The sequence below is a fragment of the Caldimonas tepidiphila genome (assembly GCF_003569765.1).
In the GTDB taxonomy this organism is placed as follows: Bacteria; Pseudomonadota; Gammaproteobacteria; order Burkholderiales; family Burkholderiaceae_C; genus Caldimonas; species Caldimonas tepidiphila.
Genome location: NZ_KZ983957.1, coordinates 56,373 through 112,459, shown reverse-complemented (window position 1 = coordinate 112,459; position 56,087 = coordinate 56,373). Strand labels below are relative to the sequence as shown.

Annotated in this window: 48 protein-coding genes and 1 tRNA gene (2 of these 49 cut by a window edge); 23 read left to right on the top strand and 26 right to left on the bottom strand. The window is 71.8% G+C overall.

Annotation, left to right across the window (positions count from 1 at the left end):
* From D3A59_RS26065 to D3A59_RS00450, 6 genes are all read right to left on the bottom strand, one after another.
* On the bottom strand, positions 1-7,067 hold the 5' portion of the coding sequence (locus D3A59_RS26065; RefSeq protein WP_240635869.1) for a hybrid sensor histidine kinase/response regulator. 616 nt of this gene lie to the left of the window's left edge; only the first 7,067 of its 7,683 coding nucleotides appear in the window; it begins with the start codon at positions 7,065-7,067; its stop codon lies beyond the left edge, outside the window.
* A gap of 223 nt (positions 7,068-7,290) precedes the next feature.
* On the bottom strand, positions 7,291-9,603 hold the full coding sequence (locus D3A59_RS00470; RefSeq protein ID WP_119152966.1) for a methyl-accepting chemotaxis protein: 2,313 nt from the start codon (positions 9,601-9,603) through the stop codon (positions 7,291-7,293).
* Between the two features lie 86 nt (positions 9,604-9,689).
* Complete coding sequence (locus tag D3A59_RS00465) at positions 9,690-10,226, bottom strand: chemotaxis protein CheW (protein WP_119152965.1); 537 nt, start codon at positions 10,224-10,226, stop codon at positions 9,690-9,692.
* A gap of 86 nt (positions 10,227-10,312) precedes the next feature.
* Entirely contained in the window at positions 10,313-10,678 is a 366-nt protein-coding gene (locus D3A59_RS00460) for a response regulator (protein ID WP_119152964.1), read from the bottom strand.
* 117 nt (positions 10,679-10,795) lie between these two features.
* Positions 10,796-11,197, bottom strand: a complete 402-nt coding sequence (locus D3A59_RS00455; protein WP_119152963.1) for a response regulator — start codon at positions 11,195-11,197, stop codon at positions 10,796-10,798.
* A 55-nt stretch (positions 11,198-11,252) separates the two neighbouring features.
* Entirely contained in the window at positions 11,253-11,405 is a 153-nt protein-coding gene (locus D3A59_RS00450) for a rubredoxin (protein ID WP_047193774.1), read from the bottom strand.
* 166 nt (positions 11,406-11,571) lie between these two features.
* Between D3A59_RS00450 and thiD the strand changes: the two genes are divergently transcribed.
* Both thiD and hemL read left to right on the top strand, forming a co-directional pair.
* The gene (thiD, locus tag D3A59_RS00445) at positions 11,572-12,495 is read left to right on the top strand and encodes a bifunctional hydroxymethylpyrimidine kinase/phosphomethylpyrimidine kinase (RefSeq protein WP_240635868.1); all 924 of its coding nucleotides are present in this window, start codon (positions 11,572-11,574) and stop codon (positions 12,493-12,495) included.
* Complete coding sequence (hemL, locus tag D3A59_RS00440; protein ID WP_119152961.1) at positions 12,485-13,789, top strand: glutamate-1-semialdehyde 2,1-aminomutase; 1,305 nt, start codon at positions 12,485-12,487, stop codon at positions 13,787-13,789. The genes thiD and hemL overlap by 11 nt, the downstream gene beginning before the upstream one ends.
* Before the next feature lie 47 nt (positions 13,790-13,836).
* On the opposite strand, the gene D3A59_RS00435 is transcribed toward hemL, so the two are convergent.
* Positions 13,837-14,310 (bottom strand): DUF6152 family protein, encoded by a 474-nt coding sequence (locus D3A59_RS00435; RefSeq protein WP_119152960.1) that lies wholly within the window; start codon positions 14,308-14,310, stop codon positions 13,837-13,839.
* Positions 14,311-14,327: 17 nt separating this feature from the next.
* On the bottom strand, positions 14,328-14,780 hold the full coding sequence (locus tag D3A59_RS00430; RefSeq protein ID WP_119152959.1) for a hypothetical protein: 453 nt from the start codon (positions 14,778-14,780) through the stop codon (positions 14,328-14,330).
* Positions 14,781-14,839: 59 nt separating this feature from the next.
* On the opposite strand from D3A59_RS00430, the gene mpl reads away from it, so the two are divergent.
* Together mpl and D3A59_RS00420 are read left to right on the top strand one after the other, a co-directional pair.
* On the top strand, positions 14,840-16,219 hold the full coding sequence (mpl, locus tag D3A59_RS00425; RefSeq protein ID WP_119152958.1) for a UDP-N-acetylmuramate:L-alanyl-gamma-D-glutamyl-meso-diaminopimelate ligase: 1,380 nt from the start codon (positions 14,840-14,842) through the stop codon (positions 16,217-16,219).
* A complete protein-coding gene (locus D3A59_RS00420; RefSeq protein ID WP_119152957.1) occupies positions 16,216-16,566 on the top strand; it encodes a YbaN family protein in 351 nt (116 codons plus the stop codon). Before mpl ends, D3A59_RS00420 begins: the two co-directional genes overlap by 4 nt.
* 22 nt (positions 16,567-16,588) lie before the next feature.
* Here D3A59_RS00420 and D3A59_RS00415 read toward each other — a convergent pair whose 3' ends face one another.
* Complete coding sequence (locus tag D3A59_RS00415) at positions 16,589-19,297, bottom strand: zinc-dependent metalloprotease (protein ID WP_119152956.1); 2,709 nt, start codon at positions 19,295-19,297, stop codon at positions 16,589-16,591.
* A 186-nt stretch (positions 19,298-19,483) separates the two neighbouring features.
* Between D3A59_RS00415 and D3A59_RS00410 the strand changes: the two genes are divergently transcribed.
* From D3A59_RS00410 to D3A59_RS00350, 13 genes are all read left to right on the top strand, one after another.
* Positions 19,484-20,083: a YqiA/YcfP family alpha/beta fold hydrolase gene (locus D3A59_RS00410; protein WP_119152999.1), complete on the top strand. Its 600-nt coding sequence runs from the start codon at positions 19,484-19,486 to the stop codon at positions 20,081-20,083.
* Positions 20,084-20,094: 11 nt separating this feature from the next.
* Positions 20,095-20,835: a 3-oxoacyl-ACP reductase FabG gene (gene fabG, locus D3A59_RS00405; protein WP_119152955.1), complete on the top strand. Its 741-nt coding sequence runs from the start codon at positions 20,095-20,097 to the stop codon at positions 20,833-20,835.
* A gap of 118 nt (positions 20,836-20,953) precedes the next feature.
* Positions 20,954-23,011: a ribonuclease catalytic domain-containing protein gene (locus D3A59_RS00400; RefSeq protein ID WP_119152954.1), complete on the top strand. Its 2,058-nt coding sequence runs from the start codon at positions 20,954-20,956 to the stop codon at positions 23,009-23,011.
* A 22-nt stretch (positions 23,012-23,033) separates the two neighbouring features.
* Complete coding sequence (locus D3A59_RS00395; RefSeq protein WP_119152953.1) at positions 23,034-23,900, top strand: energy transducer TonB; 867 nt, start codon at positions 23,034-23,036, stop codon at positions 23,898-23,900.
* Between the two features lie 16 nt (positions 23,901-23,916).
* Positions 23,917-24,738 (top strand): shikimate dehydrogenase, encoded by an 822-nt coding sequence (gene aroE / locus D3A59_RS00390; RefSeq protein WP_119152998.1) that lies wholly within the window; start codon positions 23,917-23,919, stop codon positions 24,736-24,738.
* Positions 24,739-24,753: 15 nt separating this feature from the next.
* Positions 24,754-25,491, top strand: coding sequence for a monofunctional biosynthetic peptidoglycan transglycosylase (mtgA, locus tag D3A59_RS00385; RefSeq protein ID WP_119152952.1), 738 nt, complete (start codon positions 24,754-24,756; stop codon positions 25,489-25,491).
* Positions 25,492-25,584: 93 nt separating this feature from the next.
* Positions 25,585-26,175 (top strand): hypothetical protein, encoded by a 591-nt coding sequence (locus tag D3A59_RS00380; RefSeq protein WP_119152951.1) that lies wholly within the window; start codon positions 25,585-25,587, stop codon positions 26,173-26,175.
* On the top strand, positions 26,172-26,690 hold the full coding sequence (locus tag D3A59_RS00375) for a TlpA disulfide reductase family protein (protein ID WP_119152950.1): 519 nt from the start codon (positions 26,172-26,174) through the stop codon (positions 26,688-26,690). Before D3A59_RS00380 ends, D3A59_RS00375 begins: the two co-directional genes overlap by 4 nt.
* Before the next feature lie 444 nt (positions 26,691-27,134).
* A complete protein-coding gene (gene accB / locus D3A59_RS00370; protein WP_119152949.1) occupies positions 27,135-27,602 on the top strand; it encodes an acetyl-CoA carboxylase biotin carboxyl carrier protein in 468 nt (155 codons plus the stop codon).
* 97 nt (positions 27,603-27,699) lie between these two features.
* A complete protein-coding gene (accC, locus tag D3A59_RS00365) occupies positions 27,700-29,049 on the top strand; it encodes an acetyl-CoA carboxylase biotin carboxylase subunit (RefSeq protein ID WP_119152948.1) in 1,350 nt (449 codons plus the stop codon).
* The gene (gene prmA, locus D3A59_RS00360) at positions 29,049-29,954 is read left to right on the top strand and encodes a 50S ribosomal protein L11 methyltransferase (RefSeq protein ID WP_119152947.1); all 906 of its coding nucleotides are present in this window, start codon (positions 29,049-29,051) and stop codon (positions 29,952-29,954) included. The genes accC and prmA overlap by 1 nt, the downstream gene beginning before the upstream one ends.
* A gap of 87 nt (positions 29,955-30,041) precedes the next feature.
* Positions 30,042-31,454 carry a zinc-ribbon and DUF3426 domain-containing protein gene (locus tag D3A59_RS00355; protein WP_119152946.1) on the top strand — a complete coding sequence of 471 codons (1,413 nt, stop codon included), beginning with the start codon at positions 30,042-30,044 and terminating at the stop codon, positions 31,452-31,454.
* 18 nt (positions 31,455-31,472) lie between these two features.
* Positions 31,473-32,381 carry a carbohydrate kinase family protein gene (locus tag D3A59_RS00350; protein ID WP_119152945.1) on the top strand — a complete coding sequence of 303 codons (909 nt, stop codon included), beginning with the start codon at positions 31,473-31,475 and terminating at the stop codon, positions 32,379-32,381.
* A gap of 81 nt (positions 32,382-32,462) precedes the next feature.
* Here the strand turns inward: D3A59_RS00350 and D3A59_RS00345 are convergent, their stop codons facing one another.
* From D3A59_RS00345 to D3A59_RS00310, 8 genes are all read right to left on the bottom strand, one after another.
* Positions 32,463-33,119, bottom strand: coding sequence for a histone H1 (locus tag D3A59_RS00345; RefSeq protein WP_119152944.1), 657 nt, complete (start codon positions 33,117-33,119; stop codon positions 32,463-32,465).
* A gap of 205 nt (positions 33,120-33,324) precedes the next feature.
* The gene (locus D3A59_RS00340) at positions 33,325-34,515 is read right to left on the bottom strand and encodes a ribonucleotide-diphosphate reductase subunit beta (RefSeq protein ID WP_119152943.1); all 1,191 of its coding nucleotides are present in this window, start codon (positions 34,513-34,515) and stop codon (positions 33,325-33,327) included.
* 203 nt (positions 34,516-34,718) lie between these two features.
* The gene (locus D3A59_RS00335) at positions 34,719-37,625 is read right to left on the bottom strand and encodes a ribonucleoside-diphosphate reductase subunit alpha (protein WP_119152942.1); all 2,907 of its coding nucleotides are present in this window, start codon (positions 37,623-37,625) and stop codon (positions 34,719-34,721) included.
* 371 nt (positions 37,626-37,996) lie between these two features.
* The gene (gene ampD, locus D3A59_RS00330; RefSeq protein ID WP_119152941.1) at positions 37,997-38,602 is read right to left on the bottom strand and encodes a 1,6-anhydro-N-acetylmuramyl-L-alanine amidase AmpD; all 606 of its coding nucleotides are present in this window, start codon (positions 38,600-38,602) and stop codon (positions 37,997-37,999) included.
* Positions 38,599-40,149: a sigma-54-dependent transcriptional regulator gene (locus D3A59_RS00325; RefSeq protein WP_119152940.1), complete on the bottom strand. Its 1,551-nt coding sequence runs from the start codon at positions 40,147-40,149 to the stop codon at positions 38,599-38,601. The genes ampD and D3A59_RS00325 overlap by 4 nt, the downstream gene beginning before the upstream one ends.
* Positions 40,146-41,966, bottom strand: coding sequence for a sensor histidine kinase (locus tag D3A59_RS00320; RefSeq protein ID WP_119152939.1), 1,821 nt, complete (start codon positions 41,964-41,966; stop codon positions 40,146-40,148). Before D3A59_RS00320 ends, D3A59_RS00325 begins: the two co-directional genes overlap by 4 nt.
* Before the next feature lie 8 nt (positions 41,967-41,974).
* On the bottom strand, positions 41,975-42,214 hold the full coding sequence (locus D3A59_RS00315) for a PP0621 family protein (protein ID WP_119152938.1): 240 nt from the start codon (positions 42,212-42,214) through the stop codon (positions 41,975-41,977).
* Positions 42,215-42,224: 10 nt separating this feature from the next.
* Positions 42,225-43,019 carry a cytochrome C assembly family protein gene (locus D3A59_RS00310; protein ID WP_240635867.1) on the bottom strand — a complete coding sequence of 265 codons (795 nt, stop codon included), beginning with the start codon at positions 43,017-43,019 and terminating at the stop codon, positions 42,225-42,227.
* 95 nt (positions 43,020-43,114) lie between these two features.
* Here D3A59_RS00310 and ffh point away from each other — a divergent pair, with 95 nt between their 5' ends.
* Positions 43,115-44,491 (top strand): signal recognition particle protein, encoded by a 1,377-nt coding sequence (ffh, locus tag D3A59_RS00305; RefSeq protein WP_119152936.1) that lies wholly within the window; start codon positions 43,115-43,117, stop codon positions 44,489-44,491.
* A 112-nt stretch (positions 44,492-44,603) separates the two neighbouring features.
* Here the strand turns inward: ffh and ftsY are convergent, their stop codons facing one another.
* Positions 44,604-45,821: a signal recognition particle-docking protein FtsY gene (gene ftsY, locus D3A59_RS00300; protein WP_119152935.1), complete on the bottom strand. Its 1,218-nt coding sequence runs from the start codon at positions 45,819-45,821 to the stop codon at positions 44,604-44,606.
* 127 nt (positions 45,822-45,948) lie between these two features.
* Between ftsY and rsmD the strand changes: the two genes are divergently transcribed.
* The 3 genes from rsmD to D3A59_RS00285 are packed head-to-tail and all read left to right on the top strand — an operon-like array spanning position 45,949 to position 47,364.
* Positions 45,949-46,578: a 16S rRNA (guanine(966)-N(2))-methyltransferase RsmD gene (rsmD, locus tag D3A59_RS00295; protein WP_119152934.1), complete on the top strand. Its 630-nt coding sequence runs from the start codon at positions 45,949-45,951 to the stop codon at positions 46,576-46,578.
* On the top strand, positions 46,575-47,075 hold the full coding sequence (coaD, locus tag D3A59_RS00290) for a pantetheine-phosphate adenylyltransferase (RefSeq protein ID WP_119152933.1): 501 nt from the start codon (positions 46,575-46,577) through the stop codon (positions 47,073-47,075). Before rsmD ends, coaD begins: the two co-directional genes overlap by 4 nt.
* A 19-nt stretch (positions 47,076-47,094) precedes the next feature.
* Positions 47,095-47,364: a YfhL family 4Fe-4S dicluster ferredoxin gene (locus tag D3A59_RS00285; protein ID WP_119152932.1), complete on the top strand. Its 270-nt coding sequence runs from the start codon at positions 47,095-47,097 to the stop codon at positions 47,362-47,364.
* A gap of 21 nt (positions 47,365-47,385) precedes the next feature.
* On the opposite strand, the gene D3A59_RS00280 is transcribed toward D3A59_RS00285, so the two are convergent.
* From D3A59_RS00280 to D3A59_RS00245, 8 genes are all read right to left on the bottom strand, one after another.
* Positions 47,386-47,844, bottom strand: a complete 459-nt coding sequence (locus D3A59_RS00280; protein WP_119152931.1) for a hypothetical protein — start codon at positions 47,842-47,844, stop codon at positions 47,386-47,388.
* A 1-nt stretch (position 47,845) separates the two neighbouring features.
* Positions 47,846-48,511 carry an aminoacyl-tRNA hydrolase gene (pth, locus tag D3A59_RS00275; protein WP_119152930.1) on the bottom strand — a complete coding sequence of 222 codons (666 nt, stop codon included), beginning with the start codon at positions 48,509-48,511 and terminating at the stop codon, positions 47,846-47,848.
* Between the two features lie 121 nt (positions 48,512-48,632).
* Positions 48,633-49,253, bottom strand: a complete 621-nt coding sequence (locus D3A59_RS00270; protein WP_119152929.1) for a 50S ribosomal protein L25/general stress protein Ctc — start codon at positions 49,251-49,253, stop codon at positions 48,633-48,635.
* 80 nt (positions 49,254-49,333) lie between these two features.
* The gene (locus D3A59_RS00265; RefSeq protein ID WP_119152928.1) at positions 49,334-50,296 is read right to left on the bottom strand and encodes a ribose-phosphate pyrophosphokinase; all 963 of its coding nucleotides are present in this window, start codon (positions 50,294-50,296) and stop codon (positions 49,334-49,336) included.
* Positions 50,297-50,438: 142 nt separating this feature from the next.
* Positions 50,439-50,515: transfer RNA gene (locus tag D3A59_RS00260), tRNA-Gln, on the bottom strand.
* Positions 50,516-50,560: 45 nt separating this feature from the next.
* A complete protein-coding gene (gene ispE, locus D3A59_RS00255; RefSeq protein ID WP_119152927.1) occupies positions 50,561-51,439 on the bottom strand; it encodes a 4-(cytidine 5'-diphospho)-2-C-methyl-D-erythritol kinase in 879 nt (292 codons plus the stop codon).
* 67 nt (positions 51,440-51,506) lie between these two features.
* Positions 51,507-52,040, bottom strand: a complete 534-nt coding sequence (locus D3A59_RS00250; RefSeq protein ID WP_119152926.1) for a lipoprotein insertase outer membrane protein LolB — start codon at positions 52,038-52,040, stop codon at positions 51,507-51,509.
* Positions 52,037-53,842, bottom strand: coding sequence for a tetratricopeptide repeat protein (locus tag D3A59_RS00245; protein ID WP_119152925.1), 1,806 nt, complete (start codon positions 53,840-53,842; stop codon positions 52,037-52,039). The genes D3A59_RS00250 and D3A59_RS00245 overlap by 4 nt, the downstream gene beginning before the upstream one ends.
* 74 nt (positions 53,843-53,916) lie before the next feature.
* Here D3A59_RS00245 and mutM point away from each other — a divergent pair, with 74 nt between their 5' ends.
* Positions 53,917-54,732, top strand: a complete 816-nt coding sequence (gene mutM / locus D3A59_RS00240; protein WP_119152997.1) for a bifunctional DNA-formamidopyrimidine glycosylase/DNA-(apurinic or apyrimidinic site) lyase — start codon at positions 53,917-53,919, stop codon at positions 54,730-54,732.
* A gap of 129 nt (positions 54,733-54,861) precedes the next feature.
* Positions 54,862-56,087, top strand: partial view of a dynamin family protein gene (locus D3A59_RS00235; protein WP_119152924.1) — the 5' portion only. 748 nt of this gene lie beyond the right edge of the window; only the first 1,226 of its 1,974 coding nucleotides appear in the window; it begins with the start codon at positions 54,862-54,864; its stop codon lies beyond the right edge, outside the window.

The following is a 56,087-nucleotide window of genomic DNA, read 5'->3' as shown; positions in this document are numbered from 1 at the left end:
TCGACATGCAGTGCGACCCGCTGGCTCGCGCTGCGCACGATCACGACCGGCACGGTGCGCGCCGGCGTCTCGTTGCTGTGGCCGCTGGACTGCAGCAGCGCGCCGAGCCAGAAGAACGGCAGCGACTGCTCGCCGACCGCGAAGACGCCGCTCGCGTGGGCGTGCGCCACCTCCTCAATGCGGCCGCGCCGCACGATCTCGATCAGGCTCGCCGGCACGCCGACCACCGTCTCGCCGCAACGCAGCATCACCACCTGGGTGACCGCGGTGGTCAGCGGCAGCACCAGGCGCAGGCGGGTGCCCTGCCCGGCGGCGGTCGCCGTCTCGATGCGGCCGCCCATCGCGTTGACCTCCGAGCGCACCACGTCCATGCCGACGCCGCGCCCGGCCAGCTCGGTCACCGTCTCGGCCGTGGTCAGGCCGGGCAGGAAGATCAGCGCCGCGGTCTCCTCGTCGCTGAGCCTGGCGTCGGGGTGGATCTTGCCGGACGCGACGGCCTTGTCGCGGATGCGCTGCAGGTTCAGGCCGGCCCCGTCGTCGCGGAACTCCACCATCACCTCGTTGCCCTCCTGCTGCAGCGAGATGAGGATGGTGCCGATCGGGTCCTTGCCCGCCGCCGCCCGCTGCTCGGGCGACTCGATGCCGTGCGTCACGGCGTTGCGCAGCAGGTGCTCGAACGGACCGGTCATGCGCTCCAGGACGCCGCGGTCGACCTCGATCGAGCCACCGACGATGTCGAGCCGGACCTGCTTGCCCGACTCCTTGGCGGCCTGGCGCACGACGCGGTAGAGGCGCTCGAACATGCCCTCGAACTCCACCATGCGGGTGCGCAGCAGGTCGTCCTGCAGGTCGCGCGTCAGCCGCGCCTGCGCGGCCAGCTCGTCCTCGGCAGTCTGCAGCGTGCGCATCAGCGTGCGCTGCACGGTGTGCACGTCGTTGACCGACTCGGCCATCATGCGCGTGATTTCCTGGAAGCGCGTGAAGCGGTCGAACTCGAGCGGATCGAACTGGTGGCCCTCGGCCTTGGCAGCCTCCATGCGGGTGGCCATCTGGGTCTCGGCCTGCAGCTCGATGTCGCGCAGCTGCTGGCGCAGGCGCTCCAGGTTGTCGGTCAGGTCAACCACCGAGCTGCGGATGCTGCCGAGCTCCGCCTCCAGGCGCGCGCGCGTGATGCTCACCTCGCCCGCCTCGCCGACGAGGCGGTCGAGCAGCTGCGCGCGCACCCGCACCAGGGTCTGGCCGCCCGACGTGCCGCGCGGGACCGCGGCACGCGCAAGCCCGGAATGCGGCGTGAAGCGCGACCAGTCGATCGGCAGCAGGGACTCGACGGCAGGCAGCAGCGCCTGAGCACCGGCCTCGGCGCCGATCTCGGTCGCAACGGACCCGGCCGGCACGACCGGCATCGCGGCCGGCTGCGGCGCAGCGGGCTGAGCCGACTCGTGCAGCAGGGCCGCCGCGTCGGCATAGGCCTGCGCATCCATCGAGCGCAGGGCCTCGAAGGTGGCCGCCAACGCGTCGACCTTGGCCTGCAGCGCCTCCACGTCGGCGGAGACGATGTTGCCGCGCGCCATCAGGCGCTCGATGCTCGTCTCGAGCCGGTGGGCCAGCTCGCCCAAGCGCATCGCGCCGGCGAGGCGGGCACCGCCCTTGAGGGTGTGCAGCGTGCGCATGCAGGCATTGGCCACCGCATGCTCGCCCGGCTGCTGCAGCCATTCGCGCATTTCGCCGGCCAGCTTGGGCAGCAGTTCCTCGGCCTCCTCCTCGAAGATCGGGAACAGGTCGGTATCGACCGCGTCGACCGCATCGATATCGTCGTCGATGTCCTGGCGCCGCACCCCGGACTCGGTGCGCGGCGTCACCGGCGCCAGCGGCTCCAGCGTCTCGAGCGAAGTCACGCCGGAGCGCATCAGTTCGACCAGCGCGCTGTCCTCGCGCAGCGACGCGGCGGCCGGCTGCGGCACGGGGGCGGCCTCGTCGGCCGGCGCCGCGACCTCGCCGGATTCCGGCAGCAAAAGCACAGGCTCCGCAGCGTCGGCCTCGTCGGCAGGCGGCGCGGCGACCGCCTCCATCGCGGCCGGCTCCTGAAGCGCCTGGGGCTCCTCGGGACGAATCGCCTCCTCTGAAGCCGGCGCCGCCGGGCTCCTCGTGTCGTCCTCGCCGGATGCCGCAAACGCCGCCGGCTCGACGCCTGCGGGCAGCAGCGCCTCGTCGCCGAGCAGCGGCTCCATCTCGAAGGCCGCCGGATCGATCTCCGGCTCGTCGGCCGCGGCGGGATTGCGGTTCGCCTCGCCCAGGCGCTGCGCCGAATCCAGTTCGTGCGCAGCCAAGCGCTCGAGCAGCAGCGGCTGCGGGCTTCCGAGGAAGCCGGCGGCGAACTGGTGCAGCAGGCTGCGGATCTCCTCGGCCACGTCCCCGAACAGCAAGGCTTCCTGCGGGAGGCCGAAGCCGATCGTCTGCGTGCGCATCAGGGCATGCTCGAGCTGGCGCGCCAGCTGCGACAGTTCCGAGAAGCCCACGGTGGCGGAACAGCCGGCAAGCGAGTGGGCCGCGGCGATCGCGAGCTCGCTGGGCTGCTGGGTCGGCTCCACCGCCCACTCGCCCAGTTCGGCGCACAGTCGCAGCGACAGCTCGTCGGCCTCGGCGAGATAGATGTTGAACAGCGGCGTCGCCACCCGCAGCGGGCCGATGGCCTTGACGAGGTCGTCGCTGCTCGTGAGCTCCTCCTCGACCGCGAAGGCACCGGCCTCGGCGTCCGGCATGTCGCCGGCCGGCTCCGCGAGGTCAGCCGCCGGCTGCGCAGCGGGCTGATCGTCCGCCGCAGCGGACACCGCTTGCGGCTCGGCCGGGAGCAGCGCGTCCTGTGCCGGCTCCGTCGCCAACCCGGCCAGGAGCGTCTCCGCAGCTGCGGCGAGATCGGAGACGCCGAATTCCGGCGGCAACACCGACTCGGCCGGCACGGGCTCCCCCTGCGCGGGCGTGGAGAATTCCGCGGCATCGGCTGCCGCACCCGCAAGCCCGAAATCGAGATCGAAATCGATACGACCCGCGTCATGGGACGGCGGCTCGGCGCCCGGCGCCGGGATCTCGAACTCGAAATCGAGCGCCCCGAGGTCCGCGACCGCAGTCGCTTCGGCCGGCTCGCCGGGCTCCGGCAGGGCCGGCTGCACGGCATCCGGCGTCGCACCGATGACAGACTCGTCCGCGTCGCCCGTCCGCTGCGCGAACGCGGCCGGTGCCTCGTCCATCGCGGTCGCTGCCGGGAGGGTCGCAGCTTCGTCCTGTTGCGCAGAGGGCTGCGGAGCCGCCGGGGCGGCCACTGGCTCCGTTCCGAACAGCAGGTCGAAATCCGGCGCCGAGAACTCGACCGTCAAGGCAGACGTGTCGGCGGACTCGGCGACCCGGGCCGCGTCGACCGCGTCCTCGGCCGTAGCGATCGCGGGAGCAGGCGTGCCGGAGGAAAGATCGGCAACGAACTCGACCGCAGCCTCGCCCGGCAGTGTGGCGCCCTCGCCTTGCTCGGCCTCGAGCGGCGGCAGCTCGAACGCCGCATCGAACGGCGCCTGCAGGGCAGGAAGCTCGACCGCCTCGGCCTCCCCGGTCACCGGGGACGCGAGGTCGGCGGGGTCGAAGGCGTCGGCCTGCTCCGCCGGCACCGGGCCCTCTTCGGCAGCGGCGGGCAGGACGCAAGAAGCTGCCTCTACCGCAGGCGGCTCCTCCACGGTGGCCACGACTGAGGCCACCTCGAGCTCGAAGCCTTCGAACGGCAAATCGGCCGGCAGTCCGGACACCGCGGAGTCCGCAACGGCCGCTTCGGGCTCGACGGCCGGCGGCTCAGTCGGCTCGACGGTCGGCGTCATGCCCTCGCCGGCCAGCCCGACCGCCTCCGGCGCCGGCTCGGGCGCGAGGAGGGTGGCCGCTTCCGGCAGGGGCGCCTCGACGGCCTCCGTGGCGGCGACGATCTCGAGGTCGAAGTCGTCGAACGGGAAATCGGCCGCCGCGTCGGAGGCCGGCGGGATCTCCGGGGACTCGACGGCTTGCGGCGCGAACACTGGGGCGTCGAACGAGGGCGCGAGGTCCTCCACTGTGGCGGAGGCCTGCGGCGCGGGCTCGGTCGCGGGCTGCGCTGCCGCTTCCGGCAGATCGAGGGGCGCGGGTGCCGCCTCGGCAGCCGAAGAGGCCTCGAGTTCGAAGCCGTCGAACGAGAGCTCGACGACCGGCTCGGTCGCGGGAATCGCCGGGGCCGCGACGTCCTGCATCCCTTCACCGGCTTCGCTCGGCAGGGGCAGCGCCACGTCCGGCACCGCGAGCACCGGCTCGGCCGGCCCGGCGTCGATCACAGCCGGCAGGACCGGCTGCTCGAGGGCCGACTCTTCGACGGCCGGAGCCTCGGGAACGGTGGCGACCGGTTCGGCCGCTGCCGGCTGGACCTCGGCATGCGGAATCGCGATGCTGGCAAGCGGCACCACCCGGCCTTCGAGGCGCAGCGCATCGGCCGCCACGCGCACCGGGGGCGACTGGTGGGTCGGGGGGGTGCCGGCGGCGATTTCCTGCACCCAGGCGGACATGTAGGCCAGCACTTCGCGGCTCAGGGACAGCAGATCCTTGCTCGCGGGGCGCTGCTCGGCCAGCCAGAGGTTGTAGAGCTGCTCGCAGGCCCAGCCGGCTTCACCGAAGTCCTTCAGGCCGACCATGCGGGCGCTGCCCTTGAGCGTGTGGAAGGCGCGGCGGACCACGGTGAGCTGGTCGGCATCGCCGCGGTGGGCAGCCAGCTGGTCGAGCCCCTCCCCGGCCTGGACCAGCACCTCCGCCGCCTCCTCGAGGAAGATCTCCCGCATCTCCGCGTCCACCTCCTCGTCGACCAGCGCGGGCGGCAGCAGGGGCGCGGGATTCACCGCGGGCGGCAACGTGGCAGGCGCGGCAGCCACCGGGGCGGCGGGAGCCGAAGCCGGCGTCGCGGCTGGCACCGCGGGCGCCACGGCCGGATGTGGCATGGCTGGTGCGGCCGCGGGCTTCTCGGCGACTGGCGCCGGCACCTCCGCCCTCGGGCCTACCGGCAGCGAAGCGGGGCGCATGGGCTCGGGCACCGTGGGCACCGCGGCCGACGCTCCCTCGGCTGCAACCGGGGGAGCGTCGGGGACCGGCGGGAGGCCGGCCGCCTCGGCAGCCAGCGCCGCGGCGGGCTGCTGTGCGACCGCCAGCGCCGCCACCAGGGCCGGCGGCGCTTCGGGCCGCTGCGCTGCTTGCGGCACGAAAGCCGGCGCGGCGGGGGCCTGCGACTCGCCGGAGGATGCGGCAGGCAGCGGATGTTCGACGGCACGCCCCATCAGGGGGCGCAACTCGCCGGTCGCCTCGTCGAAGACGAACAGGCTCTTGGCCAGGTTCGGCTGGACGCTGACCATGTCGATCAGGAAGCCGAGGGCGCTGAGGTTGCCGGCGAGACGGTGGAACATCGCCTCGCGTGCCGGGCCTGGCTCGCCGGACCCGCCCGAGATGAGCGCATCGACGTCGTCGCGCATGCGCACCACGGCCTGCGACGCATGCTTCAGGCCGAGCACCGACAGCACGCCGCGCATCGCGCCGAGCTGCGCCGGCACCGTGACGAGCGCCGCGACGTCCTCGGGCTTGCGGAAGAACTGGTCGATGTGCTCCTCGGCATCGCTCAGCGAAGCGCGCAGCTCCTGCACCACGCTGCCCATCGTCTGGCGGTCCGAGACACGGCGGTAGAGGTCCTCCATCCAGGCTTCGAGCGGCTCGGGCTTCTGCCCGTGCCGCACCGCGGTGATGCGCTCGGCCAGCCGCGTCGTGCGCGAGACCTGGGCCGGATCGTCGAAGTCCGCATCCTCCAGCGAGGCTTCGAGATAGAGCACGCTGGTCGCGACCTCCATCGCCAGCGGCGCGCTCAGCGCGCCCCGGGCATTGACGGTCTGCACCACGGCCTGCTGCAGCGCCTCGGCCAGCACCTCCCCGCCGGGATAGATGCGGCGCAGGGAATCCCCCACTAGGCTGAACTGCTCGTTGAGGCTGTGCAGCCGGTGCATCTCGCCGCCGGCCACTGCCGACCAAGAGTCCTTGGCGGCCGCCACCCGCTTGCGGGCCTGCAGCAGCAGTGCCGGGTCGAAACGCCCGAGGTGCGACTCCTCGTAGCTCACCGGGACGGCCTGCTCGAGCCCGTAGGCGCGGCGCACCGCGGCGACACGCGGCGCCGGCGTGGACTGCGACGGCACGCACTGGGCGCAGAAGAAGAGCAGGTCCTGCGCGAGGCGGTCCGAGACCTCCGACTCGCCGCGGCCGAGCTGGCCGAACTGCGCCAGCACGCGCGAGGCGACGCGCTTGGTGTAGACGTCGTTGGGCAGCAGGCCCAGCGCCTGGCCCTGGAAGAAGGCGGCCGCCAGGCGCCAGAAGCTGCGCGTCTGCAATGTCGGAGCCTGCGCGCCGAGGCCGGCGCACAGCTCGCTCATGCGCGCGGCCACCACAGCCACCGCGGCCGGCTGCCGCATCATCGTCAGCAGCAGCCGCTCCATCTCGTTGCGCGCGGCGGCGTCCGCGGCGCGCGCCGCGATGCCGGGCTCGGCCGGCAGCTCGATCCAGCGCCAGTCGAAGCTCCACAGGTCGGCGGGATGCACGCGCTCCGCCCCGGCGAGCTTCTGCACCGCGCTGTACTGCGGGAACAGCGCCACGGGCGAGACCTTGCGGCCTGCGAGCAGGCGGGCGAGGTAGTCCATCAGCGCGAAGGCGGCCCGCTCGAGCACCTCCACTGCGGCGCGGTCGAGCTTGTGAGGCTTGAGCACGAAGCGCTGCACGGCCGCCTCGACGGCCCGCAGCAGGTGCGCGGCGGCGCTCAGCCCGACCAGCTCGAGGGCACCCGCGCTCTGGTGAAGCTGCTGGCGTGCGCCGCGCAGGATGGCCGGATCGACGTCATCGACATCGGAGGCGCCGGCACTTTCGGCCTCCTTCAGGAAACGGTGCAGCGCCTTGTTCGACGCTTCGAGCGACTTGCGCAGCTCTTCCTGGACCCACGCCAGGGCGCTGAGGTCGTCATGCGGTGGGGTGTCGCGATTGCTGTCCATGCCAAGCCCCAGGGTGTGGGTATCTGTTGGTTCTCAGGCGGCCCGGCGCGGGCCGCAAGCCCGCCATCCGAGCGTCACTGTCAGCGACTCATGCGCCATATCGCTCGAAAGCTGCGGAAAAACACGGTGCGGCCCGAGCCCGCTCGCGGCTCCGGCCGCATTCCTCGTGCGGCAGGATCCGCTTCGGCGCATCGGGCCACGCAGGCGGGGAATTCCACGCGCGTCAGCTGATGGTGAACCGGGAGACCGACTGCTTCAGTTCTTCCGCGCTCTTGGAGAGCTCACGCACCAGTTGCGCGGTGGAGCGGGTGCCCTCGCCGGTCTGCTCGGTCACTGCGAAGATGTGCTGGATGTTGCCGGCCACGACGTTGGCGGATTCGGCTTCGCGCAGCGCCTGGTCGGAAATCTGCGCGATCAGGTCGGCGAGCTGGCGCGACACGCGGTCGATCTCGCCCAGCGCGGTGCCGGCCGCGTCGGAGAGCTTCGCGCCCTCGACCACGCCCTGCGTGGAGCGCTCCATGGCGGCCACCGCGTCCTGCGTGTCGGTCTGGATCGTCTTCACCAGTGCCGCGATCTGGCGCGTCGCGTCCGCCGAGCGTTCCGCGAGGCGCTGCACTTCCTCGGCCACCACCGAGAAGCCGCGGCCTGCTTCGCCGGCGGAGGCCGCCTGGATGGCGGCGTTGAGCGCCAGCACGTTGGTCTGCTCGGTGATGTCCGAGATCAGTTCGGTGATTTCGCCGATCTCCTGCGACGATTCGCCGAGGCGCTTGATCCGCTTGGACGTGTCCTGGATCTGGTCGCGGATCGAGTTCATGCCGCCGATGGCGTTCTGCACCGCGACGAGACCCGACTCGGCGGCCTGCAGCGACTGCCGTGCCACCTGGGCCGACTGCTGGGCCTGGGCAGACACCTCGTTGATTCGGCTCGCCATGCGCAGCACCGACTCGCCGGTGTCGTGGATCTCGCGCAGCTGCTGCGTGGAGGCCGCCAGCAGCTCGGTGGACGTCGCTTCCACCTGCTGCGTGGTCTCGGTCACGCGCGCCACCGTGCCCTGCACCTGCGCCACCAGCGAGCGCAGCTCCTCCACCGTGTAGTTCACCGAGTCGGCGATGGCGCCGGTGATGTCCTCGGTCACGGTCGCCTGCTGCGTCAGGTCGCCCTCGGCCACCATCTGCAGCTCGTTCATCAGCCGCAGAATCGCCGCCTGGTTGGCGTCGTTGACGCGCTTGGCCTCCTGCTCCATGCGCTCGGCCTCGAGTCGCTGGTGCTCGGCGAGCATCGCGCGCTGGCGCTGGTCCTGCACGTAGACGTAGCCCAGGCCGGCGATGCCCAGCAGCGCGAGCGTGCCGGAGCCCAGCAGGCCGAGCAGGTTCAGCAGGCCGAAGCCGGCCTTCTCCGCCAGGCTCTCCTGCACGCGCGCCAACCCGACGCGCAACGGCTCGCTGTCGGCGATGATGGCCGAATGGGCCTCGCGTGCGGAAACCAGACCCTGCAGGTTGCCGAGGATGGCGCTGGCCTGGTTGCGGGTCTCGTCGTAGAGCTTGAGCAGCGTTTCCAGGCGCTCGCGCGTCTGCTCGTCCCGGGCCGCGGGCAGGCGCAGTTCGGCATTGCCCTCCAGCAGGCCCTCGCCGATCTCGCGGAAGGAGTTCAGGTCCTTGCCGAGCAGGAACACCGCCTCGGGGCTCACGCCCTCCATCGTCAGGAACTCGTTGGCCGACTTGCCGATGCGCTGTGTCAGCATCACCAGCTGGCCGGCGGCCGAGATCTCGGCGGCGGACGCGTTGCGCTGCAGCTTCAGCGACACGATGGTCTCCGCCACCTCGAGCAGCTCGGACGACTGGCGGTTGATGCTGCGCAGCGCCTCGCCCACCTGGGTCAGGATCTTCTGCTGGCCCAGCACGGTGGCCGCGTTCTTCTCGGCCTGGTCGACGAGCGGCAGCAGCGGGCGCAGCAACTCCTGCACCGCCCCCCCGGCGGGATCGATCCCGAGTTGCTTGTTGCCCTGGGCGAGCGCCCGCACGTCGCGGGCCAGCACCTCGCCGCTTTCCTCCACCTCGGGGAAGGCCTGCGGACTGCCGACGAGCGCCTGCGACACCGACTTCGCGAGGCGCTGCGACTGCATCAGCGACTGGCCGGTGGCGCCGACCTGCGCCGCGGCGACGTTGGCGCTGTTCTGCGAGACCAGCGCGACCGTGACGAGGCCGACGAGGCCGACGGAGGCCAGGCCGGCGAGTGCGCGCTGCTGCTGGCTCACCGGCATGCGTCCGATCAGCGGCAGCTTGGTGCGGGCGCCCTGGCGGGCGATGCGCTCGATCGGCGTCTGCGTGTCGAAGGCCTCGGTGGCGAGCTCCGACGGCGCGACCTCCGAGATGATCGAGGTGTCGGCGCCGTAATCCTGCGAGGCGCCTCCCGGCGAGGACTTGCCCGCGCCGCCGCGCGCGGACTCCCTGAGCATGAGCGAATCGTCGCGCGCGCCATCGTCCTGGTCGCCCTTCGGCTTGCGGCCCCAAGCCTTCATCCGGTTCAACATGCTCATGCTTCCCTCGTTCCTGTTATGTCGGTCGTTTGCTTTTGATGGGACCGTGTCGGCCTGCGCAAGACGCGCTGAAGGACAGCCCCTGACTAAACCATGATTTTCAGAAAAGCCTCGTCACCGGCCAGGGCGGCCAGGTTCAGTTCCAGCCACACGCGCCCCGCCTCGTCGCGGTACTGGCCGCCCACGAAGGCCGGCAAGGCCTGGGCGCCGCGGGGCAAGGCCGTCATCTGCTCGCGGCCGCGAAGCCCGGACAGCCGCTCGAACAGCAGCGCGCAGTTGGTCTCGAGTGCCGCGCCGAACGCCACGACGCGGGTCTGCTCCCTCGCGCCCTCCGGTGCGCCGGAAACCGGGGCCCTGCGCAGGCCGAGGAAGCCAGCGAGGTCCACGACACCGTGCAGCCCGCCGCGCAGATTGGCGACGCCCACGAACCAGGCGGCGGTGTGGGGCACCGGCAGCACGACACCGAGCGGAAAGATCTCTCCGGCCTCGACCAGCGGCAGCAGGAAGCCGACGCCGGCCGACTCCACCGCCAGCCAGGTCGCGGCGCGGTGCTCGGTGCGAGCCTCCCGCATCCGCTCGGCGAGCCGGGTCTGCAGATCACGCAGCGCTTCTTTGTTTGCCATTCATTCCGCCTGTGTGCTGGGCCTTCGACATGCCGCGCCCGCCCCTCCCTGAAGGCCTGCGCAGCGGACGCGAGCAGGGCCGCGCGTCAGTCAAACGCCTTGATCTTGGCGAACAGTTCGTCGGGGTCGACCGGCTTGACGACGTAGTCGCGCGCACCCTGGCGCATGCCCCAGACCCGGTCGGTCTCCTGGTTCTTGCTGGTGCACATGATCACCGGCACGTCGGCGAAGTTCGGGTCGCGGGTGATGGAGCGCGTGAGCTGGAAACCGTTCTGGCCCGGCATCACGACATCCATCAGGATCAGATCGGGCTTGTCCTCGGCCAGACGCTTGTGCGCCTCCTCGCCGTTCTCGGCGGTGCGCACCGCGTAGCCCTTCTTGACGAGCAGCTCGGAGAGGTAGTGCAGCTCGGTCTTCGAATCGTCGACCAGCAGGATCTTTTTGACTGGCATGGTGAGCTTCCTTTTCCCTTATTCATCGCAGCCGCCCGCGGGGGCCGGCGCTGACAGACAGATCGGGGCGTCTGCGGCGCTTCACCGCAAGCCGCCGCGACGCACCGGCGAGAACCCTCAGCCGCCGCGCCCGTGCTGCTGCACGGCCTGCAGCAACTGGTCCTTCGTGAACGGCTTGGTGAGATAGTCCTGCGAACCCACCATGCGGCCGCGCGCCTTGTCGAACAGGCCGTCCTTGGAGGACAGCATGATCACGGGCACGGACGCGAAACGGGGGTTGCGCTTGATGATGGCGCAGGTCTGATAGCCGTCGAGACGCGGCATCAGGATGTCGCAGAAGATGAGGTGCGGCTCATGGTCGTTGACCTTGGCCAGTGCATCGAAGCCGTCTTCGGCCAGCACCACCTGGTAGCCACCCTGCTTGAGGAAGATCTCGGCGCTGCGGCGAATCGTGTTGCTGTCGTCGATGACCAGCACCTTGATGGCAGTGGCCCCTTCGGGCACGGCGCGTGCTGTCATTTGCGTTGCAGTTTCGCTCACTCAGCCCTCTCCTCAGTGACAGGTGGTGCGGTGCTCAGATCTGCACCATCTCGAAGTCTTCCTTGCGAGCACCGCATTCCGGGCAGGTCCAGTTCATCGGGACGTCAGCCCACGCGGTGCCGGGAGCGATGCCGTGCTCCGGATCCCCGGCGGCCTCGTCATAGATCCATCCACAGATAAGGCACATCCAGGTTCGAGGTTCGCTCACGATGTATCGGCTTCACTACAATGACCGAAAAGATTGTAGCGGTAGCACGTAAGCAAAGTTAAGCGAGGACGCCAGCTTACTGTCGATTCTTCACGTAATCTTTGCGCCTCCGCAGACCTTCTCAACGCCCTCGCGGGCGCCATGCATGACTCAAGACCCCCGATCGCCCGAATCCGACGACCCGAACCTCGACGAAGACGTCGGACCGCCCTGCGTGATGAGCTTCAACGCCAACGACCCCAGCGGCGCGGGCGGCCTCGGCGGTGATGTCGCGACGATCTCGGCCATGGGCGCGCATGCGCTGCCGGTGGTCACCGCGGTGATGCTGCGCGACACCGCGGAGGTCTTCGACCACAGCCCGATCGATGACGACGCGGTGGTCGAGCAGGCCCGCGGCATCCTGGAGGACACCTCGATCTTGGCCTGGAAGGTCGGCTTCCTCGGCAGCGCCGAGGGCGTCAGCGCCGTGGCCGAGGTGCTGAGCGACTACCCCGACGTGCCGCTGGTGAGCTACCTCGGCACGCTGTCGTGGATGGAGGAGGACGCGCTCGAGTCCTACCTGGAGGCCTGGCGCGAGCTGGTGCTGCCGCAGACCGCGGTGCTGGTGGGCAACCAGGCGACGCTGACCAATGCGCTGCTGCCCGACTGGGAGGCCGACCGTCCCGCCTCGCCGCGCGAGATCGCGGTGGCCGCGGCCGAGCACGGCACGCGCTTCGTGCTCGTGACCGGCGTGCAGCTGCCCGACCAGTTCATCGACAACGTGCTCGCCTCGCCCGAGGGTCCGATCCTCGGCGAGAAGTTCGAGCGCTTCGACACCAGCTTCGTCGGCGCGGGCGACACGCTGTCGGCGGCGCTCGCGTCGATGCTCGCCAACGGCGCCGAGCTGCACGAGGCGGTCGCCGAGGCGCTGACCTTCCTGGACCAGTCGCTCGACGCCGGCTTCCGCCCCGGCATGGGCTCCGTGGTGCCCGACCGCTTCTTCTGGGCCCAGCCGCCCGAGGGCGAGGAAGGCGCAGAGGAACCCGGCCCCGAATCCCAGCCTCCGTCCGATCCCCGACATGTCCACTGATCCGATCCAGAGCGCGGCGCTGTTCGAGCGCGCGCAGCGCGTCATCCCCGGCGGCGTCAACTCGCCGGTGCGCGCCTTCCGCGCCGTCGGCGGCACGCCCCGCTTCATCTCGCGCGCCGAGGGCGCCTACCTGTACGACGCCGACGGCCGGCGCTACATCGACTACATCGGCTCCTGGGGGCCGATGATCCTCGGCCACGGCCATCCGGCGGTGCTGGAGGCGGTGTGCAGGGCCGCCGCCGACGGGCTGTCCTTCGGCGCACCGACCGAGCGCGAGGTCGAGCTCGCCGAGGAGATCCTGAAGCTCGTGCCGTCGATGGAGCAGGTTCGCCTGGTGAGCTCGGGCACCGAGGCCGCGATGAGCGCGATCCGCCTCGCGCGCGGCGCCACGGGCCGGCCGATGCTGATCAAGTTCGAGGGCTGCTACCACGGCCACGCCGACGCGCTGCTCGTGAAGGCCGGCTCCGGGCTCGCGACCTTCGGCAACCCGACCAGCGCCGGCGTGCCGCCCGAGGTGGTGCAGCACACGCTGGTGCTCGAGTACAACAACGTCGAGCAGCTCGAGGAGGCCTTCGCGCTGCACGGCAGCGACCTCGCCTGCGTGATGATCGAGCCGATTGCCGGCAACATGAACTTCGTGCGCGCGAGCCTGCCCTTCATGCGGCGGCTGCGCGAGCTGTGCACCGAGCACGGTGCGCTGCTGGTGTTCGACGAGGTGATGACGGGCTTCCGCGTGGGGCTGGCGAGCGCGCAGGGCCTCTACGCGGCCGCGATCCCCGGCTTCCGGCCCGACCTGAGCGTGTTCGGCAAGGTGATCGGCGGCGGCATGCCGCTGGCGGCCTTCGGCGGCCCGCGCGCGGTGATGCAGCATCTCGCGCCGGTCGGCGCGGTCTACCAGGCAGGCACCCTGTCGGGCAACCCGGTGGCCACCGCCTGCGGCCTCGCGACGCTGCGCGAGCTGCAGAAGCCCGGCTTCTTCGAGGAGCTGTCGCGCAAGACGCGCCTGCTCGTCGACGGCCTGGCCGGCGCGGCGCGCGACGCGGGCGTGCCGCTCGCTGTGGACTGCGAGGGCGGCATGTTCGGCTTCTTCCTCGCCGAGTCGCTGCCGCAGAACTACGCGACCGTGATGGCGACCGACCGCGAGCGCTTCAACCGCTTCTTCCACGGCATGCTCGAGCGCGGCGTCTATCTCGCGCCGGCGCTGTACGAGGCCGGCTTCGTCAGCGCCGCGCACAGCGACGCCGACCTCGCCGCGACCGTCGACGCGGCACGCGAGGCGCTGCGCGCCGGCTGACAAGAGCCTCTCCCGCCGCGGCCGGCCTGCGGCCCGCGGCGCTTCATTCAGGCCGGCGCCGAGCGCAGCCCGTAGGCCTTGCCGCCGACGAAGAGGTATTCCGCGCGCAGCCGCGCCTCCCCCTGGGGCTGCTTCTGCACGAAGCCGACCACCGAGAGCTCGGCGCCCGGTGCGATCTCCCCGAGGCCCCAGGCACCCAGGCGCGTCAGCGGCGCGAGTTCCACTGTCCAGCGCCGGTCGGGCCGCTGCGGCAGCGCGGCGCGCGCGAGCAGCGCCGGGCCGTCCACCGGCGCGGCCTGCGGCGGCAGCGGCCGCCGCGCGAGGTCGGGCGGCAGCGCGAGCTGCGGCTCGAGCTCCAGCAGGATCTCGGCGTGCGGATTGCGCCAGCGGACCTGCGCGGCCCGCCCTTCCAGGTAGACCGGCTGCGTCTCGTCGAAGTTGCTCCAGCCGTGGTGCGCCTGCGCGAGGCGCGCGAAGAGGCCGGTGCCGGCGGCGGCGATCAGCAGGTGGCGGCGTTGCATGCTCGGCTCCTTGGGACTCAGGCGTAGGCAATCCAGCGTCCGCAGATGATGACGGCGATCCATAGCCCCAGCGACAGCGCGGTCTGCGCGCGCGCCCAGCCGTCGGGCCGCGCGAGCCCGCCGCGGGCATGGAAGGCCGCCGCGTTGCAGCCCGCGATGAAGAGCAGGCCCATCTTCCAGACGAAGTAGCGGTTCGCGACCAGCTCGGACGGCTGGCTCGCGAACATCAGCAGCCCGGCCGCCGCGGCGAGCGCGAAGCCGGCCAGCGACACCGGCAGCGCGAGCCGCGCCAGCGCGGCGAGCGGCAGCTCGCGCCCGAGGCCCCAGAGGCGCAGCTCGAACATCAGCAGGCTGCCGAGCAGCACGCCGATGCCGACGATATGCAGCGCCTCGAGCGCCGGATAGGCCCAAGGATGGGCGCCGATCCAGGCGAGCGCAGGCAGGTCGAGCGGCGGCGGGGAGGTCTGCATGCCCTCACGCTAGCAGCGGCGCCGCCGCCGTGCCGCCCCCGCTCCTAGAATCCCGGGCCATGCATATCCACATCCTCGGCATCTGCGGCACCTTCATGGGGGGAATCGCAGCCCTGGCCCGCGAGGCGGGCCACCGCGTGACCGGCTGCGACGCCGGCGTCTACCCGCCGATGAGCGACCAGCTGCGCCGGCTCGGCATCGAGCTGATCGAGGGCTGGGACGCCTCGCAGCTCGGGCTGCGCCCCGACGTCTTCGTCGTCGGCAACGTCGTCAGCCGCGGCAACCCGCTGATGGAAGCGATCCTCGACGCGGGCCTGCCCTACACCAGTGGCCCGCAGTGGCTGGCCGAGAACGTGCTGCAGGGCCGGCACGTGCTCGCTGTCGCGGGCACCCACGGCAAGACCACCACCACCTCGATGCTCGCCTGGGTGCTCGAGCACGCGGGCCTGCAGCCCGGCTTCCTCGTCGGCGGCGTGCCGCAGAACTTCGGCATCTCGGCCCGGCTCGGCGACGCCGCGCCCGGCGCGCCCTTCGTGATCGAGGCCGACGAGTACGACACCGCCTTCTTCGACAAGCGCAGCAAGTTCGTGCACTACCGGCCGCGCACCGCGGTGCTCAACAACCTCGAGTTCGACCACGCCGACATCTTCGACGACCTCGCGGCGATCGAGCGCCAGTTCCACCACCTCGTGCGCACCGTGCCGGGGCGCGGGCGGCTGGTGGTCAACGGCCGCGAGGAGAGCCTGCAGCGCGTGCTCGCGCGCGGCTGCTGGAGCGGCATCGAGCGCTTCGGCGTGGCCGGCGGCTGGAGCGCCGAGGGCGAGCCCTCGGCCTTCGACGTGCGGCGCGGCGGGGAGAAGGTCGCGCGCGTCGAGTGGCCGCTGCTCGGCGAGCACAATCAGCTCAACGCGCTCGCGGCGATCGCGGCCGCGGACCACCTGGGCGTCGCGCCGCAGGCCGCAGCCGAGGCGCTGGCTCGCTTCGAGAGCGTGAAGCGCCGGCTCGAGCTGCGCGGCGAGGCCGCGGGCATCCTCGTCTACGACGACTTCGCGCACCACCCGACCGCGATCCGCACCACGATCGACGGGCTGCGCCGCACGCTGCCCGACGGGGCACGCATCCTCGCGGTGTTCGAGCCGCGCTCGAACACGATGAAGCTCGGCACGATGAAGGCGCAGCTGCCCTGGTCGCTCGAGGACGCCGAGCTCGCCTTCTGCCACGACGGCGGTCTCGGCTGGGACGCGGCCGAGGCGCTCGCGCCGATGGGCGCGCGCGCGGTGGTCTGCGGCGACATCGCGACGCTGGTCGAGCGGGTGGTCGCGGCCGCGCGCCCCGGCGACCGCGTGCTGTGCATGAGCAACGGCGGCTTCGGCGGCGTGCACGACAAGCTGCTGGCGGCGCTCGCCGCCGCGCCCCGGGAGGCCGGAAGCGCGCCGTGAAGCGCAGGCTCTACCTGCTCTTCGGCGGCCTGGCGGTGGTGCTCGGCGCGATCGGCGCCTTCCTGCCGCTGCTGCCGACCACGCCCTTCCTGATCCTCGCCGCCTGGTGCTTCGGCCGCGCCAACCCCGAGTGGGAGGCGCGGCTGCTCGCGCACCCGCGATACGGCCCGCAGATCCGGGCCTGGCGCGAGCGCGGCGCGGTGCCGCGCCACGCCAAGCGGCTGGCGACGGCGCTGCTGCTGCTCAGCGCCGCCGGCGGGCTGTGGCTGCTGCCCGAGCCCTGGCGCTACCTGCCGGCCGCGATCGGCCTCGCGGTCGGCGCCTGGTTGTGGACGCGGCCGGACTGAAGCGCGTCCCGGCAGCGGCGGCTCAGCCGCGCAGCATCGAGGCCTTGAGCGCCTGCTCGAGCGTGTTGAGGCTGTCGAGCAGGTGCGCGCGCGTCTCCACCGGCAGCCGCGCGTTCGCCGATGCGCGCTTGAGCCGCTCGCGCAGCGCAGTGGCGTGCAGCCGCGTCAGGCTCAGCGCGTCGGGCGGCATCGCCGCGCCGCCGGTGAGCTGCGCCTGCACGCGCCTGAGGTGCTCGCGCTGCAGGTTGCGGCGCAGCGGGTCGATCGCGGTGCCGCGCGGCAGCTCGCTCCACACCGCGTCCTGCACCGAGCCGTAGACCTCGTGCAGCGTCAGCGGCGCGCGCGCGCCGCGGCCCTGCTGCTGCGGCGCGTAGTTCGGCAGCTCCAGCACCCGCGTCGCGGTGCCCGGGCTCATCAGGCGGTCGAGCACGGTGGACTGCACCGACAGCACCGCCTGCGGCACGCTCACCGGCCCGGCCGCGCCGCGGTCGAGGAAGTCCGGCGACAACCGCGCGACGAACTCGGGCCGGAAGCGGAAGCTCTCGGTGCCGAACAGGCCGCGCGTGAGGAACTGCAGCGCCTCGCGCTGGCGCTCGGCCGGCAGCGGCGTGTAGACCGGGCGCGCCGCCGCGCCCGGCACCGAGCGCACCTGCTCCATGCCGCCGACGTACTTGCTGACCAGCTCGGCCGAGCGCGCGAGCTGGCGGAAGCCCGACAGCATCACGCGGCGCTGGCGCGTCGCCTCGTCGCTCGCCTGCGGCAGCCGCTGCTGCTCGCGCTGCCACATCTCCTGCGACAGCGTCAGCCGCTTCCTGAACCACGCGAGCGGGTCGTCGCCGAGGTCGAATCGGTTGGCCAGCGGGTCGAAGCCCTCGATGCCGCCGAAGCCGCCTGCGTCGTGGTCGTCGGCGTAGGCGAGCTGCGGCTCGCTGCTGCGCGCGGCGATGCGCGCGAGCTCCGCCGCCTCGCTGGCCGCATCGAGCGGCCGGTAGGCGTACTCGATCGCCCAGTAGTCGTAGGGGCCGAGCGTGGTGTTGCTGAACTGGCCCTGGCGCTCGCCCGAGGCGGCGAGGTTGAAGGCGTTGTAGTCCATCACCGAGCCGGAGATGCCGTGCTCGGCAGTCCAGGCCGCATCCTGCAGCCGCTCGCGCGGCACGGTGGTCGAGGCCTTGAAGTTGTGCTTGAGCCCGAGCGCGTGGCCGACCTCGTGCATGATCGTGTCCTTGATCGCCGCCTGCACCACCGCCTCGGCCTGCGGGCTGTCGGCCGCGATGTCGCCGCGCGACTCCAGCATGTCGAGCGCGAAGTGCATCTCGGAGGCCGCCTCCATCGCGTAGTGGCACTGCGCCGCTGGCTCGCCGCGGGCCTGCGCCTGTCCCTGCGCATGCGCCTGCCCCATCAGCTGCGCGAGGCGCTGCTCGGAGTTCAGCCCGGCGTCCTCGACGATGAAGCGGCGCGCGCCGCGCGCGAACACGTCGCTCATGCCGATGTCGGCGTCGAGGATCTCGCCGCTGCGCGGATCGGAATGCGAGGGCCCGATCGCGAAGCCGACGTCCGCGCCGACGAACCAGCGGATCGACGCGTGGCGGCTGTCGAGCGTGTCCCAGTCGGCGTCGTCGGGCTGCTGCTGCACCACGATCGCGTCGCGGAAGCCGATGCGCTCGAAGGCCTTGTTCCACTCCAGCACCCCCGCCGTCACGGCGGCGCGGTAGCGCTCGGGGATGTTGCGGTCGAGCCAGAACTGGATCGGCTGCTTCGGCTCGGACAGCGCCGCGTCCGGCTCCTTCTTCTCGAGGCGCCAGCGCTTGACGTGGTGCACGCGCGGGTTGGCGCGCGCCTGGCCGCCGAGGTCGGTGAAGGCGTCGGTGAAGTGGCCGAGGCGCGGGTCGGCGCGGCGCGGGCGCATCGGCGTCTCGGGCAAGCGCGCGAAGCTGTAGACGAGGCCGACGAAGAGGCTGCGGCCGTCGGGCAGCGTCGAGGGCGGCGGCGCCCCGCCCGGCGCCACCGGCAGGCGCGGCGTGCTGAAGTGCAGCCGCACCGACAGCGTGCTCATGTCGGCGGTCGCGTTGCCGCGCTCGAAGAAGGAGTTGGCGCGGTCCACCAGGTAGGGCAGCCGGTAGGCGCGCTCGAGCGAGGCGCCGTAGCCGGGCAGGTCCGCGAGCAGCATCGCCGCGTCAACCAGCACCGACTTGCGCTGCGGGTGCGGCGCGCTCGCCATCGGCCCCGATGCGAGCAGGCTGTCGGAGAAGGCCTGCTCGACGGCGCGCTGCGAGGGCAGGTCGCCCTCGGCGCGCCAGGCCATGTTGCGCGCGAGCAGCTGCACCTGGCTGCCGACGCGGCGGAAGCTCGCGACCCAGCTCGGCCCCATCTGGCTGCCGTAGAGCCCGCGCTCGCCGACCGAGTGCGAGACGTTGGCGGCGAGCAGGAAGGGCCGCTCGAACATCTCCTCGGGAATCTCGATCCACAGCCGGTCGTCGCGCCGCCACAGCGGCAGGAAGCCCTCGCTGCGCACCGCGCCGCGCACCACGTCGTCGAAGCCGCGCGTGCCGGCGGGCGTGGCAGGCTGCGGCAGGGACAGCGCGCTCGCCAGCGGCGTCGCGCCGCCGGACGCGGTCTGCGCCACGACGACGGCCGTGGCGGCGGGCTCGGGAGGCAGGCTGGCACAGCCGGCGAGCAGGGCCAGGGACAGCGCCAGCAGGGGCGGCGGCCGAAGCACGAAACAGTCGCTCACGAAACGGAATCCTCGGTTCTGGGGGGCGGGCACGCTTCCTGAAAAAGCGCGCGCAGTATAGGAAGCGAGCGCCAACCCCGCATATGCGTGCCTTCCCGCACCGTGACCAATGTTTGCTTCCGGCACGGGATCGACAGGAGGGGCGCGCCGGCTAGACTGCCCCCGATCCCGATGCTGCGCCGCGACATGACGACCACCACCCACCTGCTCTACCTGCACGGTTTCCGCTCCTCCCCCCGCTCGATGAAGGCGCAGAAGGTGGCCGCGCGCGTGCAGGCGCTGCAGCAGGCCGGCCACGCGCTCGCCTGGCACTGCCCGCAGCTGCCGCCCTCGCCCGCCCGGGCGATGGCCGAGGTGTTCGAGGCGGTGGCGCAGTGGCCCGGCGAGCGCAGCGCCGTGATCGGCAGCTCGCTCGGCGGCTTCTACGCCTGCGTGGTGGCCGAGCGGCTCGGCTGGCGCGCCGCGCTGCTCAACCCCGCGGTGCACCCGGCGCGCGACCTCGCGCGCCACATCGGCGAGCAGACCGCCTGGCATTCCGACGAGCGTTTCTATTTCCGGCCGGAGTACGTCGACGAGCTGCGCGCGCTCGACCCCGGCGCGCTGACCCGGCCCGAGCGCTACTTCGCGGTGATCGCGAAGGGCGACGAGGTGCTGGACTGGCGCGAGATGCACGCGCGCTGCCAGGGCGCGCGCATCAGGCTGCTCGAGGGCGGCGACCACGCGCTCAGCGACTTCGACGCGCACCTCGACGAGATGTTCGGCTTCCTGCAACTCCCTCACCGCTGAAGGATTTCCGCATGCGCCTGAAGAACAAGGTCTCCATCGTCACCGGCGCCGCCCAGGGCATCGGGCTGGCCACCGTGCTGAAGTTCGCCCGCGAAGGCGCGATCGTCGTCGTCTGCGACCTGAAGCAGGACGCGGTGGACGCGGCGGTCGCGCAGTGCCGCGAGCTCGGCGCCGAGGCGCTCGGCTTCGCGCTCGACGTGACGCAGCGCGCGCAGGTCGACGCGATGGTCGCCGCGGTGCGCGAGCAGTACGGCCGCATCGACGTGCTGGTCAACAACGCCGGCATCACGCGCGACGCGCGGCTGCAGAAGATGACCGAGGAGCAGTTCGACGCCGTGATCGACGTGAACCTGCGCGCGGTGTTCCACTGCGCGCAGGCGGTGGCCGACACGATGTGCGCGCAGGGCTCGGGCGTGATCCTCAACGCGAGCTCGGTGGTCGGCATCTACGGCAACTTCGGCCAGACCAACTACGCCGCGAGCAAGTTCGGCGTGATCGGCTTCACGAAGACCTGGAGCCGCGAGCTCGGCCCCAAGGGGGTGCGCGTCAATGCGGTCGCCCCCGGCTTCATCGAGACACCGATCCTTTCCACCATTCCCGACAAGGTGATCGAGCAGATGCGCGAGAAGGTGCCGCTGCGCCGCCTCGGCCTGCCCGAGGAGATCGCCAGCGTCTACGCCTTCCTCGCCTCCGACGAGGCCTCCTACGTCAACGGTGCGGTGATCGAGGTCGCGGGCGGCATGACGGTCTGAACGCGGGCCGCGCGGCGGCGGCGCGGGGACCCGCGAGCGCGCGGGGGCACTGCTGCTCGTCATCTCCGTGTCAAAGGGCCATCCGGCCCGGCGCGGGGATCGGCGACAATCGCGCCCCATGTTTGCCCTCTTCGAAGACGCCGGGAAGTTCCTCGCCGGCCGCGTGATGTCCGAAGCCGACACCTCGGCGCAGATCGAGCTGGAATCCGGCAAGCGCGTCAAGGTCAAGTCCGCCAATGTGCTGCTGAAGTTCGACAAGCCCGCGCCGGCCGAGCTGCTCGCGCAGGCGCAGTCGCTCGCCGCAGAGATCGATCTCGACCTCGCCTGGGAATTCGCCCCGGAGGACGAGTTCGGCTTCGCCGACTTCGCGCGCGACTATTTCAACGCCAGCGCCGGCAGCGTGCAGCAGGCCGCGGCGCTGCTGCGCCTGTTCGACGCGCCGCACTACTTCCGCCGCGCCGGCAAGGGCCGCTTCAGGAAGGCGCCCGAGGAGATCGTCAAGGCGGCGCTGCTGGCGATCGAGCGCAAGAAGCAGCAGCAGGCGCAGGTCGATGCCTGGGCCGACGAGCTCGCGGCCGGCACCTGCCCGCTGCCGGTGCGCGAGCAGCTCTACCGCATCCTGTTCAAGCCCGACAAGAACGCCCTGGAATACAAGGCGGTGGTCGAGGCCGCCCGGCGCGCGCACCTCGCGCCGCTGGAGCTGCTGACGCGCGCGAAGGCGATCGACAGCCCCTACCAGTTCCACTGGCGCCGCTTCCTGTTCGAGCACTTCCCCAAGGGCACGGGCTTCCCGCCGCTGGCCGCGCCGCAGATCACCGACGAGCTGCCGCTGTCCGCGGCGCAGGCCTTCAGCATCGACGACTCGCAGACCACCGAGATCGACGACGCGCTCTCCGTGCAGGGGCTCGGCAGCGGCACCGTGACCTTCGGCGTGCACATCGCCGCGCCCGGCCTCGCGATCACGCCCGACTCGCCGCTCGACCAGGTGGCGCGCAACCGCTGGTCCACCGTCTACATGCCGGGCTACAAGCTCACGATGCTGCCCGACGATGTGGTGCAGAGCTACACGCTGCAGGAAGGCCGCGACTGCCCGGCGGTGTCGATCTACTTCACGATCGACGAGGCGACGCTCGAGGTCCGCGCCAGCGAGACGAAGCTCGAGCGCGTGCCGATCGCCGCGAACCTGCGCCACGACCGGCTCGACGGCATCGTCACCGCGGCGAGCCTCGCCGGCGAGGCGCCGGCCGACTACCCGTTCGCGACCGAGCTCGCCTTCTGCTTCCGGCTCGCGCAGGCGCTCAAGGCCCAGCGCGAGATCGCGCGCGGCAAGCCCGAGAACTTCAACCGGCCCGACTACAACTTCCGCCTGATCGGCAACGGCCCGGACAACGCGTCCGAGCCGAGCGGCGCCGAGACGGTGCAGATCAGCACGCGCCGGCGCGGCGAGCCGCTGGACCTGATCGTCGCCGAGGCGATGATCCTCGCCAACAGCAGCTGGGGCGGCTGGCTCGCCGAGCTCGGCGTGCCGGGCATCTACCGCAGCCAGGCCAGCCTCGCGCCGGGCATCAAGGTGCGCATGAGCACCAAGCCGGCGCCGCACGCCGGCATGGGCGTCAAGCAGTACACCTGGGCCACCTCGCCGCTGCGCCGCTACGTCGACCTCGTCAACCAGTGGCAGATCATCGCCTGCGCGCGCCACGGCCGCACCGCGGCGCTGGCCGCGCCCTTCAAGCCGAAGGACGCCGCGCTGTTCTCGGTGATCTCGGGCTTCGACGCGGCCTACGGCGCCTACGGCGACTTCCAGCACGGCATGGAGCGCTACTGGACGCTGCGCTACCTGCACCAGAACGGCATCACCGAGCTCAACGCGAGCGTGATGAAGGACGGGCTGGTGCGCGCCGAGAGCCTGCCGCTGGTGTTCCGCGCCGCCGGCGCCGAGCCGCTGGCGCGCAACGCCCGCGTGAAGGTGCGCCTGGGCGGCATCGACGAGCTGACGCTCGACGTGCACGCCACCGTGATCGAGCGCCTCGACGAGAGCGCGGCGGCCGAGCCGCTGGCGCTCGCCGACGAGGAGGTCGAGGAGCTGGAGGAGGCGAGCGCCGGCCCGCTGTCGCTGGCGATCGAGCTCGACGACGCGGAGCCCGCCGAGGCGCCTGCCGCCCCGCCCGCGCCCTGACCCTTTCTGCTCCACCGCTGCCATGCTGCGCAAGTTCCTGCCCCAGAAGCTCGACGCGATGCACTGGGCGCTGCTCGTCTCGCTCGGGCTGCACGCCGTGCTGCTGAGCGTGCGCTTCGTCGACCCGGAGCGCTTCGACCGCGTGTTCCAGGACACGCCGCTCGAGGTGGTGCTGGTCAACGCGCGCTCCAAGGAAAGGCCCGAGCAGGCCCAGGCGATCGCGCAGCTCAACCTCGCCGGCGGCGGGCAGGCCGAGCGCGGTCGCGCCACCTCGCCGCTGCCGCCCTCGGCCTTCACCGACCTCGGCGACGACACCGAGGAGGCGCGCCGCCAGATCCAGGCGATGCAGGAGCAGCAGAGCCAGCTGCTCGCGCAGATCAAGCGCGAGCTCGCCGCGCTGCCGCCGCCGACGCCCCAGGGCGAGCGCAGCCCTCAGCAGCAGGCCGAGGAGGAGCGGCGGCGCCAGCTGATGAAGCTGCTGGCCGAGATCGAGAAGCGCATCAACGAGGAGAACGCGCGCCCGCGGCGCAAGTGGGTGGCGCCGAACACGCGCGAGGAGGTCTACGCGGTCTACTACGAGCAGCTGCGCCGCCGCATCGAGACCCGCGGCACGCAGAGCTTCCCCGAGCACCAGGGCCAGAAGCTCTACGGCGAGCTGACGATGGTGCTGACGATCGACGCGCGGGGCCGGCTGGTCGCGACCGAGGTCGTGCAGCCCTCCGCGTCGCCGCAGCTCGACCGCCGCGCCGAGGCGATCGTGCGCGCCGCCGCCCCCTTCGGCAACTTCACGCCCCCGATGCGGGCGAACGCCGACCAGATCGTCGTCGTCTCGCGCTTCCGCTTCACGCGCGAGGACGGCATGGAAACCCGCCTACTCAACCCCCAGTGAACCCCGAGTGACGCGCATGGATCGCTACGCGGTGGCCGGCAACCCGGTCGAACACAGCAAGTCCCCCTGTATCCACGCCCGCTTCGCGGAGCAGACCGGACAGGCCCTCGAGTACACGCGGCTGCTGGTGCCGCTCGACGCCTTCGCGCCGACGCTGCGCGAGTTCGCCGCCGGGGGCGCGAAAGGCTGCAACGTCACGGTGCCGTTCAAGTTCGAGGCCTTCGCGGCCGCGGCCCGCGCCACGCCGCGCGCGACGCTGGCGCAGGCCGCCAACACGCTGCGCTTCGATGCCGACGGCTGGCTCGCGGACAACACCGACGGGGCGGGCCTCGTGCGCGACCTGCGCCACAACGCCGGCTTCGACCTCGCGGGCCGCTCGCTGCTGCTGATCGGCGCCGGCGGTGCGGCGGCCGGCGCGCTCGGGCCGCTGATCGAGGCGGGGCTGCGCCGGGTGGTCGTGAGCAACCGCAGCGCCGAGCGCGCGCAGGCGCTGGTGCAGCGCCACGCGGCGCTGGCGCAGCGCTGCGGCGTCGCGCTCGACGCGGCGACGCTCGACGGCTGCGGCGAGGGCTTCGACCTCGTCGTCAACGGCACCGCCGCAAGCCTGCAGGGTGCGGGCGTGCCGGTGTCCGGGCGGGTGCTGGCGCGCGGCGCGCTCGCGGTGGACCTGATGTACGGCCCGGCCGCGGTCGGCTTTCTGCAGTGGGCCGCCGAGCACGGCGCGCAGGGTCGCGACGGCCTGGGCATGCTGGTCGAGCAGGCGGCCGAGTCCTTCGCGCTGTGGCGCGGCGTGCGCCCGGACACCGCGCCGGTGCTCGCGGCGCTGCGCGGCGCCTGAGCGGACGGCGCCGGCATGATGGGGCTGGCCTCCATGCTGCTGCGCGTGCTCGGCCTGTGCGTGCTGGGCGTCGTCGCGCTGCAGCTCTATTTCCTCTTGCGCGTCGCGTCGATGGCCTGGATCGACCCGCAGTCCACCGCCTTCCAGCGCTCGGAGGCGGTGCGCATCCTGCGGGAGAAGGGCGAGCTGCCGTGGCGCCAGCAGTGGGTGCCCTACGCGCAGATCTCGCCGCACCTCAAGCGTGCGGTGATCGCCGCCGAGGACGCCGGCTTCGCCGAGCACAGCGGCGTCGAGTGGGAGGCGATCGAGAAGGCCTGGGAGCGCAACCAGCGCGCCGAGCAGCGCGTGCAGGCGCGGCGCACCTCCGGCAACGCGAGGCCCCCGAAGGTGGTCGGCGGCTCCACGATCACGCAGCAGCTCGCGAAGAACCTCTTCCTCTCCGGCGAGCGCAACCTGCTGCGCAAGGGACAGGAGTTCCTGATCACGCTGATGCTGGAGGCGCTGCTGTCCAAGGAGCGCATCCTCGAGATCTACCTCAATCACGTCGAGTGGGGCGAGGGCGTGTTCGGCGCCGAGGCCGCCGCCCGGCACTACTTCCGCATCGGCGCGACGCAGCTCTCGCCCTACCAGGCGGCGCGCCTGGCCGTGATGCTGCCGGCGCCCAAGCGCTTCGAGCGTCGCCCCAACTCCGCCTACGTCAGCGGCCGCGCGCAGGTGGTCGTCTCGCGCATGGGCGCCGTCGAGCTGCCCTGAGCGGAGCGGGGGCGGCCCGGTTGCCCGCATTGCCGTCCCCGGGTTGGACGGCGGCTCCCGCACGCCGGCGGTGGCCCTCCTAGAATCGGCGCCATGTCCCTGACCGCCGAAATCGCCGCCGCCGCCGCCCGACTGATCGTCGAGGACGGCATGGAATGGGGTCCTGCCAAGCGCCGCGCCGCCAAGATGGTCGCGCGCCACAGCGTGATGCCGGCCGAGTTGCCGGACAACGCGCTGCTCGAGCAGGAAGTGCGCGCCTATCTCGACATCTTCTGCGCCGACACGCAGCCCGCGGAGCTGGCGGCACTGCGCGCGCTGGCGCTGCGCTGGATGGAGCGGCTGGCCGAGTTCCAGCCCCACCTGAGCGGCGCCGTCTGGAGCGGCACCGCGACGCGGCGCAACGACATCTGGATCAACCTGTTCTGCGACGACCCGAAGTCGGCCGAGCTGACGCTGATCAACCGCAACATCCCCTACGAGGTCGGCAGCACCACCGGCTTTCGCGGCCAGACGGTCGACGTGCTGAGCCTGTCCTGCCCCTGCCCCGAGCTCGGCGAGACCGTGCTGCTGCACCTGACCGTCTACGACCGCGACGACCTGCGCGGCGCGCTGCGCCGCGATGCGCAGGGCCGCACCGAGCGCGGCGACGCGCGGGCGCTGCGCGCGCTGATGGAGTCGGCATGAAGCGCCGGGCCTGGCTGGCGGCCGGCGTCGCCGCCGCGGCGGGTGCGGCCGGCGCCGGCTTCGCATGGTGGCAGCGCCGCCCCTCGGCCGGCGCGGTTCCGGCGGACTTCTGGGCGCAGCGCTTCGAGACGCCGCAAGGCGACCCGCTGGCGATGGAGACGCTGCGCGGGCGCCCGCTCGTGATCAATTTCTGGGCCACCTGGTGCCCGCCCTGCGTCAAGGAGCTGCCCGAGATCGAGCGCTTCTACCAGTCCCGTCGCGAGCAGGGCTGGCAGGTGCTCGGCCTCGCCATCGACCGTGCCGAGGCGGTGCGCGGTTTCCTGCAGCAGACCCGGGTCAGCTTCCCGGTGGCCCTCGCCGGCCTCGGCGGCACCGAGCTGTCCCGCGGCCTCGGCAACAGTGCGGGAGCGCTGCCCTTCACCGTGCTGCTCGGCCCCGACGGGCGCGTGCGCGAACGCCGGCTCGGCCAGACGAGCTTCGAGGAGCTGAGCCGCTGGGCCGAGGCGAGGGATTGAGCCGTCTCAGCCGCCCTGGAAACAATTTCTGGTTTTTGTCTCGATTTGCGCGTAAAGTTCGGCCTTCGGCACAGATCGGGGCCCCGTCGGGCGCGTCCGCCTGTCCGCTTTCCTGCTTCGGGCACAGGCGCATCCAGGATGCCCCAGACGCCCGCTTGCGGTGAAAACAGGACCGGTTCCTCGCAGTTCGACCCAGTTGACCCCATCATGCCGGAAGTAGCGGCGCATCCCCGCCGCAGTGTCCCACGCATCCAGGAAGGTCGATGAAAGCGTCCCCTCCCCCGCCGGCCCCGCCGCGTCGGAGCCTGCTGTGCCGGCCGCCCCTGCATGTCGTGATGGGCCTGCCGCCGCCGCTGCTCTGACCTCCCCCTTCCCGCGAAGCCGTGCATCGCGCGGCGAACTGCACGCGACCGCCCCGAACAAGACCCCAAGCTGGAGAACGCCATGGACCTACGCAAGCTGAAGACCCTGATCGACCTGGTGTCCGAGTCCAACATCTCGGAACTGGAGATCACCGAGGCTGACGGCAAGGTGCGCATCGTCAAGTCCGACGGCTCGGCAAGCCCGGCCGTCGCGGCGCCCGCGCCGGTGGTGAGCGCCGCGGCGCCCGCGCCGGCGGCTCCGGCGGCCGCGCCCGTCGCCGCACCGGCGCCCGCCGCGCCCGCCCCGGCCCCGAGCGGCCACCAGGTCAAGTCGCCGATGGTCGGCACCTTCTACCGCTCCTCCAGCCCCGGCGCCAAGCCCTTCGTCGAGGTCGGCTCGACGATCAAGGAAGGCGAAGCGATCTGCATCATCGAGGCGATGAAGATCATGAACGAGATCGAGGCCGACAAGTCGGGCACCGTCACGCGCATCCTGTGCGAGAACGGCCAGGCGGTCGAGTACGGCCAGCCGCTGTTCATCATCGAGTAAGTCGCCGGGGCCCGCGTCGGGCCCCGACTCCCGCCCCCCCCCTCTCCTGGCGCCCGGCCGGCTGCTTCGTGCCGGCCGGGCGATTGAGCCGAGACCCATGTTCAAGAAGATCCTGATTGCGAACCGCGGGGAGATCGCCCTGCGGATCCAGCGCGCCTGCCGCGAACTCGGCGTCAAGTCGGTCGTCGTCTATTCCGAGGCCGACCGCGACGCGAAATACGTCAAGCTCGCCGACGAGGCGGTCTGCATCGGCCCGGCGCCGTCCGCGCAGAGCTACCTGCACATGCCCGCCATCATCTCGGCGGCGGAAGTCACCGACGCCGAGGCCATCCATCCGGGCTACGGCTTCCTGTCCGAGAACGCCGACTTCGCCGAGCGCGTGGAGCAGTCGGGCTTCACCTTCATCGGCCCGACGCCCGAGTCGATCCGGATCATGGGCGACAAGGTCTCCGCCAAGCAGGCGATGATCAAGGCGGGCGTGCCCTGCGTGCCGGGCTCCGAAGGGGCGCTGCCCGAGGACCCGAAGGAGATCGTGCGCATCGCGCGCCAGGTCGGCTACCCCGTCATCATCAAGGCCGCCGGCGGCGGCGGCGGGCGCGGCATGCGCGTGGTGCACACCGAGGCCGCGCTGATCAACGCGGTGCAGACGACGCGCGCGGAAGCGGGCGCGGCCTTCGGCAACCCGGCGGTGTACATGGAGAAGTTCCTCGAGAACCCGCGCCATGTCGAGATCCAGGTGCTCGCCGACCAGCACCGCAACGCCGTGTACCTGGGCGAGCGCGACTGCTCGATGCAGCGCCGCCACCAGAAGATCATCGAGGAAGCACCCGCGCCCGGCATCCCGCGCCGCATCATCGAGAAGATCGGCGAGCGCTGCGCCGCCGCCTGCAAGCGCATCGGCTACCGGGGCGCCGGCACCTTCGAGTTCCTGTACGAGAACGGCGAGTTCTACTTCATCGAGATGAACACCCGTGTGCAGGTCGAGCACCCGGTGACGGAGCTCGTCACGGGCATCGACATCGTGCAGATGCAGATCCGCGTCGCCGCCGGCGAGAAGCTGCCCTTCTCGCAGCGCCAGGTGGTGATGCGCGGCCACGCGATCGAGTGCCGCATCAACGCCGAGGACCCCTACAAGTTCGTCCCGAGCCCGGGCCGCATCACGATGTGGCACGCGCCGGGCGGCCCCGGCGTGCGCGTGGACAGCCACATCTACACCAACTACTTCGTGCCGCCGAACTACGACTCGATGATCGGCAAGATCATCGTGCACGGCGACACCCGCGAGCAGGCGCTGGCGCGCATGGGAATTGCCCTGTCGGAGACGCTGGTCGAGGGCATCCACACCAACATCCCGCTGCACCGCGAGCTGATGGTGGACGCCAAGTTCATCGAGGGCGGCACCAGCATCCACTACCTGGAGGGCTGGCTCGCCCAGCACAAGCGTTGATGCACGAACTGGTGTTGATGGCGGCGGAGGATCAGGTCGAGACCGTCTCCGACGCGCTGATGGAGCTCGACGCGCTGTCGGTCTCGGTCGAGGACGCCGACGCCGACACCGACGCCGAGCAGGCCCTGTTCGGCGAGCCGGGCCTGCCCGCGCCGCGCCCCGGCTGGCAGCGCTCGACGCTCAAGGCGCTGTTCGAGAACGAGGCGCAGGCGACCGAGGCCGCCACGATGCTGATGGCCCAGGACTGGTCCGAGGACATCCACCTCGTCGCGATCCAGCAGGTCGACGAGCAGGACTGGGTGCGCCTGACCCAGTCGCAGTTCGCGCCGGTGGAGATCACGCCCGAGTTCTGGATCGTGCCGAGCTGGCACAAGCCGCCCGACGCGGCGCAGCGGGTGATCCGGCTCGACCCGGGCCTGGCCTTCGGCACCGGCACGCACCCGACCACGCGCATGTGCCTGCGCTGGACCGCGCAGCAGGCGCCGCGGTTCGCGGCCGACTGGGGCCGCGTGCTCGACTACGGCTGCGGCTCGGGGATCCTCGCGATCGGCGCCGGCCTGCACGGCGCGCGCGAGATCGACGCGGTGGACATCGATCCGGCCGCGGTGGAGGCGACTCGCAACAACGCGCGGGAGAACGGCGTCGAGCTGCGCGCCGGCCTGCCCGAGCTGGCGGGCGGACGGTACGGGCTCGTGCTCGCCAACATCCTCGCCACGCCGCTGAAGCTGCTCGCGCCGCTGCTCGCCGGCCACGTCGCGCCCGGCGGCCACCTGGTGCTCGCCGGCATCCTCGCACGCCAGGCCGAGGAGCTGAAGGCCGCCTACGCCCCCTGGTGCGCGCTCGAGGTGAGCGACGAGCAGGAGGGCTGGATCCTGATGACCGCGCGCTTCCCCGCCGCGACCTGAACCCCGCGCCGCCCGGCGGCGCGGGCTCCGTCCCAGCCCGCAGGAGTGCGTGTCGTTACGGCATGTCTCCTGCATACTGTCGCCCCCATGAGCTTCGCCACCTCCTGTCCTTCGTGCGGCACCACCTTCCGCGTGGTGCGAGACCAGTTGAAGGTCTCGGAGGGCTGGGTGCGCTGCGGACGATGCGGCGAGGTGTTCTGCGCGCTCGACAGCCTGTTCGAGTTCGATCCCCAGGACACGCCCTCGGCGCCGGGCGGCGGAGCCGATGCCGGCACGGGTGAGGCCGCACCGCCCCCGCCCGCCGCGGCAGCGGCGGGCAGCGCGCAGCAAGCCCGGGCAGCCGTTGCGGCGCCGCCCGAGCCCCCCGCACCGCCTTCGGAACCGCCCCCTGCGCCGGCCGCCACGCCACACGACGAGGACGCGGACACGGTCCCCTTCGACGAGATCGGCCCCGTGGCGCCGCTCGCGCCCCGCGCCTCGCAGGCGGCGACTGGGCTCGGCGTGCCGCCGCCGGCCGCCTCCCCGTCCGCATCCGTTCTGCCCAAGGACCCGCCGCTCGCGGCACCGCGACCGCCAGGTGCCGCAGCGGCGCCCTCCTCGGTCGAGACGCCGCGGCGCGACGATGCCAGCCTGCTGCGCCCGGCCCGCCTGCTGGCGGCCCCGTCGGACGACGACGACGCGGCCACCAGCGCCGACGTGCTCGATTCGCGCTTCTTCGAGGACCAGGACGCCGACGCGGCCTGGCCGGCTCCCGGCGAGCCGGCCTCCGCCGGCCCGGAATTCAGCGATGCGCGCTTCAGCAGCACGCTGGGCGAGAGCGACTTCGAGCCCGCAGGCGCCGCCAGCGACGACTCCCCGACTGCGGCGCAGCTGGCCGTCGCCACCGCTGCCGCGGCCCCGGCAGAGGCTGCGGCGGCGGCAGCAGAGCCCGTGTCCGAGGCACGGCCGAGCCTGCCGGCCTCGCTCGAGAGCGAGGAGGCGGCCCAGCCGGGCTTCCTGAAACAGGCCCGGCGCGAGGAGCGCCTGAAGCGGCCGGCGGTGCGCGCCGCGATGGCGGCGCTCGCCGGCGTGCTGCTCCTGCTGCTGGCGCTGCAGGTCCTCGTGCAGCAGCGCGAGGTGCTGGCCGCCGAGGTCCCCGCGATGCGGCCCTGGCTCGAGGGCTGGTGCCGCCTGAGCGGCTGCGAGCTCGGGCCGCTGCGGCGCATCGACGACGTGGTGCTCGACCACAGCGCGCTGGCCGACGCCGCGCCGGGCGGCTCGGGCTACCGCCTGAGCCTGCTGCTGCGCAACCGCAGCGACGCGACGCTCGCGCTGCCGGCCTTCGAGCTGACGCTGACCGACACCTCGGGGCAGGTCGTGGCCCGCCGCGTGCTGCGCCCCGCGGACTTCGGCAGCGACGAGACCCGCATCGCGCCGCGCGCGCAAATCGCGCTCTCCATCGAGATCGACACGCCCGGGCGGCGCCTGGCCGGCTACACGGTCGAGACCTTCTACCCCTGAACCACGAAAGAAACGGCCATGTCTGCGCTGATCTGCGGCTCGCTCGCCTTCGACACCATCACGACCTTCCCCGGCCGCTTCGCCGACCAGATCCTGCCCGAGCAGATCCACATCCTGAACGTGTCCTTCCTGGTGCCGACGCTGCGCCGCGAGTTCGGCGGCTGCGCCGGCAACATCGCCTACACGCTGCATCAGCTCGGCGGCGAGCCGCTCGTGATGGCGGCGCTCGGCAGCGACGGCGCCGACTACCTCGCGCGGCTGCAGGACTGGGGCGTGTCCACCGAGTTCGTGCGCACGGTCGCCGACAGCTACACCGCGCAGGCGATCATCACGACGGACCGGGACAACAACCAGATCACCGCCTTCCATCCCGGCGCCATGCAGTGCGCGCACGAGACGGCGGTGGTCGCGAAGCCCGGCCTCGCGCTCGGCATCGTCGCGCCCGACGGCCGTGACGCGATGCTGCAGCACGCCGCACAGATGGCCGCGCTCGGCATCCCCTTCGTGTTCGACCCGGGCCAGGGCCTGCCGATGTTCGACGGCGCCGAGCTGCGCCGCTTCATCGAGCAGGCGAGCTGGGTCGCGGTCAACGATTACGAGGCGCGGCTGCTGTGCGAACGCACCGGCTCGAGCCTCGAGGAGCTGTCGCGCTCGCACCTGAGGGGCATCGTCGTGACGCTCGGCGCGCAGGGCTGCGAGGTCTGGGTGCAGGGCGGGCGCACGCACGTGCCCGGCGTCGAGGCCGCGGCCGTCGTGGACCCGACCGGCTGCGGCGACGCCTTTCGCGGCGCGCTGCTCTACGGCCTCGAGCGCGGCTGGGAGCTCGCGCGCTGCGCCGAGCTCGGCAACAAGGTCGGCGCGCTCAAGATCGCCTGCGCCGGCCCGCAGAACCATCGCATCGACCGCGCCGCGCTGGGCCTCGGCTGAGGCCCTCGCCGGCCGCTGCCGCGCGCGGCCGGAACGAAAAACCCGGCCGCAGCCGGGTTCATGACGCGAGCCAGGTCCCGCTCAGGGCTTGGCGCCGGTCGGGAAGGGCCAGGCGGCCTGCGGGCTCAGCGTGGTCTTCGCCGCCGGGGCGGCCGCGCTCTTCTTCGCCGCCGCCTTCTTCGCCGCGGGAGCCTTCTTCGCCGCAGGGGCCTTCTTCGCGGCCGCCTTCTTGGTGGGCGTCGCGGCGGTGTCGGCCACCACCGCCTTCGCGGCCGTCTTCGTCGCCGCGGTGGCGCTCTTCTTCGCAGCCGCCTTCTTCGCCGGGGCCGCGACCGCCTCGGCAACTGCCTTCTTCGCGGCCGGCGCCTTCTTGGCCGCGGCCTTCTTCGCCGGGGCCTCGACCGCCGCGGCAACTGCCTTCTTCGCAGCCGGTGCCTTCTTTGCCGCGGCCTTCTTCGCCGGCGCTGCGGGCGCCTCGGCCACGGCCTTCACGGCCGCCTTCTTCGCCGCCGCCTTCTTCGCCGGCGCGGCCGCCTTCTCGGCCACGGCCGGCGCCGCCGACTTCTTCGCAGCGGCCTTCTTCGCCGCAGCCTTCTTGGCCGGTGCCGCGACGGCCTCGACCGGCGCCGCCGCCACGGTCTTCTCCGGTGCGGCCTTCTTCGCCGCGGTGGCCTTCTTGGCCGGTGCCGCCTTCTTCGCGGGGGCCTTCTTTGCGGCCGCTTTCTTTGCAGTTGCCATGACGAATCTCCTTGATCAAGTGGCAAAGAGCGCCATACCCCCCGGGGGGGCACGGCGATTCACCGCCGGACGGTCTGCCAGGATGGGACCGGCCGGTACGGCAAATAAGGGCGCCCGCCGCGGCGCCCGCGCCCTGCGCGGCCGCTCGTGGCGGGTCGATCGGATGCTCTCGTTCAAGACCTGGAGTGCGCCCATCCGCAACGCGTCAATCCCAGGACAGCGCGCCGCCGGACTGGTACTCGATCACGCGCGTCTCGAAGAAATTGCGCTCCTTCTTCAGGTCGATCATTTCGCTCATCCACGGGAAGGGGTTTTCCTCGTTCGGGAACAACTCCTCCAGGCCGATCTGCGTCGCGCGACGGTTAGCGATGTAGCGCAGGTAGCCCTTGAACATCGAGGCATTCAGGCCCAGCACGCCGCGCGGCATCGTGTCCTCGGCGTAGCGGTATTCGAGCTCGACCGCCTTCAGGAACAGCGCCTTGATCTCCGCCTTGAATGCCGGCGTCCACAGCTGCGGGTTCTCGAGCTTGATCTGGTTGATCAGGTCGATGCCGAAATTGCAGTGCATCGACTCGTCGCGCAGGATGTACTGGTACTGCTCGGCCGCGCCCGTCATCTTGTTCTGGCGGCCGAGCGCGAGGATCTGCGTGAAGCCGACGTAGAAGAACAGGCCCTCCATCAGGCAGGCGAACACGATCAGGCTCTTGAGCAGCGTCTGGTCGTTCTCGAGCGTGCCGGTATTGAAGTTCGGGTCCATGATCGCGTCGATGAACGGGATCAGGAACTCATCCTTGTCGCGGATCGACGCCACCTCATGATAGGCGTTGAAGATCTCGCTCTCGTCGAGGCCGAGCGACTCGACGATGTACTGGTAGGCGTGCGTGTGGATCGCCTCCTCGAAGGCCTGGCGCAGCAGGAACTGGCGGCATTCGGGCGCGGTGATGTGGCGGTAGGTGCCGAGCACGATGTTGTTGGCCGCGAGCGAATCGGCGGTCACGAAGAAGCCGAGATTGCGCTTGATGATGCGGCGCTCGTCATCGGAGAGGCCGTTCGGGTCCTTCCAGGTCGCGATGTCGCGCGACATGTTCACCTCCTGCGGCATCCAGTGGTTCGCGCAGGTGGCGAGGTATTTCTCCCAGGCCCACTTGTACTTGAACGGGACGAGCTGGTTGACGTCGGTCTGGCCGTTGATGATGCGCTTGTCGGCGGCGTTCACGCGACGCTCGCTCGCCGCATGCATGCTGGCGCGATGGGCGGCAGCGGTCGAATCGGAAGCGGAGGGAATCGGAGCGGAAGGCTGGGATGCGGGGACGGCGGAACGTGCCTGTCCGGCGGAGCTCGACGCGGGGCTGAACGGGGGAGGTGTCGAGGACTGTTCTTCTTCCCAAACCAACATGGTGGACTTCCTGTAGAGGCGAATTATCAGAGCGACAGGGTGCAAACACCAAGCGTTTATTGGCCGCAGGCGGCCGCGATGTCGCGGCGATACCCTGCCTGCGGGCCTCGAATGGTGCGCATCCTGAAAAGGAAATGGCGATGCGCCGCGGGTCCGGCGCGATGCGCTGCAAAGGCATCGCAGCGCGCCGGACTTTCAGCGCATCACTGGCAGGCTTCGCAGCCCGGGTCGTCGATCGAGCAGAACTTGATATCGGTGGCAGGCTCGGCCGCTGCGACTTCGATCGGCGCGGCAGCCACTGCCTCGACCGCTGCAGACATCGCAATCGGCGTGCCGCCGCCATGCGCCGACACCGCGTTGAGCTGGCCGGCCTTCACGGTCGACTTCTCGGCGTGCGTCGCGCCCATCGTGCGCAGGTAGTAGGTCGTCTTCACGCCGCGCAGCCAGGCGAGCTTGTAGGTCTCGTCGAGCTTCTTGCCCGAGGCGCCGGCCATGTAGATGTTCAGCGACTGGGCCTGGTCGATCCACTTCTGGCGACGCGCCGCGGCCTCGACCAGCCACACCGGCTCGACCTCGAACGCGGTGGCGTAGAGCGCCTTGAGCTCCTCGGGCACGCGGTCGATGCGGCGCAGCGAGCCGTCGAAGTGCTTGAGGTCCATGACCATGATGTCGTCCCACAGGCCGAGCTTCTTGAGGTCGCGCACCAGGTACTCGTTGACCACGGTGAACTCGCCCGACAGGTTGGACTTGACCGACAGGTTGCCGAAGCAGGGCTCGATCGACGCGTCCACGCCGATGATGTTGGAGATCGTCGCGGTCGGCGCGATCGCCACGCAGTTCGAGTTGCGCATGCCGTGCTGGGCGATGCGCGAGCGCAGCGCGTCCCAGTCCAGCGTGATCGAGCGATCGATCTCGACGTAGCCGCCGCGCGCCTCGGCGAGCAGCTCCAGCGTGTCGAAGGGCAGGATGCCGCGGTCCCACAGCGAGCCCTTGAAGCTCGAATAGCGGCCGCGCTCGGCGGCGAGCTCGGTCGAGGCCCAGTAGGCGTAGTAGCACAGCGCCTCCATCGAGCGGTCGGCGAACTCGACCGCGGCGTCGGATGCGTAGGGCACGCGCAGCTGGTACAGGCAGTCCTGGAAGCCCATCAGGCCCAGGCCCACCGGGCGGTGGCGCAGGTTCGAGTCGCGCGCCTTCTTGACCGCGTAGTAGTTGATGTCGATGACGTTGTCGAGCATGCGCATCGCCGTCGCCACCGTCTTCTTCAGCTTGTCGTGGTCGATCGCGCCGTCACGGATGTGCTGCGCGAGGTTGACCGAGCCGAGGTTGCACACCGCGATCTCGCGCTCGTTGGTGTTGAGCGTGATCTCGGTGCACAGGTTCGACGAGTGCACCACGCCGGCGTGCTGCTGCGGGCTGCGCACGTTGCAGGCGTCCTTGAACGTGATCCAGGGATGGCCGGTCTCGAACAGCATCGAGAGCATCTTGCGCCACAGGTCCTTGGCCGGCATCTTCTTGAAGAGCTTGATCTCGCCGCGCTCGACCTTCTCTTCATAACGCGTGTAGGCCGCCTCGAAGTCCTTGCCGAACTTGTCGTGCAGGTCCGGGCAGGTCGCGGGCGAGAACAGCGTCCAGTCGCCGCCCTCCATCACGCGCTTCATGAACAGGTCCGGAATCCAGTTCGCGGTGTTCATGTCGTGCGTGCGGCGGCGGTCGTCGCCGGTGTTCTTGCGGAGTTCAAGGAACTCCTCGATGTCGAGGTGCCAGCTCTCCAGGTAGGCGCAGACCGCGCCCTTCCTCTTGCCGCCCTGGTTGACCGCAACCGCGGTGTCGTTGACGACCTTGAGGAAGGGAACCACGCCCTGGCTCTTGCCGTTGGTGCCCTTGATGTGGCTGCCCAGCGCGCGGACGTTGGTCCAGTCGTTGCCCAGGCCGCCGGCGAACTTCGACAGCAGCGCGTTGTCCTTGATCGCCTCGTAGATGCCGTCGAGGTCGTCGGGGACGGTGGTCAGGTAGCAGCTCGACAGCTGCGAGCGACGCGTGCCCGAGTTGAACAGCGTCGGCGTCGAGCTCATGAAGTCGAAGGACGACAGCAGGTCGTAGAACTCGATCGCGCGCGCCTCGCGGTCGATCTCGTTGAGGGCCAGGCCCATCGCGACGCGCATGAAGAAGGCCTGCGGCAGCTCGATGCGCTGGCCGTCGACGTGCAGGAAGTAGCGGTCGTAGAGGGTCTGCAGGCCCAGGTAGTCGAACTGCAGGTCGCGGTCGGCCTTGAGCGCCGCGCCCAGGCGCTCGAGGTCGAACTGCAGCAGCTTCTCGTCGAGCAGCTCGGCCTCCACGCCCTGCTTGACGAAGCCGGGGAAGTAGTCGGCGTAGCGCGTGTGCATCTCGGCCTGCATGACGTCCTCGCCGAGGATCTCGCGGCGGATGGTGTGCTGCAGCAGGCGGGCCGTGACGCGGGTGTAGCCGGGCTCCTTCTCGATCAGCGTGCGCGCGGCCAGGATCGCGGCCTTGAACACCTCGTCCAGCGACACGCCGTCGTAGAGGTTGCGGCGCGTCTCGGCCAGGATCGGGGCGGGGCTGACCTCGGCGCCGAGGCCGGCGCAGGCCGACTCGACCAGCGCCTGCAGCTTGGGCAGGTCCAGCGGCACGCGCTGGCCCTTGTCGATCACGTACAGCGAGCTTTCCTGCACCGCCGGCTGCTGCGGCGCCTGGCGCGCGCGCTCCTGCGCGCGGCGCTCGCGGTACAGCACGTAGGCGCGCGCGACCTCGTGGTGGCCGCCGCGCATCAGGCCGAGCTCGACCTGGTCCTGCACGTCCTCGATGTGGAAGGTGCCGCCGCTCGGGCGCGAGCGCACCAGCGCGCGCACCACCGCCTCGGTCAGGCCGTCCACCGTCTCGCGCACGCTTGCCGACGCCGCGCCCTGCGTGCCGTGCACCGCGAGGAAGGCCTTCATCAGCGCGATGGCGATCTTGTTCGGCTCGAAGGCGACGACCGCGCCGTTGCGGCGGATGATGTGGTAGGCGGCGTAGGCGGCCGAGGCGGCGGCGGCGCCGGGCTGGACGGACGCGGTCGCTGCGGCGGCAGTGGCGTGCGAGGTGACAGCTTGCATGGATTCCCCTGTATGCGATGAACGCTGGAAGGCGGACGGCAGGCGCGCGCCTTCGGGGCGCTGCGCAGGCCGGACGGTGTGGTGTCCCGGGACCGCGGCCGACCCGACTGCAGCCGGCCGCTCGGGACGGGCTGGGGTGGGGCGCGGACGGCACCGGCGGGCGCGGCGGCAGCCTGGAAGGCGGTGCCGGCGTCGCTCCCACCGGGTGGCGGGGGCGCGAGAATACCACGACGAGACACTATATCTAGTGTCCCGGGCCTGCTCAAGACCCCAGGTATAGCGTCAGTGTTGACGAAAACCCGGCTTTCGGGCAGGACAGCCCAGGCACGGGATCCTCCGGGCGCACGGCCGCGGGAGAGTCCTGGCGCGACTCAGGGAGCGAGCGGGAAGAAGCGCTCGGCGGGCCAGCCGACGGCGCGGCACAGGCCCGGCCAGTCGAAGGCGGCGCCAGGATCGCGCTTGCGCCCGGGCGCGACATGCTCGTGCCCGGCGACCAGGGAGACCGGGTAGCGCTGCGCGAGCGCCTGCAGCAGCCGCGCGAGCGCCGCGTACTGCGCGGCCTCGAAGGGCGTGTCCTCGAGGCCCTCGAGCTCGATGCCGATCGAGTAGTCGTTGCAGTTGTCGCGACCGCGCAGGCTCGAGCGGCCGGCGTGCCAGGCGCGCTCGTCGCACGACACGAACTGCAGCAGCTCGCCGTCGCGGCGGATCACGAAGTGTGCCGAAACCTCGAGGCCGCGGATCTGCCGGAAGTAGGGATGCGCGTCCCAGTCGAGCCGGTTCGTGAAAAGCTGCTCGATCCCGGGCCCGCCGTACTGCCCCGGCGGCAGGCTGATCGAATGGATCAGCGCGAGATCGACGACGGCGTCCGCAGGCCGCGGGCCGAAGTTCGGCGAGGGACGGCGGCGGGCCGCACGCAGCCAGCCTGCGTCCCAGTCGCCACCACCCGGTGGCGGCGCCCCCTCGTGGGGAGCGCTCATGCGCCGCCCTCCTCCAGCGCCGCGAGGTCGATGCCGTGCTCGGCCACCTGCACGCCGAGCCGCGCCATGCGGTAGCGCATCTGCCGCAGCGACAGCCCGAGGCTGGCGCCGGCGGCGGTGCGGTTGAAGCGGTGCTGCTCGAGCGCGCGCACGAGGATGTCGCGCTCGACGCTGTCGAGATAGGCGGCCAGGTCGCTCGGCAGAGGCGGCTGGTCCGCCGCCGCTGCATCCCGCGCCGCCGACAGCGGTGCCGGGGCGTCGAGCTCGGCGAGGTTGGAGTCGGCGAAGGCCACGTCGGGCAGGCCGAGGTCGGGCACGTCGATCCATTCGCTGCCCGACAGCGCGACGGCGCGGTGCAGCAGGTTCTCGAGTTCGCGCACGTTGCCCGGGAAGGCATAGCGGCCGAGGTGGTCCAGCGCGGCGGGCGTCAGGCGCGGTGGCGGCCACACGCCGGCGTCCTGCGCGATGCGGTGCAGCAAGCCGTCGCAGATGTCCGGCAGGTCCCCGGGCCGCTCGCGCAGCGCGGGCACGCGGATCTGGATCACGTTGAGCCGGTAGTACAGGTCCTGGCGGAAGCGCCCCTGCTGCACCTCGCTGGCGAGGTCCTTGTGCGTCGCGCTCACGAGCCGCACGTCCACCGGCATCTCGCCGATCGCGCCCACCTGCCGCACCGCGCGCTCCTGGATCGCGCGCAGCAGCTTGGACTGCATTGCCAGCGGCAGGTCGCCGATCTCGTCGAGGAAGAGCGTGCCGCCGCGCGCGGCCTGGAAGAAGCCCTCGCGGTCCTCCTGCGCGCCGGTGAAGGCGCCCTTGCGGTAGCCGAAGAACTCGGCCTCGAGCAGGTGCTCGGGGATCGCGCCGCAGTTCACGGCGATGAAGGGCTGGCCGCGCCGCGCGCTGACCTCGTGGATCGAGCGCGCGACGAGCTCCTTGCCGGTGCCGGACTCGCCGTTGACGAGCACCGGCGCCATGCTGCGCGCGACCTTCTCGATCAGCTCGCGCACCTGGCGCATCGGCGCGGAGGTGCCGACCATGCGCTCGAGCGTGCCGCTGCCGCCGGTGACGAGCACCGCCGCCGGCGCACGGCCGCCGCCCGCCCGGCGACCCAGCGCGGGCGCGGGCACGGCCGAGCTCGCGGCTGCGCCCGTCGAGGGCGAGCGCAAGGCCGGGGACGGCCGACCGGTGGCCGAGGCCACGACGGCGCGGAACTGCTTCAGGTCCACGGGCTTGGTGAGGTAGTCGAAGGCGCCGGCCTTGAGCGCCTCGACCGCGTTCTCGGGCGAGCCGAAGGCGGTGATGACCACCGCCTTCTCGCCGCGGCCGGCCTGCTCGAGCCGCCGCAGCAGGTCCATGCCCGAGCCGTCGGGCAGGCGCATGTCGGTGATCACCGCGCTGTAGCTGCGCTCGGCGAGCCGCGCCCAGGCCTCCTGCACCGACGCCGCGGTCTCGACGTCGTAGCCCTCGCGCAGCAGCGTCAGCTCGTAGAGCGTGCGCAGGTCGGGTTCGTCGTCGACCACCAGCAGTTTGTAGGGGGTGGCGGAACTCATGGAGCGGGAGCGGGACTGGGATGGGGCGCCGGGAGGGCTTCGCGACGCATGATCAGGAAGAACTCGTTGCGCGCCTGGTGCTTCGAGCTGCGCAGCCGGTAGTCGATCGAGACACCGTAGCGCGTACATATTTCCTTGCAAATATACAGGCCGAGTCCGGTGCCGCGGCTGCGCGTCGAGAAGAAAGGCTCGAACAGGTGATTTTCCACGTCGGGCGGGATCGGCGGCCCGTCGCTGGCAACGCACAGCTCGACCAGCTCCGCCCCTTCCGCGTGCATGCGCAGCTCGATCGAGCCGGGCGTGCGCGTCGCATGGCGGCAGGCGTTGTCGAGCAGGTTCACGAGCACGCGGCGCAGGTGATCGGGCTCGAACACGACGCCGAGCGGCTCGGGGGGAAGATCCAGGCGCAGCGGCCCGTCCGCGCCGGCCGGCAGCCGCGCGGTCCCGGCCCATTCGCGGCAGACCGCGCTGACCAGCGCCGTCGCGTCCACCACGGCGGCCGGCGGATGCTGGCCCGAGGCGACGTCCATCACGTCGTCGACGATGCGCTTGAGCCGCTCGACGTTGTCGGCCACCATCTGCGTGAGCTGGCGCTGCGACGCGGTCACCGCGTCCTCGGCCATCAGCTCGTTGGCCTGCGCGATCGCCGCGAGCGGATTGCGGATCTCGTGCGCGATGCCCGCCGACACGCGCCCCATCGCGGCGAGCTTCTCCTGCCGCAGCCGCGCCTGCACGTCGCGCAGGTCCTGCAGGAACATCACGCAGAGCTCCTCCGGGCGCGGCGAGGCCTGTGGCCGCGTGAAGCGCATGCGCACCCACAGGTTGCGGGCCCGGCCCTCGCCGAACTGCAGCACCAGCTGGCGCCCCTCCTGCGGCCAGCTCCCTGCCGCGAAGGCCTGCTGCACGACCTCGAACAGCGGCAGCCAGACCGCCGAGAACTTCAGGTGGAAGGGTGCCGGCTGCGCGCTTCCCTCGGCTTGGATCAGGCGCCGCGCGGCCGGGTTGGCGGCGCGCACGCGGCCGTGCCGGTCGGCCACCAGCACGCCGTCCTGCATCTCCTCGATCACCAGCCGGTTGAGCTGGGCCTGCTGGCGCGCCAGCTCCAGGCTGCCGCGCGCGGCGAGCTCCTGCCGCGCCAGGCGCGAAGCCAACTCGCCGGCGAGCAGCGCGATGACGAAGAAGCCGCTGCCGACCAGGCCGCTCTGCGTGATCAGCAGCATCGGCTCGCCGCCGGCGAGCACCTCCGCCCAGGACTGCGCCAGCAGCAGCAGCGAGACGGCGGCCGTCACCGCCAGCGCCGCGGGCCGCGGCGTCAGCACGCCGGCCATCAGCACCGGCAGCACCAGCAGCGGCACGAAGTTCAGCACCGAGCGCGGGGCGAGCAGGTGCAGCGCCCCGAAGGTCAGCAGGTCCAGCCCGATCGTGCCCAGCCACTGCCCGCGCCTCAGCCGGGGCAGCGTCGGCTGCATGCGGCGCAGCCACGGCAGCATCCAGGCCGACACCGTCGCCACCGCATACGCCATGCACACGAGCAGCACCCAGTCCGGCCGACCGTCGACGAAGACCTTGCCGGCCACCTGCGTGGCGAGCAGCAGCACGCCGACCGCGGCGCGCGCGGCCAGGAAGGCGCCGAGGACCCGCGCGAAGGAGGGATGCAGGCCTCCGTCGGGCGCGGCCGCGCCCGCGAGGCCCGAGTCGCCGCCGAGGATCTGCGTGTCGCGTCCCACCCCGAAGGCGCTCGGCCAGGCCTCCTCCTCGGCGCGGCGCGCGTCCGTGCGGGAGGCGTCCCGGGCGCGCCACCAGTTCCGCCAGCCCATCGGCGGCGTCACCGGGGAGGCCCGGCGCCGCGGTGCGCCTCGCAGCAGTAGGGCTCGCCGGCCGGCCCGGGCAGCGCCTCGTCGCGCGGCACGTGCACGCCGCAGCGTGCGCAGGCGACGATCTCCCGCGGCGAAGCGTCCCGGGCTTGCGGCGCTGCCCCGGCGTCGGCACCGCCGCGGCCGGGGCGCGGCCGCAGCAGCCACCACAGCAGCGCAATCACCGCGAGGAGGATCAGGACCTTGGTCATGCCGTCCTGCTCAGGCAGCGGCGCTGCGGTGAGACAGCAGCACCTCGATCACGAAGCGCGAGCCGACGTAGGCCAGCAGCAGCAGCGCCGCACCGGTGTAGAGCCAGCGCGTGGCGCGCCGGCCGCGCCAGCCGAAGGCGTGGCGCCCGATCAGCAGCGCGGCGAACACGCCCCAGCCGAGCACCGAGAACACCGTCTTGTGGTCCCAACGCCAGGCCGACGCGAACCACCAGCCGAACAGCAGCGCCGCCGACAGCACCGCGAAGCCCGCGGCGACGAAGCGGAAGGTGAGCTTCTCGAGCGACAGCAGCGGCAGGCCGAGCGGCTTGGGCGCCACCGCGCCGCGCTTGAGCCGCATCTGCCGCTCGGCGTTCGACAGCAGCGCCGCGTGCAGCACCGCCGCGCCGAACAGGCCGTAGGAGGCGATGCCGAGGAACCAGTGCAGCGGCGCGAGGCCGGAGCCGTCGCGATGCGGGTGCAATTCGCCCGGGAACAGCAGCATCAGCAGCACCGCCGCGGCGCCGCAGCCCGCCAGCACGCGCCGCATGCCGGGCAGCGGCACGAAGCGGCTCTCGACCGCATAGACCGCCAGCACCAGCCACAGCGTGACCGACAGCGCCGGCGCGAAGCCGAAGCGCGTGCCGGCGGCGACGCCGATGCCCGCGGTGTCGAAGACGATCGCCAGGCCGTGCGCGGCCCAGCCGACCAGCAGCGCCCAGCGCAGCGCCTGCGCGCCCGCGTCGCTGCGCATCACGGCGGCCGCATAGGCGGCCAGCGCCACCAGGCTGGCCGCCACGGTGGGCATCGATGGCGGCAGGGCCGTGCCCCAGAGCCCGGAAGCTAGAATCATCCGCACAGTTTACTTTCGCGGCCGCGGTTCTCGCGCGCTGCCCTCCTCCAATGGCCTCCACCCTCACCGATCGCCTGTCGCGGCTTGTCAAGCAGATGCGCGGTCAGGCGCGCATCACCGAAAGCAATGTGCAGGACATGCTGCGCGAGGTGCGCATGGCGCTGCTCGAAGCCGACGTGGCGCTGCCCGTGGTGCGCGACTTCATCGCGCGCGTGAAGGAGAAAGCGCTCGGCCAGGAAGTGGTCGGCTCGCTGTCCCCCGGCCAGGCCCTCGTCGGCGTGGTGCACAAGGAGCTCGCCGCGACGATGGGCGAAGGCAGCGGGGGGCTCAACCTCGCCGCGCAGCCGCCGGCCGTGGTGCTGATGACGGGCCTGCAGGGCGCCGGCAAGACCACCACCACCGCCAAGCTCGCCAAGCACCTGCGCGAGCGCCGCAAGAAGAAGGTGCTGACCGTCTCGGCCGACGTCTACCGCCCGGCCGCGATCGAGCAGCTCAAGACCGTCACCAAGCAGGCCGGCGCCGAGTGGTTCCCGTCGCAGCCGAGCGACAAGCCGGTGGACATCGCGCGCGCGGCGCTCGACCACGCGAAGCGCCACTACTTCGACGTGCTGCTGGTCGACACCGCCGGCCGCCTCGCGATCGACGAGGCGCTGATGCGCGAGATCGCCGAGCTGCACAAGGAGCTCAAGCCGGTCGAGACGCTGTTCGTGGTCGATGCGATGCAGGGCCAGGACGCGATCAACACCGCCCGTGCCTTCAAGGAGGCGCTGCCGCTGACGGGCATCGTGCTGACCAAGCTCGACGGCGACTCGCGCGGCGGCGCCGCGATGTCGGTGCGCCAGATCACCGGCGCGCCGATCAAGTTCGCGGGCGTGTCCGAGAAGATCGACGGCCTCGAGGAGTTCGACGCCGAGCGCCATGCCGGGCGCGTGCTCGGCATGGGCGACATCGTTGCGCTGGTCGAGGAGGTGCAGAAGGGCGTGGACCTCGACGCCGCGCAGAAGCTCGCCGACAAGGTCAAGTCCGGCGAGAGCTTCGACCTCAACGACTTCCTGTCGCAGCTGTCGCAGATGAAGAAGATGGGCGGGCTCTCGGGCCTGCTCGACAAGCTGCCCACCGAGATGGCCGCCAAGGCCGGCCAGGCCGACATGGACCGCGCCGAGCGCGACGTGCGCCGCATGGAGGGCATCATCAACAGCATGACGCCGCTGGAGCGCCGCAAGCCCGAGCTCATCAAGGCCAGCCGCAAGCGCCGCATCGCCGCGGGCGCCGGCGTGCAGGTCCAGGAAGTCAACCGCCTGCTCAACCAGTTCGAGCAGATGCAGGGGATGATGAAGAAGATGAAGGGCGGCGGCCTGATGAAGATGATGAAGCGCATGGGCGGCGGCAAGGGCATGCCCGGGCTGCCCGGCATGCCGCGGCGCTGAGGCGGCGCGGCCCCGCCACCGACCGTTACCTCTGCAACGCGCGCGGCGCAGACGCCGCCGCGCCGTGCCGCCTACCATCGCAGCAGGCGGCCACCGGCGCGCATGCGCGTCCTCAGGACAGCAGCGCCTGCGCGAACTCGCGCGCCTTGAAGGTCTGCAGGTCCTCGAGCTTCTCGCCGACACCGATGAAGTACACCGGCACCGGGCGCTCGCGCGCGATCGCCGCCAGCACGCCGCCCTTGGCGGTGCCATCGAGCTTGGTGACGATCAGCCCGGTGAGCTGCAGCGCGTCGTCGAAGGCCTTGACCTGCGCCAGCGCGTTCTGGCCGGTGTTGCCGTCGACCACCAGCAGCACCTCGTGCGGCGCGGAGGCATCGGCCTTCGCGATCACGCGGCGGATCTTGCGCAGCTCCTCCATCAGGTGCAGCTGCGTCGGCAGGCGCCCGGCGGTGTCGGCGATCACGACATGGCAGCCGCGCGCACGGCCCGCGGACACCGCGTCGAAGGTGACCGCGGCCGGGTCGCCCCCCTCTTGGCTGACGATCTCGACCTGGTTGCGCCCCGCCCACACCGCGAGCTGCTCGCGCGCGGCGGCGCGAAAGGTGTCGGCCGCAGCCAGCAGCACCTTCGCGCGCGCGTCGGCGAGGTGGCGCGTGAGCTTGCCGATGCTGGTGGTCTTGCCGGCGCCGTTGACGCCCACGACCATCATCACGGTCGGCAGGTGGCGGCCGATCGCGAGCGGCTTCTCGAGCGGCGCGAGCAGGTCGGCCACCGCGTCGGCGAGCAGCGCCTTCACCGCCGCCGGGTCGGTGGTCCTCGTCTCCTTAACGCGGCGGCGCAGGTCCTCGAGCAGGAACTCGGTGGCCTTGACGCCCGTGTCAGCCATCAGCAGCGCCGCCTCGAGCTCCTCGTACAACTCCTCGTCGATCTGCGTGCCGGTGAAGACCTGCGCGATGCCGCTGCCGGTGCGGCGCAGGCCCTGGCGCAGCCGGTGCAGCCAGGACTGGCGCTCGGCCTCGGTCTCGACCGGCTCCTCGAGCTCCTCGACCTCCTGCGCGGCCTCCGCGGCCTGCGGCAGCAGAGGCTCGGCCACTGCGGGCGCGGGCGGCGCCTCGGGCAGCTCGGGCGCTTCCTCGGGCACGGGAGCCTCGGGCGCCGCGCCCTTGCCGCGGCGGAAGAAGCCGAACAGCGAGCGGCCGCCGCCCTCGTCGGCCGGGGCCGGCGGCACGTCCGTCGCGGGCGCTGCAGCGGGTGCGGCGGCCTCGTCCGGTGCGGCGTCGGGGGTTTCGGGGGCGGGAGACGGGGTTTTTTTGCGGAAGAAGCTGAACATGGATCGCGCCTGGATGACGGTCGATTCTAGGTCGTGTCGCCGCCGACTCCCGGGCGCGGCGGCGCATGCCCGGAATCGCCCGCATGGAGCGCGCGCCTAGAATCCGCGCTTTGCCGCCCCACCCGCCATGCCGAGCCGCCCCGCCCCCCGCCGCCCCGCCTCGTCTCCGCCGCCGCGCGAGGTGCGCATCATCGCCGGGCAATGGAAGCGCACGAAGCTGCCGGTGGCCGATCGCCCCGGGCTGCGCCCGACGATGGACCGCGTGCGCGAGACGCTCTTCAACTGGCTGGGCCAGGACCTGGAGGGCTGGCGCTGCCTCGACGCCTTCGCCGGCACCGGCGCGCTCGGCTTCGAGGCCGCCTCGCGCGGTGCCGCCGAGGTGCTGATGATCGAGCGCGACGCGACGCTGCGCGCCGGGCTCGAATCGGTCAAGGCGCGGCTGTCGGCCGACGCGGTGCAGGTCCTGTCCACCGACGCGCTGCGCTGGATGCAGCGCGCCGCGCCCGCGCGCTTCGAGCTGGTGCTGCTCGACCCGCCCTTCGATGCAGGCGTCTTCGACGCGGCGCTCGCCGCCGCCGCGCCGCTGCTCGTCGACGGCGGCCTGCTCTACCTGGAGGCCGACCGCCGCCTCGACGACGAGGCGCAGCTCGCCGCGCTGTCGCTGCTGCCGCACCGCCACGGCAGCGCCGGCAGCGTCCACTACCACCTGTTCCGCCGCGCCGCGGCCGATTCCGTCGCCCCGAGGAGCCCCGCATGACCTCCACCGCCCGCATCACCGCCGTCTACCCCGGCACGTTCGACCCGATGACGCTCGGCCACGAGGACCTGATGCGCCGCGCCAGCCGGCTGTTCGACCGGCTCATCCTCGCGGTCGCCGCCGGCCACCACAAGCGCACGATGTTCTCGCTCGACGAGCGGCTCGACATCGCGCGCGAGGAGGCCGCCCGCTACGGCAACGTCGAGGTGATGGCCTTCCGCGGCCTGCTGCGCGACTTCGTCGTCGCCCACGACGGCAAGGTGGTGGTGCGCGGCCTGCGCGCGGTCAGCGACTTCGAGTACGAGTTCCAGATGGCGGGCATGAACCGGCAGCTGATGCCCGAGGTCGAGACGGTGTTCCTCACGCCGAGCGACCAGTACCAGTTCGTCTCCGGCACCTTCGTGCGTGAGATTGCCGCCCTCGGCGGTGATGTCTCCAAGTTTGTGGCACCCTCCGTGCTCCAGCGGCTGAAGGACCGCGTCAAGCAGGGCGTCTGAAGCGCCGGGGAAGTTCGAGATGGCACTGAAGATCACCGATGAATGCATCAACTGCGACGTGTGCGAGCCGGAATGCCCGAACCAGGCGATTTCGATGGGGCCGGAGATCTACGTGATCGACCCGCAGCGCTGCACCGAGTGCGTCGGCCACTTCGACGAGCCGCAGTGCATGCAGGTCTGCCCGGTCAGCTGCATCCCGGTCGATCCCGAGCACCGCGAGACGCGCGAGCAGCTGATGCAGAAGTACCTGGGGCTGCAGGCGGGCCTGCCGTCCCCGGCGGCCGACTGACCGCCCCGCCCTCTCCCCTGCTCAGGCGCCGCTGCGGCGCCTTTTCTTCTTGCGGATCGAGGCCGCGTCCTCGGGCGCCGGGGCGACGGCCTTCGGCTCGCCCGCCGCCGGCGGCTTCTTCGGGCCGGAGGCGCGCGCCTTGGCCGGAGCCGCCTCGGGCGGCCGGCGCGTGTGGATGAGGCCGGCGCCGCGCGGCGCCTCGGGTGCGCGCTCGGGCAGCGCCCGCGCCTGCTCGAGCAGTTGCCGCCGCTGCGCCTCGGCCTCGACCTGCTGCTGCGGCGAGCGCGGATCGCCGACCTCGACACGGCGGCCGCCCTCGCACGGCGTCTGCGAATAGCTGCGGCCGTCGGGACCGCAGCGGTAGACGGCCTCCTGCGCCCTCGCCTCGCCGGGGACTGCCGGCATCACCCCCGCCACGGCCGCACCCAGCGCGAACCGCACTGCGGTGCGGAGGGCGGGCGGCAGGCGGCGGATGTCCATGTCATTCCGCCGCGCCGTCCTGCGGAGCCGCGGGGGTCGCCGGCGTGCCGGCCGGCTTGGGCGGCTTCGGAGGCTTGGGGCGTGCCGGGCGCGCATGCACCAGCAGCGTGGCGCGCTCCATCTCGCCGCGCAGCAGGTGCTCCACCGCGGGCAGCGAACGCGCGATGCTGGTCTCGAGCGCCTCGCGGTGCTCGGGCGCCGGCTTGCGCAGCACGTAGTCCGGCACCTCGGCCTTCACGCCGGGGTGGCCGATGCCGATGCGCAGCCGCCAGTAGTTCGGCGAGCCGAGCTGCGCCTGGATGTCCTTGAGGCCGTTGTGGCCCGCGTGGCCGCCGCCCTGCTTCATCTTCATCTGCCCGGGAGGCAGGTCGAGCTCGTCGTGCGCGACGAGGATCTCCTCCGGCGCGATCTTGAAGAAGCGCGCCAGCGCCGCGACCGACTTGCCCGACAGGTTCATGTAGGTCTGCGGCTCGAGCAGCCAGACCGGGTGCTCGACGCCGGGCAGCGGCCGGTTCACGCGCGCGACCAGCCCGTGGTAGCTGCGGTCGGCCGACAGGTGCGCGCCGAGCTTGCGCGCCACCGCGTCGATCCACCAGAAGCCGGCGTTGTGCCGGGTGGCCTCGTATTCCGGCCCGGGATTGCCCAGGCCCACCAGCAGTCGAATCATGATGGACTCCGATTATCGGCGCGCCGTCGTGCACGCGAAACTGCGCCGGCGCAAATGCAAAGGCCCCGCCGGGGCGGGGCCTTCGGAGCGCGGCGCAAGGCGCCGCGGGCTCGGCAGAAGATTACTTCTTCTTGCCCTTGCCCTTGGCGGGAGCGGCCGGCGCGGCGGCGACGACGATCTCCTCGACCACCGGGGCGACCACGGTCGCGATCACCGGGTTCGGCTTGCCGTGCGTCAGCACCTTGATGCTCGGGTCGAGCTTGAGGTCGTTGACGTGGATCGACTGGCCCTGGACCACGTTGCCGAGGTCGACGGTCAGGAACTCGGGCAGCTTGGCGGCCAGGCACTCGATCTCGAGCACGGTGACGACGTGGCTGATCGTGCACTTGTCGGTCTTGACGGCCGGCGACTCGGCTTCGTTGACGAAGTGCAGCGGCACCTTCTTCTTCAGGCGGGTCGTCTCGTCGACGCGCTGGAAGTCCACGTGCAGCACCAGCGGCTTGAAGGCGTGCATCTGGTAGTCGCGCAGCACGACCTTCTCGGTCTGGCCGGCCAGTTCCATCTCCAGCACGGAAGAATGGAAGGCTTCCTTCTTCATGGCGTGGAACAGCGCGTTGTGATCGAGCTCGATCGTCTTCGCGTCACCGGCACCGTAGACGATGCCCGGGACCTTGCCAGCAGTGCGCAGGCGGCGGCTCGCTCCGGTCCCCTGCAGTTGGCGCTCAAATGCGACGAATTTCATTCATCTCTCCAGTTGGATGCGTCCGCGACCAGACGCATGAAAAAGGCCGCGCCCGATGCGGCGCGGCCTGGTGCGGCGGATCAGAAGTTGTTGTTCTGTTCCGCGAAAAGCGAGGTCACCGATTCGCCGTCCGAGATGCGGCGGATCGTCTCGGCGAACAGGAAGGCGACCGAGAGCTGGCGGATCTTGCCGCAGGACTTGGCCGTCTCGTTGAGCGGGATGGTGTTGGTGATCACGACCTCGTCGAGCGCGGAGTTCGCAATGCGCTCGATCGCCGGGCCGGAGAACACCGGGTGCGTGCAGTAGGCGTAGACAGTCTTGGCGCCGCGTTCCTTGAGCACCTCGGCGGCCTTCACCAGCGTGCCCGCGGTGTCGATCATGTCGTCCATGATCACGCAGTTGCGGCCCTCGATCTCGCCGATGATGTGCATCACCTCGGAGACGTTGGCCTTGGGGCGGCGCTTGTCGATGATCGCCAGGTCGCAGCCGAGCTGCTTGGCGAGCGCACGGGCGCGCACCACGCCGCCGACGTCCGGCGACACGACCACCAGGTCGTCGTAGCGCTTGGCCTGCAGGTCCGACAGCAGCACCGGAGAGGCGTAGATGTTGTCGACCGGGATGTCGAAGAAACCCTGGATCTGGTCGGCGTGCAGGTCCATCGTCAGCACGCGGTTGACGCCGACGACCTCGATCATGTTGGCGACGACCTTGGCGCTGATCGGCACACGCGTCGAGCGCGGGCGGCGGTCCTGGCGCGCATAGCCGAAGTACGGCATCACGGCGGTGATGCGCTGGGCGGAGGCGCGCTTGAGCGCGTCGGCCATCACGCACAGCTCCATCAGGTTGTCGTTGGTCGGCGCGCAGGTCGACTGCACGACGAAGACCTCGCGGCCGCGCACGTTCTGCTGGATCTCGACGGTGACTTCACCGTCGGAGAAGCGACCCACCGAGGCGTGGCCGAGCGAGACGCCCAGATGATTGGCGATTTCCCGGGCCAGCGCCGGATTGGCGTTGCCGGTGAACAGAACGGTGTCGGACAGCATCTTCACTCCGTCGGACCCGACCGGCCGCATCGACACGGCCGCGGCCCGCCGATGCAAAGCGCCGGGGCGAGCCCCTCCAAAAACCAGCAAACCCCTGAAGACGCGCCACCCGGGCGCACCGTTCAGAGGTTTTCAAAAGATTTGGCAGGGGAGGAAGGACTCGAACCCTCGCATGTCGGAATCAAAATCCGATGCCTTGACCAACTTGGCGACTCCCCTACACAGGCTGCTGCCCGGAGGCAACCGCCCTGAAACTGTCGCAGATCAGTCCGGAACCCACTCCCTCAACGGGTGCTGCCCCAGACTCCAGCACATCCGACCCTGCCACCCCGCCGGCAGATCGGAACCTGCCTGGCCGGACGACGCGTTGGTCACGTCTTCTGTGCCGCCTTCCTGCCCGTCGACCCACGCGAATACCGCGCTGCCCGACCCCGTCATCCGGCTGTTGCCAAAGCGACCCTTGAGCCACCCGAGCGCCTGCCCGACTTCGCTGCTCAGCGATTCGGCAACAACCTGCATGTCGTTGCAACCGAACCGGCCTTGCTGTGCAAGAAAGAATGCTACTGTAGCAAGAGGAGTTGATCTTGGCAAGAGATCGCTGCGAAAAATTTCGGCCGTCGGCAGGCTCACCGCCGGCTTGACGACGAAGAAGCGCTGCGCCGGCAGCGCCAGCGGCGTGATGCGCTCGCCGATGCCCTCCACCCAGGCCGGCCCGCCGGCGATGAAGAAGGGCACGTCGGCGCCCAGCCGCTCGCCCAGCGCCAGCAGCCGGGTGCGGGGCCAGTCCAGGCCCCACAGGCGGTTGAGCGCGATCAGCGTGCTGGCCGCGTCGGAGCTGCCGCCGCCCATGCCGGCTCCCGAGGGCACGCGCTTGTCGATCGAGATGTCCGCGCCCAGCATGCAGCCGCTCTCCTGCTGCAGCAAGCGCGCCGCGCGCAGGCACAGGTCGTCGGGCGGCAGCGGCTCGCCGAGGTCGTGGCGCAGCAGACGCGCGTCGGTACGGCGCTCGAAGTGCAGCGTGTCGCTCCAGTCGATCGGCACGAAGACCGACTGCAGCAGGTGGTAGCCGTCGGCGCGGCGACCGACGATGTGCAGGAAGAGGTTGAGCTTGGCCGGGGCCGGGACGTCGTAGAGCGCTTTCATCGGCGGCAAGTCTGCCTCAAGCGCCGGTGCGAGGCACCGGGCGCCCGCCCGATCCGGCCCGTGGACGCTAGCGGTCGACGCGCGCGCGCACCGTGACGAGCGGCGGCGTGGCGCGCGTGGCCACCACCAGCCCGTCCGGGGCGCGCGCCAGGTCCACGCGCCAGCCGAGCTGGTCGAAGCCCCGGCCGTCGGACCAGGCCGCCGCGGGCGAGCCGCCCCACGGCCGAGCGCGCAGCCAGTCGAACAGCGCCGCGACCGGGATGTCCTCGCCGAGCATCTCGCGGCCCAGCGCCTGCAGCGTGTCGTAGTGCCAGACCTCGCCGCGCGCCTCCAGCGTGGCGCGATCGCCGCGCCAGCGCGCGACGGCCAGCACCGTGCCGAGCGGCGAGGTCAGGCGCAGCTCGCCCGCGTCCGCATCGCCCCGCAGCTCGAAGGCCGCGCTGGACGCGCGCACCGGCGCGCCCGGCTCGAACGGCTCGGCGCGCACCGCGATGCGGCCGCTCAGCAGCTCCCCCGGCCCCGGCGTCAGCCCGGGCGTGGGCACCGAGGCGCAGCCGGCCAGCAGCAGCGCGGCGGCGAGGAGGAACCCAGCCCGCGTCAAAGATCCACCTTCAGCCGCGCGAGCGTGCTCTTGAGCACGTCGTTGACCGCGTCGCGCGAGCGGCCCTCGCGGAACACGCTGATCGCCTCGTCGCGCCGGCCGAGCGACCACATCACCTCGCCGAGGTGCGCGGCGATCTCGGCGTCGGGCTGCGCCTGGTAGGCGCGCTGCAGCAGCGCCAGCGCCTCCTCGCGGCGCCCGAGGCGGTACTCGACCCAGCCCAGGCTGTCGAGGATGAAGGGCTCGTTCGGCGCGAGCTCGAGCGCGCGCACGATCAGCGCGCGCGCCTCCTGCAGCCGGATGTTGCGGTCGGCCAGCGTGTAGCCGAGCGCGTTGTAGGCATGGTGGTGCTCCGGCTGCTGCGCGATCACCTGCCGCAGCAGCCGCTCCATCTCGTCGAAGCGCCCGAGCTTCTCGGCCATCATGGCCTGCTCGTACATCAGGTCCACGTCCTTCGGGAACTGCGCCAGCGCCTGCGCCAGCACGCGGTAGGACTCGCCCCAGTTGCGCAGCTCGCGCATCAGGTGCGCCTCGGCGAGCAGCTTCGAGCGGATCTCGTCCGGCGTGGTCCCGGGCAGCGCGCGCAGCAGCTCGCGCGCCTCGCGCACCCGGCCCTGCTGCCCCAGCACGGAGGCGCGCCGCAGCTGCACGCTCAGCGAGCCCGCGCCGCCCTCGATGCGGTCCAGCCAACGCTGCGCCGCGTCGAAGTCCCGCTGCTCCTCGGCCGCCTGCGCGAGCAGCAGGTAGGCCTGCGTCAGGCCCTCGCCCGGCATCTCCTCGCCCTGGACGATCTGCACGGCCGGCGCCGCCGGCTGCTCCTGGCTCAGGGCCAGGTAGCGCTCCAGCGCCTGCTGGGCCTCGCGCGGGCGCTTGAGCTCCAGCCGCAGCGCGCCGAGGCTCAGCCACGGCGCGGCCATCGAGGGCTCGGCCTGCGTCACCTGCTCGAGCTGCGCCACCGCATCCGGGTAGCGGCGCGCCGACACCAGCGCCCGGGCATAGGCGAGGCGCATCACGTGGGCGGTGGCCGCCTTGTCGAGGAAGCCCTTCACGATCACCTCGGCGCCCGGCTGCTCGGCGATCAGCTCCATCGCGAGCAGCGCCGGGCCCTCCGCGGACGGATCGTCGCGGTGCGCGCGCTCGGCGAGCGCCAGCGCGCGCTGCGAATCCTGCGCCTGCTGCCAGCCGCGGCCGATCGCGACCAATGCCGCCGTGCGGGTCGCGGGCGAGCCGACATAAGGCTGCACCACCTTCTCGATCACGGCGGCCGCCCCGGCGCGGTCGATCGCGCGGGAGTAGTAGCGCGGCACCAGCAGCAGCGCGAGCGGCCGCTCGGCCGCGGGCGTCAGCTGCAGCAGCGCGCGCAGCGGCTCGAGCGTCTCGGGCACGCGGTTGAGCGCGACGAGCAGCTGCACGACGTAGCGGTGCGCGTCGGCCGACTCCGGATGCGCGGTGCGCCAGGCCTGCGCCGCGGCAAGCGCCTGGTCGCCGGCGCGCGACTGCAGCGCGACCTCGGTGGCGCGGCGGTACAGCCGCTCGTCGCCGGTCTTGCGCGCGCCGTCGAGCAGGATCTCGAAGGCCGAGCCGGCATTGCCCGCGCGCAGCTCCATCTCGCCGACGAGCAGCTGGTAGAACAGCGCCGCGTCGAGCGCCGAGCGCCCGCCCTCCTCCTCCTGCGGCGCGGCCCCGCTGCCAGCCGCCAGCGGCTGCGCGGGTGCCTGGGCCGCGGCCGGAACGGCCGACCAGCCGGCGGCGGCCATCAGCAGGGCGAGGGCGGCGCGCGAGGTCTTCTTGAAGGCTGGCATCGGGGGGGCTCCTGGAGTCGGGACCATTCTATGTAGGGACGCAGGCCCATCGCGACCGGCCGATAATGGCCCGCATGCCCGAGTTGCCTGAAGTCGAAGTCACCCGCCGCAGCTTCGCCACGCGCATCGCGGGCGCGCGCGTGCTCGAGGCCCGGCTGGGCAAGCCGCTGCGCTGGCCGCTGGGCTGCCCCCCCGAGAGTCTCGCCGGACAGACCGTCGGCGAGGCGACGCGGCGCGGCAAATACCTGTGGCTGCCCCTCGATCGCGGGGGCCTGCTGCTGCACCTGGGCATGTCGGGCTCGCTGAGCTTCGGCGAGTCGCTGCCGCCCGGGGGGCCGCACGACCACTTCGAGCTGTGCACCACGCAGGGGACGCTGCGGCTGCACGACCCGCGCCGCTTCGGCGCGGCGGTCTGGTCGCCGGCGCTGGACGCCAGCCCCGCGCGCGAGCTGCTCGGGCGCCTCGGCGTCGAGCCCTTCGACGCGGCCTTCGACGGTGCGCTGCTGCACGCGCGGCTGCGCGGGCGGCGCGTGTCGATCAAGCAGGCGCTGCTGGCGGGCGACGTGGTGGTGGGCGTCGGCAACATCTACGCGAGCGAGGCGCTGCACCTCGCGGGGATCGATCCGCGGCGGCCCGCCGGCGAGCTGAGCCGGCCGCGCTGCGAGCGCCTGGCGCAGGCGGTGCGCGACACGCTTGCGCGCGCGCTGGAGGCCGGCGGCTCGACGCTGCGCGACTTCCGCGACGCGCACGGCCACGACGGCGCGTTCCAGCAGCAGGCCGGGGTCTACGGCCGCGAGGGCGAGGCCTGCCGCCGCTGTGGCGCGCCGGTGCGGCGCATCACGCAGGGGCAGCGCTCCACCTACTACTGCGGCGGCTGCCAGCGCCGCTGAGCGCCGCGGCAAGGCGTCCAGCCAATTACTGCATACGCGCCGGCTTCCCGGGCACTCGTGCATCGGCCGGCGGGTGCGGCGGTGCGCTACCATCCCCGAAGCGTCCCGCTCCACCCACCTTCCCCGCCCATGGTCCAATCCTTCGCGAACAAGCTGGATTCGCTCGGTCTCTGGCGCAGTCGGCTCGACAGCACGCTGCAGGAGCTGTCCCGCTTCCTGCTCAACCACGACCTGCTCGACGCGACCGCGGGCGAGCTGCTCGAGTCGCTGCGGCTGCGCGTGGGCAACGACAAGCTGGTGGTGGCCTTCGTCGCCGAGTTCTCGCGCGGCAAGTCGGAGCTCATCAACGCGATCTTCTTCGCCGACACGGGCCGGCGCATCCTGCCGGCGACGCCCGGGCGCACGACGATGTGCCCGGTCGAGCTCAGCTACGACCCGGAGGAGCCGCCGGCGCTGATGCTGCTCGACATCGAGACACGGCTGCAGCAGCAGTCGCTGGCCGAGCTGCGCACGCACCGCCCGGCGTGGAAGCAGCTGCCGCTCGACGTGCGCGACCCAGCCCAGCTCGTCGACGCGCTGCAGCGGGTGATGGACACGCGGGTCGTCCCGCTCGAGACCGCGCGCGCGCTCGGCCTGTGGGACGACGAGCATCCCGAGGACAACCCGCCGCTGCTGGCCGAGGACCGGGTCGAGGTGCCGGCCTGGCGGCACGCGGTGATCAACTATCCGCACCCGCTGCTGCGCCGCGGGCTGGTGGTGCTCGACACGCCGGGGCTCAACGCGATCGGCGCCGAGCCGGAGCTCACGCTCGGCCTGCTGCCGTCGGCGCACGCGGTGGTGTTCATCCTCGCGGCCGACACCGGCGTCACGAAGTCCGACATGGCGATCTGGCGCGAGCACCTCGGCGGCGACGCGCTCGCGCGCTTCGTCGCGCTCAACAAGATCGACGCGCTGAGCGATCCGCTGAGCGGGCGAGCCGAGATCGAGATCCAGATCGCGCGCCAGCGCGCTCAGACCGCGCAGTCGCTCGGCGTGCCCGAGACGCGCGTGTTCCCGCTGTCGGCGCGCGACGCGTTGGCCGCGCGCATCGACGGCGACACGCATGCGCTCGCCGCGAGCCGCATCCTGGAGCTCGAGGAGACGCTCGCGAGCGAGCTGCTGCCGCGGCGCCAGGACATGCTGCATCGCCTGGTGCTCGAGGGCATCGGCCAGATCGAGAGCCAGATCGGCCGCGACCTCGCCGACCGGCGCCGCCAGCTCGCCGAGCAGCTGATCGAGCTGCGCAGCCTGCGCGGCAAGAACAGCGGCATCGTCGGGCTGATGCTCAAGCGCGTGGAGTCGGAGAGCGCCGAGTT

What these genes read in the sequence shown, in the direction of transcription:
- fabG (WP_119152955.1), top strand. Translation starts at nt 20,095, where the DNA reads ATGCGCCTGAAGAACAAGGTCTCCATCGTCACCGGCGCCGCCCAGGGC.
- prmA (WP_119152947.1), top strand. Translation starts at nt 29,049, where the DNA reads ATGCACGAACTGGTGTTGATGGCGGCGGAGGATCAGGTCGAGACCGTC.
- D3A59_RS00400 (WP_119152954.1), top strand. Translation starts at nt 20,954, where the DNA reads ATGTTTGCCCTCTTCGAAGACGCCGGGAAGTTCCTCGCCGGCCGCGTG.
- ampD (WP_119152941.1), bottom strand. Translation starts at nt 38,602, where the DNA reads ATGAGCGCTCCCCACGAGGGGGCGCCGCCACCGGGTGGTGGCGACTGG.
- D3A59_RS00455 (WP_119152963.1), bottom strand. Translation starts at nt 11,197, where the DNA reads ATGACAGCACGCGCCGTGCCCGAAGGGGCCACTGCCATCAAGGTGCTG.
- rsmD (WP_119152934.1), top strand. Translation starts at nt 45,949, where the DNA reads ATGCCGAGCCGCCCCGCCCCCCGCCGCCCCGCCTCGTCTCCGCCGCCG.
- mtgA (WP_119152952.1), top strand. Translation starts at nt 24,754, where the DNA reads ATGATGGGGCTGGCCTCCATGCTGCTGCGCGTGCTCGGCCTGTGCGTG.
- D3A59_RS00375 (WP_119152950.1), top strand. Translation starts at nt 26,172, where the DNA reads ATGAAGCGCCGGGCCTGGCTGGCGGCCGGCGTCGCCGCCGCGGCGGGT.
- D3A59_RS00270 (WP_119152929.1), bottom strand. Translation starts at nt 49,253, where the DNA reads ATGAAATTCGTCGCATTTGAGCGCCAACTGCAGGGGACCGGAGCGAGC.
- D3A59_RS00380 (WP_119152951.1), top strand. Translation starts at nt 25,585, where the DNA reads ATGTCCCTGACCGCCGAAATCGCCGCCGCCGCCGCCCGACTGATCGTC.
- coaD (WP_119152933.1), top strand. Translation starts at nt 46,575, where the DNA reads ATGACCTCCACCGCCCGCATCACCGCCGTCTACCCCGGCACGTTCGAC.
- D3A59_RS00325 (WP_119152940.1), bottom strand. Translation starts at nt 40,149, where the DNA reads ATGAGTTCCGCCACCCCCTACAAACTGCTGGTGGTCGACGACGAACCC.
- D3A59_RS00265 (WP_119152928.1), bottom strand. Translation starts at nt 50,296, where the DNA reads ATGCTGTCCGACACCGTTCTGTTCACCGGCAACGCCAATCCGGCGCTG.
- aroE (WP_119152998.1), top strand. Translation starts at nt 23,917, where the DNA reads ATGGATCGCTACGCGGTGGCCGGCAACCCGGTCGAACACAGCAAGTCC.
- D3A59_RS00320 (WP_119152939.1), bottom strand. Translation starts at nt 41,966, where the DNA reads ATGGGCTGGCGGAACTGGTGGCGCGCCCGGGACGCCTCCCGCACGGAC.
- D3A59_RS00450 (WP_047193774.1), bottom strand. Translation starts at nt 11,405, where the DNA reads ATGTGCCTTATCTGTGGATGGATCTATGACGAGGCCGCCGGGGATCCG.
- pth (WP_119152930.1), bottom strand. Translation starts at nt 48,511, where the DNA reads ATGATTCGACTGCTGGTGGGCCTGGGCAATCCCGGGCCGGAATACGAG.
- D3A59_RS00310 (WP_240635867.1), bottom strand. Translation starts at nt 43,019, where the DNA reads ATGCCCACCGTGGCGGCCAGCCTGGTGGCGCTGGCCGCCTATGCGGCC.
- thiD (WP_240635868.1), top strand. Translation starts at nt 11,572, where the DNA reads ATGACTCAAGACCCCCGATCGCCCGAATCCGACGACCCGAACCTCGAC.
- D3A59_RS00280 (WP_119152931.1), bottom strand. Translation starts at nt 47,844, where the DNA reads ATGGACATCCGCCGCCTGCCGCCCGCCCTCCGCACCGCAGTGCGGTTC.
- D3A59_RS00335 (WP_119152942.1), bottom strand. Translation starts at nt 37,625, where the DNA reads ATGCAAGCTGTCACCTCGCACGCCACTGCCGCCGCAGCGACCGCGTCC.
- D3A59_RS00460 (WP_119152964.1), bottom strand. Translation starts at nt 10,678, where the DNA reads ATGCCAGTCAAAAAGATCCTGCTGGTCGACGATTCGAAGACCGAGCTG.
- D3A59_RS00410 (WP_119152999.1), top strand. Translation starts at nt 19,484, where the DNA reads ATGACGACCACCACCCACCTGCTCTACCTGCACGGTTTCCGCTCCTCC.
- D3A59_RS00315 (WP_119152938.1), bottom strand. Translation starts at nt 42,214, where the DNA reads ATGACCAAGGTCCTGATCCTCCTCGCGGTGATTGCGCTGCTGTGGTGG.
- ffh (WP_119152936.1), top strand. Translation starts at nt 43,115, where the DNA reads ATGGCCTCCACCCTCACCGATCGCCTGTCGCGGCTTGTCAAGCAGATG.
- D3A59_RS00435 (WP_119152960.1), bottom strand. Translation starts at nt 14,310, where the DNA reads ATGCAACGCCGCCACCTGCTGATCGCCGCCGCCGGCACCGGCCTCTTC.
- D3A59_RS00285 (WP_119152932.1), top strand. Translation starts at nt 47,095, where the DNA reads ATGGCACTGAAGATCACCGATGAATGCATCAACTGCGACGTGTGCGAG.
- accC (WP_119152948.1), top strand. Translation starts at nt 27,700, where the DNA reads ATGTTCAAGAAGATCCTGATTGCGAACCGCGGGGAGATCGCCCTGCGG.
- D3A59_RS00245 (WP_119152925.1), bottom strand. Translation starts at nt 53,842, where the DNA reads ATGCCAGCCTTCAAGAAGACCTCGCGCGCCGCCCTCGCCCTGCTGATG.
- D3A59_RS00470 (WP_119152966.1), bottom strand. Translation starts at nt 9,603, where the DNA reads ATGAGCATGTTGAACCGGATGAAGGCTTGGGGCCGCAAGCCGAAGGGC.
- D3A59_RS00345 (WP_119152944.1), bottom strand. Translation starts at nt 33,119, where the DNA reads ATGGCAACTGCAAAGAAAGCGGCCGCAAAGAAGGCCCCCGCGAAGAAG.
- hemL (WP_119152961.1), top strand. Translation starts at nt 12,485, where the DNA reads ATGTCCACTGATCCGATCCAGAGCGCGGCGCTGTTCGAGCGCGCGCAG.
- accB (WP_119152949.1), top strand. Translation starts at nt 27,135, where the DNA reads ATGGACCTACGCAAGCTGAAGACCCTGATCGACCTGGTGTCCGAGTCC.
- ispE (WP_119152927.1), bottom strand. Translation starts at nt 51,439, where the DNA reads ATGAAAGCGCTCTACGACGTCCCGGCCCCGGCCAAGCTCAACCTCTTC.
- D3A59_RS00395 (WP_119152953.1), top strand. Translation starts at nt 23,034, where the DNA reads ATGCTGCGCAAGTTCCTGCCCCAGAAGCTCGACGCGATGCACTGGGCG.
- mutM (WP_119152997.1), top strand. Translation starts at nt 53,917, where the DNA reads ATGCCCGAGTTGCCTGAAGTCGAAGTCACCCGCCGCAGCTTCGCCACG.
- D3A59_RS00465 (WP_119152965.1), bottom strand. Translation starts at nt 10,226, where the DNA reads ATGGCAAACAAAGAAGCGCTGCGTGATCTGCAGACCCGGCTCGCCGAG.
- ftsY (WP_119152935.1), bottom strand. Translation starts at nt 45,821, where the DNA reads ATGTTCAGCTTCTTCCGCAAAAAAACCCCGTCTCCCGCCCCCGAAACC.
- D3A59_RS00350 (WP_119152945.1), top strand. Translation starts at nt 31,473, where the DNA reads ATGTCTGCGCTGATCTGCGGCTCGCTCGCCTTCGACACCATCACGACC.
- D3A59_RS00355 (WP_119152946.1), top strand. Translation starts at nt 30,042, where the DNA reads ATGAGCTTCGCCACCTCCTGTCCTTCGTGCGGCACCACCTTCCGCGTG.
- D3A59_RS00430 (WP_119152959.1), bottom strand. Translation starts at nt 14,780, where the DNA reads ATGCAGACCTCCCCGCCGCCGCTCGACCTGCCTGCGCTCGCCTGGATC.
- D3A59_RS00340 (WP_119152943.1), bottom strand. Translation starts at nt 34,515, where the DNA reads ATGTTGGTTTGGGAAGAAGAACAGTCCTCGACACCTCCCCCGTTCAGC.
- mpl (WP_119152958.1), top strand. Translation starts at nt 14,840, where the DNA reads ATGCATATCCACATCCTCGGCATCTGCGGCACCTTCATGGGGGGAATC.